At 69.5% G+C, this 57,671-nt stretch carries 43 protein-coding genes and 1 tRNA gene (1 of these 44 running past the window's edge); 10 read left to right on the top strand and 34 right to left on the bottom strand.

What is annotated here, in order from left to right; all coding sequences use genetic code 11:
- Positions 1-167: 167 nt before the first annotated feature.
- The 15 genes from D7Y04_RS21160 to tssJ form a co-directional block, all read right to left on the bottom strand.
- Positions 168-1,133, bottom strand: a complete 966-nt coding sequence (locus D7Y04_RS21160) for a hypothetical protein (RefSeq protein WP_121760486.1) — start codon at positions 1,131-1,133, stop codon at positions 168-170.
- Positions 1,134-1,138: 5 nt separating this feature from the next.
- Positions 1,139-2,740 carry an FHA domain-containing protein gene (locus D7Y04_RS21155; protein ID WP_121760485.1) on the bottom strand — a complete coding sequence of 534 codons (1,602 nt, stop codon included), beginning with the start codon at positions 2,738-2,740 and terminating at the stop codon, positions 1,139-1,141.
- 111 nt (positions 2,741-2,851) lie between these two features.
- Positions 2,852-5,473: a type VI secretion system ATPase TssH gene (gene tssH, locus D7Y04_RS21150; protein WP_121760484.1), complete on the bottom strand. Its 2,622-nt coding sequence runs from the start codon at positions 5,471-5,473 to the stop codon at positions 2,852-2,854.
- 55 nt (positions 5,474-5,528) lie between these two features.
- Entirely contained in the window at positions 5,529-6,614 is a 1,086-nt protein-coding gene (gene tssG / locus D7Y04_RS21145; RefSeq protein WP_171807896.1) for a type VI secretion system baseplate subunit TssG, read from the bottom strand.
- Entirely contained in the window at positions 6,578-8,320 is a 1,743-nt protein-coding gene (gene tssF / locus D7Y04_RS21140) for a type VI secretion system baseplate subunit TssF (RefSeq protein WP_121760483.1), read from the bottom strand. Before tssF ends, tssG begins: the two co-directional genes overlap by 37 nt.
- A 27-nt stretch (positions 8,321-8,347) precedes the next feature.
- Positions 8,348-8,794 (bottom strand): type VI secretion system baseplate subunit TssE, encoded by a 447-nt coding sequence (tssE, locus tag D7Y04_RS21135; RefSeq protein ID WP_233601519.1) that lies wholly within the window; start codon positions 8,792-8,794, stop codon positions 8,348-8,350.
- A 15-nt stretch (positions 8,795-8,809) separates the two neighbouring features.
- Positions 8,810-9,301 carry a type VI secretion system tube protein TssD gene (tssD, locus tag D7Y04_RS21130; RefSeq protein WP_120595948.1) on the bottom strand — a complete coding sequence of 164 codons (492 nt, stop codon included), beginning with the start codon at positions 9,299-9,301 and terminating at the stop codon, positions 8,810-8,812.
- A 145-nt stretch (positions 9,302-9,446) separates the two neighbouring features.
- Entirely contained in the window at positions 9,447-10,928 is a 1,482-nt protein-coding gene (tssC, locus tag D7Y04_RS21125) for a type VI secretion system contractile sheath large subunit (protein WP_120595947.1), read from the bottom strand.
- A gap of 40 nt (positions 10,929-10,968) precedes the next feature.
- Complete coding sequence (gene tssB / locus D7Y04_RS21120) at positions 10,969-11,463, bottom strand: type VI secretion system contractile sheath small subunit (protein WP_120595946.1); 495 nt, start codon at positions 11,461-11,463, stop codon at positions 10,969-10,971.
- 63 nt (positions 11,464-11,526) lie between these two features.
- Positions 11,527-13,173, bottom strand: a complete 1,647-nt coding sequence (tssA, locus tag D7Y04_RS21115; RefSeq protein WP_121760482.1) for a type VI secretion system protein TssA — start codon at positions 13,171-13,173, stop codon at positions 11,527-11,529.
- Positions 13,174-13,211: 38 nt separating this feature from the next.
- The gene (tagF, locus tag D7Y04_RS21110; protein ID WP_158627571.1) at positions 13,212-14,138 is read right to left on the bottom strand and encodes a type VI secretion system-associated protein TagF; all 927 of its coding nucleotides are present in this window, start codon (positions 14,136-14,138) and stop codon (positions 13,212-13,214) included.
- Positions 14,138-17,806, bottom strand: a complete 3,669-nt coding sequence (tssM, locus tag D7Y04_RS21105; protein WP_120595943.1) for a type VI secretion system membrane subunit TssM — start codon at positions 17,804-17,806, stop codon at positions 14,138-14,140. Before tssM ends, tagF begins: the two co-directional genes overlap by 1 nt.
- Before the next feature lie 11 nt (positions 17,807-17,817).
- On the bottom strand, positions 17,818-18,498 hold the full coding sequence (locus tag D7Y04_RS21100) for a DotU family type IV/VI secretion system protein (RefSeq protein WP_120595942.1): 681 nt from the start codon (positions 18,496-18,498) through the stop codon (positions 17,818-17,820).
- 130 nt (positions 18,499-18,628) lie between these two features.
- Positions 18,629-19,999 (bottom strand): type VI secretion system baseplate subunit TssK, encoded by a 1,371-nt coding sequence (gene tssK, locus D7Y04_RS21095; protein WP_121760480.1) that lies wholly within the window; start codon positions 19,997-19,999, stop codon positions 18,629-18,631.
- Entirely contained in the window at positions 19,996-20,529 is a 534-nt protein-coding gene (gene tssJ / locus D7Y04_RS21090; protein ID WP_158627570.1) for a type VI secretion system lipoprotein TssJ, read from the bottom strand. The genes tssK and tssJ overlap by 4 nt, the downstream gene beginning before the upstream one ends.
- Before the next feature lie 329 nt (positions 20,530-20,858).
- Here tssJ and D7Y04_RS21085 point away from each other — a divergent pair, with 329 nt between their 5' ends.
- A complete protein-coding gene (locus tag D7Y04_RS21085) occupies positions 20,859-21,980 on the top strand; it encodes a cysteine desulfurase family protein (protein WP_158627569.1) in 1,122 nt (373 codons plus the stop codon).
- Here the strand turns inward: D7Y04_RS21085 and D7Y04_RS21080 are convergent.
- From D7Y04_RS21080 to D7Y04_RS21055, 6 genes are all read right to left on the bottom strand, one after another.
- The gene (locus D7Y04_RS21080) at positions 21,968-24,028 is read right to left on the bottom strand and encodes a hypothetical protein (protein WP_121760477.1); all 2,061 of its coding nucleotides are present in this window, start codon (positions 24,026-24,028) and stop codon (positions 21,968-21,970) included. The genes D7Y04_RS21085 and D7Y04_RS21080 overlap by 13 nt on opposite strands.
- Positions 24,029-24,061: 33 nt before the next feature.
- Positions 24,062-24,355, bottom strand: coding sequence for an RHS repeat-associated core domain-containing protein (locus D7Y04_RS21075; RefSeq protein WP_233601518.1), 294 nt, complete (start codon positions 24,353-24,355; stop codon positions 24,062-24,064).
- 126 nt (positions 24,356-24,481) lie between these two features.
- A complete protein-coding gene (locus D7Y04_RS21070) occupies positions 24,482-25,429 on the bottom strand; it encodes a hypothetical protein (RefSeq protein ID WP_121760475.1) in 948 nt (315 codons plus the stop codon).
- Positions 25,429-26,475, bottom strand: coding sequence for a hypothetical protein (locus D7Y04_RS21065; RefSeq protein WP_147477170.1), 1,047 nt, complete (start codon positions 26,473-26,475; stop codon positions 25,429-25,431). The genes D7Y04_RS21070 and D7Y04_RS21065 overlap by 1 nt, the downstream gene beginning before the upstream one ends.
- On the bottom strand, positions 26,475-30,233 hold the full coding sequence (locus D7Y04_RS21060) for an RHS repeat-associated core domain-containing protein (RefSeq protein ID WP_121760473.1): 3,759 nt from the start codon (positions 30,231-30,233) through the stop codon (positions 26,475-26,477). The genes D7Y04_RS21065 and D7Y04_RS21060 overlap by 1 nt, the downstream gene beginning before the upstream one ends.
- Before the next feature lie 12 nt (positions 30,234-30,245).
- The gene (locus D7Y04_RS21055; RefSeq protein WP_158627568.1) at positions 30,246-32,816 is read right to left on the bottom strand and encodes a type VI secretion system Vgr family protein; all 2,571 of its coding nucleotides are present in this window, start codon (positions 32,814-32,816) and stop codon (positions 30,246-30,248) included.
- Between the two features lie 156 nt (positions 32,817-32,972).
- Here D7Y04_RS21055 and D7Y04_RS21050 point away from each other — a divergent pair, with 156 nt between their 5' ends.
- A complete protein-coding gene (locus D7Y04_RS21050) occupies positions 32,973-34,220 on the top strand; it encodes a hypothetical protein (protein WP_121760471.1) in 1,248 nt (415 codons plus the stop codon).
- Positions 34,217-35,251: a PAAR domain-containing protein gene (locus D7Y04_RS45165; protein ID WP_199749707.1), complete on the top strand. Its 1,035-nt coding sequence runs from the start codon at positions 34,217-34,219 to the stop codon at positions 35,249-35,251. The genes D7Y04_RS21050 and D7Y04_RS45165 overlap by 4 nt, the downstream gene beginning before the upstream one ends.
- A 72-nt stretch (positions 35,252-35,323) precedes the next feature.
- On the opposite strand, the gene D7Y04_RS21040 is transcribed toward D7Y04_RS45165, so the two are convergent.
- Positions 35,324-35,399, bottom strand: a tRNA-Thr gene (locus tag D7Y04_RS21040).
- A gap of 297 nt (positions 35,400-35,696) precedes the next feature.
- Between D7Y04_RS21040 and D7Y04_RS21035 the strand changes: the two genes are divergently transcribed.
- Positions 35,697-37,247, top strand: coding sequence for a Glu/Leu/Phe/Val dehydrogenase (locus tag D7Y04_RS21035; RefSeq protein ID WP_120595778.1), 1,551 nt, complete (start codon positions 35,697-35,699; stop codon positions 37,245-37,247).
- Between the two features lie 85 nt (positions 37,248-37,332).
- Here the strand turns inward: D7Y04_RS21035 and D7Y04_RS21030 are convergent, their stop codons facing one another.
- Complete coding sequence (locus tag D7Y04_RS21030) at positions 37,333-37,692, bottom strand: PilZ domain-containing protein (RefSeq protein WP_120527045.1); 360 nt, start codon at positions 37,690-37,692, stop codon at positions 37,333-37,335.
- 206 nt (positions 37,693-37,898) lie between these two features.
- On the opposite strand from D7Y04_RS21030, the gene D7Y04_RS21025 reads away from it, so the two are divergent.
- Entirely contained in the window at positions 37,899-38,534 is a 636-nt protein-coding gene (locus D7Y04_RS21025; RefSeq protein WP_121760470.1) for a DUF6066 family protein, read from the top strand.
- Between the two features lie 12 nt (positions 38,535-38,546).
- On the opposite strand, the gene D7Y04_RS21020 is transcribed toward D7Y04_RS21025, so the two are convergent.
- The 6 genes from D7Y04_RS21020 to D7Y04_RS20995 form a co-directional block, all read right to left on the bottom strand.
- Entirely contained in the window at positions 38,547-40,082 is a 1,536-nt protein-coding gene (locus D7Y04_RS21020) for a trypsin-like peptidase domain-containing protein (RefSeq protein ID WP_171806905.1), read from the bottom strand.
- Positions 40,083-40,175: 93 nt separating this feature from the next.
- Positions 40,176-40,766 carry a nucleotide exchange factor GrpE gene (locus D7Y04_RS21015; protein WP_120595776.1) on the bottom strand — a complete coding sequence of 197 codons (591 nt, stop codon included), beginning with the start codon at positions 40,764-40,766 and terminating at the stop codon, positions 40,176-40,178.
- Positions 40,767-40,850: 84 nt separating this feature from the next.
- Entirely contained in the window at positions 40,851-41,099 is a 249-nt protein-coding gene (locus D7Y04_RS21010; protein ID WP_120595775.1) for an RNA polymerase sigma factor region1.1 domain-containing protein, read from the bottom strand.
- 105 nt (positions 41,100-41,204) lie between these two features.
- A complete protein-coding gene (gene ftsH, locus D7Y04_RS21005; protein WP_370457174.1) occupies positions 41,205-43,250 on the bottom strand; it encodes an ATP-dependent zinc metalloprotease FtsH in 2,046 nt (681 codons plus the stop codon).
- A gap of 149 nt (positions 43,251-43,399) precedes the next feature.
- Complete coding sequence (locus D7Y04_RS21000; RefSeq protein WP_233601527.1) at positions 43,400-44,233, bottom strand: hypothetical protein; 834 nt, start codon at positions 44,231-44,233, stop codon at positions 43,400-43,402.
- Between the two features lie 107 nt (positions 44,234-44,340).
- The gene (locus D7Y04_RS20995; protein WP_120574332.1) at positions 44,341-44,748 is read right to left on the bottom strand and encodes a (deoxy)nucleoside triphosphate pyrophosphohydrolase; all 408 of its coding nucleotides are present in this window, start codon (positions 44,746-44,748) and stop codon (positions 44,341-44,343) included.
- A 343-nt stretch (positions 44,749-45,091) separates the two neighbouring features.
- On the opposite strand from D7Y04_RS20995, the gene D7Y04_RS20990 reads away from it, so the two are divergent.
- Positions 45,092-45,328: a helix-turn-helix domain-containing protein gene (locus D7Y04_RS20990; RefSeq protein ID WP_043321491.1), complete on the top strand. Its 237-nt coding sequence runs from the start codon at positions 45,092-45,094 to the stop codon at positions 45,326-45,328.
- Between the two features lie 48 nt (positions 45,329-45,376).
- Here D7Y04_RS20990 and D7Y04_RS20985 read toward each other — a convergent pair whose 3' ends face one another.
- From D7Y04_RS20985 to D7Y04_RS20965, 5 genes are all read right to left on the bottom strand, one after another.
- On the bottom strand, positions 45,377-46,249 hold the full coding sequence (locus D7Y04_RS20985; RefSeq protein WP_120595772.1) for a MaoC family dehydratase: 873 nt from the start codon (positions 46,247-46,249) through the stop codon (positions 45,377-45,379).
- 59 nt (positions 46,250-46,308) lie between these two features.
- A complete protein-coding gene (locus tag D7Y04_RS20980) occupies positions 46,309-47,592 on the bottom strand; it encodes a sigma-54-dependent Fis family transcriptional regulator (protein ID WP_120595771.1) in 1,284 nt (427 codons plus the stop codon).
- 46 nt (positions 47,593-47,638) lie between these two features.
- Positions 47,639-49,393, bottom strand: a complete 1,755-nt coding sequence (locus D7Y04_RS20975; protein ID WP_147477169.1) for a hypothetical protein — start codon at positions 49,391-49,393, stop codon at positions 47,639-47,641.
- 187 nt (positions 49,394-49,580) lie between these two features.
- Positions 49,581-51,806, bottom strand: coding sequence for a hypothetical protein (locus tag D7Y04_RS20970; RefSeq protein WP_121760467.1), 2,226 nt, complete (start codon positions 51,804-51,806; stop codon positions 49,581-49,583).
- A gap of 5 nt (positions 51,807-51,811) precedes the next feature.
- Positions 51,812-54,163 (bottom strand): FdhF/YdeP family oxidoreductase, encoded by a 2,352-nt coding sequence (locus tag D7Y04_RS20965; protein WP_121760466.1) that lies wholly within the window; start codon positions 54,161-54,163, stop codon positions 51,812-51,814.
- 190 nt (positions 54,164-54,353) lie between these two features.
- On the opposite strand from D7Y04_RS20965, the gene D7Y04_RS20960 reads away from it, so the two are divergent.
- From D7Y04_RS20960 to D7Y04_RS20945, 4 genes are all read left to right on the top strand, one after another.
- Positions 54,354-54,776, top strand: a complete 423-nt coding sequence (locus D7Y04_RS20960; protein ID WP_120595768.1) for a hypothetical protein — start codon at positions 54,354-54,356, stop codon at positions 54,774-54,776.
- A 117-nt stretch (positions 54,777-54,893) separates the two neighbouring features.
- Positions 54,894-55,325 (top strand): hypothetical protein, encoded by a 432-nt coding sequence (locus D7Y04_RS20955; RefSeq protein WP_120595767.1) that lies wholly within the window; start codon positions 54,894-54,896, stop codon positions 55,323-55,325.
- 108 nt (positions 55,326-55,433) lie between these two features.
- The gene (hutU, locus tag D7Y04_RS20950; RefSeq protein ID WP_121760465.1) at positions 55,434-57,089 is read left to right on the top strand and encodes a urocanate hydratase; all 1,656 of its coding nucleotides are present in this window, start codon (positions 55,434-55,436) and stop codon (positions 57,087-57,089) included.
- A gap of 10 nt (positions 57,090-57,099) precedes the next feature.
- Positions 57,100-57,671, top strand: partial view of a hypothetical protein gene (locus D7Y04_RS20945; RefSeq protein ID WP_120595765.1) — the 5' portion only. Its footprint extends 148 nt past the window's final position; the window shows 572 of its 720 coding nt (coding positions 1-572); it begins with the start codon at positions 57,100-57,102; the stop codon falls past the right edge of the window.

The following is a 57,671-nucleotide window of genomic DNA, read 5'->3' as shown; positions in this document are numbered from 1 at the left end:
TAACGGGCGATGTTGTGCGACAGATTCCCCCCTCCGTACCAGAGGAAGCAGCCCGGCGGGCAGCCTTGCGCTTATCGGCGGGTTCAGGTCTCCAGGGGGTCCGCCGGTCAGGCCGGGCCTCTCCTGGGAGCCCTGGAGCCGGCCCTGGCCCCGGATGAGCTGGGGCCCTACTGGCCTGACTCGGTCGCGCCTTCCTCCAGGAGACGGCCCCACAACGACGTGTCATCCACCACCAGCCGTCCCGAGGACACCTGGACGCGCCTCTCAATCTGCGCTTTGCGGAACTGACGCGCCGGCATGGTGGGCTGCCGGGGATCCAGGTCGTTCACGAACATCTGCTCCTGCACGCGGATGCCGTCCGTGCCGAAGCTCAGCGCCGCCGTGTAGTCGTAGCGGCGGAGCCACCGGCTCGGGAGTGTGCGGGACGCGGTGCGGTTGAGCTGGAAGACCCCCGGGCTCGCGCAGGCCCCCTGCGCGTTCAGCACCGACTCGTTGATGAAGCGATTGCCCCGTTGAAACACCATCCTCACCGACCGCTGGCAGGAGGCCGCGTTGGGCCCCGAGCACCGCTCGCCCTCGGCGACCAGGAGGTCGGCTCCGCCCACCCGCTCCATGCGCAGCTTCGCGTTCCGGGTCCGAGACCGGAGGACGCCCAGGGCGCGGACCGCCAGCCCACGGGGCGTGGACTCCACCAGGGCGACCGGCCCCATCCCGTCACCGTCGGAGAAGTGGCGCACCACCGCCCAGACGAGCTGCAAGTCCGGGCGGACCTCGCTCACCACCAGGTCCGCGGGCGTGAGGGGCCTCACCGGAAGCGGCGTCGACGCGGCACTCGCCTCGACGCACTCACCCGGCGCCGGGTCCTCCCAGAGCACGGGCGTCCCCATGCAGTCGGTGTGCGGCGTGGCGACCTGCCCCGTCCGCGCGTCGTAACCGCTGAGCAGCAACTGGAAGAGCGGCTCGGCCCTCCACTGCTCCGGCGCCAGCGCATGCATCCTCGCGGGTCGCTCCGCGAAGCAGAGCGCCTGGGCCTTGGGGGCCTCGCGCACGGGCGCCGCCCGGTTGCACCCCGTCAACCCCAGCGCCAGCAACGTCCCCCACCGCACCCACTCCGCCGACCTTGAATTCTTCATCTCCCTCATGACTCCCGAGACCGGCTCTTGGACACCGATGACACCTCTCCCTCGCCGCCCTTGTTCGCCGCGTCACCGACGATCGCAAGATAAGCCTTGGCGAACTCCGGTCCAAACAGCACCGAGGTCAGCTCGCGCTCCTCTTCAATCAGTGTCCTGACCCGCTCCTCGAGCTGACGCAGCTTCCGCGAGGCCTGGAAGGGCAACAGCCGCGCCAGGAACGAGCCGCCCCCCTCCTGTGCCCCCGGACTCAGCCCCTTGAGCAGGTCTCGCACGCCCTCTCGCATGCCGTTGATCAGCGCGATCTGGTGGATCATCACGTCAACGAAGCCGCCCATCAGCTGCGGCACCCGCTGGGCGCTGTCCGGTGCCTTCCAGTCCAGCAGGTAGCGCAGCACGTCGCGTGTGCTCCTGGCCTTGGTGAGCGGGGTCACGTCGTTGGCCAGCGTGACGGCCATCTCCTCGCCGAACTGATCATGCCCCTGCCGGAGCTCGACGAAGGCGCGGCCGAACGTCTCCAGCACCTCCGCCAGGCGATCCAGGAAGCGAGTGATGTCCGCCCCGGACTCGAGTCCCTTGTTGCCCGGCACGTAGGAGCGGACGAACTGCCCCAGCAGATCCCGCGCCATCGCGTCGAGCCTGTTCCCCGAGCCCTGGACGGGCGGCAGCGCGGCACCTCCGGAGCTCCCCCCCGCGGGCCGGGGGACGGAGACCCCCAGGGAGCGCGCGAACTCCTCGAACTGGGGCTCGTGAACCGCCCCGGACAGGCGCTGCTGGAGCTGGGCGATGAGCTGCGCCCGGTCCGCCTCTGGCAACGCCGCGCCCTGGCGGACCATCGACGTGTGCAGCGCCTCCCAGGCGCTCCGGTAGGCGTTGTACAGGGGCACGAGCTGCTGGATGGAGCCCTGAAGCCCCCCGGTCCCGGGAGCGACCACCCGCACGCTGTCCGTCAGGGTGCGGTGGCGCCGCGGGGCACTGGCCGGAGGGGGCTTCTCCGGCGCTTCCCCCTCCGGCGGGACCAGGGAGATGATCGTCCGCTGCCCCGCGTCCCGCTCCTCCAGATCCTCGTCCGAGAGCGCCGGCACGAGCTGGGTGCGGGGGCTCTCCTCCCCCTTCTGACGGGACCGCTCCAAGGTCTCGGGGTCGAGGGCGGGCAGATGCGAGGTAGGCACGACCTGCACGCGGCCCTGGATTGGCGTCGGCTTGAAGGTCGAGGGCGTCCCGTCATCGGGCCCCATGAGGGTCGCCAGCGCGCGGAACTGCGTCATGCGGGACTGCCCGTCCCCCGCCGCTCCCGCCTCGCGCGACAGGCGCATCTCGATGGTGCCGATGGAGACCCGCATCCCCTCGACCACCTTCACCGGGACGTTCTTGGCGATCCGGCGGCCGTCGATGTCCACCCCGTTCGTCGAGCCCAGGTCCACCACGTAGGTGGCCTTCTGCTCGAACCGGACCAGCGCATGGAACAGCGAGACGAACGACATGGGGAGGGGGAGGTCGTTGAGCTGATTGCGGCCGATACGGACCGGCGAGTGCGTGAAGACGTACTGCCTTTCCTTCGACGCCTGCGCATCCAGGCCCTTGATGCGGATCACGAGGGGCAACACGACAATCTCCTATCCCGAAGCCGTGGGGGAGGCATCCACGCGGGGTGCCTCCCGGGGTCTCGTCCTGCCGTCGGAGGAACCATCCCTCGCTCCGGCCCGAAGCACCACTGGCTACGTATCGGAGAAGACGATGTCCCACTCGCCGCTGGGACGCAGCCCGACGCGCAGGTGGCCCGGCACCCCGCCCGCGGCGAGGCGCTCCAACAGCTCGCGCGACAGCTGCGGCATCAGCGACGCGCGCAACAGGTGATCGACGTTGCGGGCCCCCGAGTCATTGTCCAGGCACCGCCGGGCGAACTCCTCGGTGACCTCCGGGGCGAACTCCGTCCGGACCCGGTGCGCCGCGTGGAGCCGCTCCGCGAGCGAGGCCAGCTTCATCGCCGCGATGTCCTTGAGCACGTCGCGAGCGATGGGGACGTACGGCACCACCGTCATGCGCGCCAGCAGCGCCGGCTTGAAGTGCCTGCTGAGGATGGGGCGGATCGCCTCGGCCACCGTCTCCGCGCCAGGCGCCTCCGGCCCCGCGTGCAGATGCATCAACGCGTCCGTGGCCAGGTTGCTGGTGAGGATGACGACGGTGTTGCGGAAGTCGATGAGGCGCCCCTCCCCGTCCGACAACATGCCCTTGTCGAACACCTGGTAGAAGAGGTTCATCACCTCCAGGTCCGCCTTCTCGCACTCGTCCAGCAGGACGACCGAATAGGGCCGCTGCCGCACGGCCTCCGTCAGCACGCCGCCCTCGCCGTAGCCCACGTAGCCCGGCGGCGAGCCGATGAGGCGCGAGACGGTGTGCTTCTCCTGGAACTCCGACATGTTGATCGTCGTGAGGAAGCGCTCCCCACCGTAGAGCGTGTCCGCGAGCGCCAGCGCCGTCTCCGTCTTGCCCACGCCGCTGGGGCCCACGAAGAGCAGCACCCCGATGGGGGTGTTCGGGTTGCGGATTCCCGCGTGGGACATGCGGAGGGTCTCCGCCACCGCGCGCAGCGCGGCGCCCTGCCCGCGAACCCGGGAGCGCAGCGTCTCCTCCAGCGAGAGCACCGCGCCCACGGAGCTGCCTCGCAGCTTGCCCACCGGCACGCCCGTCCACCCCGCCACCACGCGCGCCACCACGTCCGCGTCCACGTCCACGTGCACCAGCGGCGACTCCCCCTGGAGGGCCGACAGCCGGGCACGCGCCTCGGCCACCTCGGCCTTCAGCTTCGCGACGTCCGCGCCCTCCCCCGCGGCCTCCAGCTCCGCCTGGGCCTTGCGCACGGCCTCCACCAGGGCCCGTTCCTGCTCCCAGCGCACGCGCAGGGTGGCGACCGTGTCACGGGTGGCCGCCAGCCGCTCCTCCAGCGACGGGCCCTCCTCCTCCTCCCGCACGACGTGACCCGCGGCCAGCTCACGCGCCCTCACGCCCTGCTCCCGCTCCAGGGCCGCGAGGCGCGACTCCACCTCCACCAGTTCGTCCGGCCGGGCACTCTGTTCTATCTTCACCCGGGCCGCCGCCGTGTCGAGCAGGTCCACCGCCTTGTCCGGGAGCTGCCGCCCGGAGATGTAGCGGTGCGACAGCTCCACCGCCGCCACCACGGCCTCGTCGCGGATGGTGATGCCGTGCGACTGCGCGTAGGCGGGGCACAGGCCGCGCAGCATCAGCACGGCGTCCGCCTCGGACGGCTCCTCCACCTTGACGGGCTGGAAGCGCCGCTCCAGCGCCGCGTCCTTCTCGAAGTACTTCTTGTACTCGGCCCAGGTGGTGGCGGCGATGGTGCGCAGCTCGCCGCGCGCCAGCTCCGGCTTGAGCAGGTTGGCCGCGTCACCGCCGCCCTGCGCCCCCCCCGCACCGATGAGCGTGTGCGCCTCGTCGATGAAGAGGACGATGGGCCTGGGTGAGCCCTTCACCTCGGAGATGACCGCCTTGAGCCGGTTCTCGAACTCGCCGCGCACACCCGCGCCCGCCTGGAGCGCCCCCAGGTCCAGTCCGAGCACCTCCAGGTTGCGCATGGACTCCGGCACGTCACCCGCGACGATTGCTCGCGCCAGCCCCTCCACGAGCGCCGTCTTGCCCACCCCCGGCTCGCCCACGATGATGGGGTTGTTCTTCCGGCGCCGGGCCAACACGTCGATGGCCTGGCGGATCTCCCGGTCGCGCCCGAATATCGGATCGATCTTCCCGGCCCGGGCCTTCTCCGTGAACGAGGTGGTGAACCGGGTGAGTGCCTCCTCGCCACGGCCTCCCCCCGCCGCCGGCGCCGCCGAGGCCGAGGCGCTCACCTCCGCCGCCTCCTTCGAGCGCCCCACCACCTCCTCGAAGGCCTTCTTGAGCGCCTCCACCGGGATGGCATCCAGCTCCGGGTAGGACTCGGCGGAGTAGCGGGCGGAGCGGGCGATCCACTGCCCCATCAGCGCGCCGGAGCGCAGCCGGGTCGCCCCCTGCTCCAGCGACGCCATCAGCCATGCATCCTCGAACCACTGAAAGAGGCTCTCGGAGAAGACCGGACGCCCGGCGTTGCCGGTGCGCAGCGCCCGCAGCGAGTCCTCGACGGCCGCGAGCACACGGGCACGCTCCACCTGGAACTGCCTCAGGATGAGGGAAGCCTCGCAGTCGTCGTCCTCCAGCAACTGCCGCAGCAGGTGCTCCGGGATGATCTCGTAGCAACGGCTGCTGTTCGCCCGCGCCACGGCGGCCTCCAGCATCCGGGTGGCAGTGGGCGTCAGACGCCTGACGAGGGTCTTGGGTTCAACGCGCATGCGTGCGCTCCTGGACTTCGCGAGGAAGAAGCTGAGAACACCGAGGGGCCAGGTGTCATGACCGCGCGGACGACTCGGCCCGCTTCATGGCGGCCGGAAGCGGCACGGTGCGCGTCCGCAGGCGGGTGTCGCACCGCCGCTGCCCCAGATAGCTGTCCTGCCCGAGCCGCGTGGGAGACTCGCGCGACAGCCGGAACGGCGGCAGCGCCCGCTCGCGCACGCCCAGCACCAACGCGCAGTCGAGCGGATCGCGCACGAAGAGGTCCACCACCTCGCGGACCACGGGTGAGAGGTCCCCCTCCGGCAGCAGGCGGCGATAGACGTCCCCGTCCAGGGGCGAGATGACGATGTCGAAGCGCCCCGAGCGATCGAACAACCGGGCCCCCAGGAGCATGGAGCGGCCCAGGTGGGTGTTGGCCCGGCCCAGTCGCATGCGATTGTCGGCCTCCAGATCCACCCAGCGTCCCGCGAACTGCTGGAGCGTCACGGTGGCCTCCCCCAGCACCGGGGAGAGCACGTCCGTCAAGGCAAGCTCCAGGGACCGGCCCGTCCGCGCGCGTGAGGCCAGCAACGGCACGAGCCGGAGCAACTGCTCCGGGGCCAGCAGCCCCGAGTAGGGGCGCTCGTAGACGTCCACGCCCGCCAGCGCGAGCACCCGCTGGGACCAGGCATCGCTCGCCCCGCGGGACGTCTCCGCCTCCAGCGAGTAGCGCGCCAGCGCCCGGTAGAGCAGCGAGAGCAGCCGGTGGTGGAAGAGGTCGAGGAACGCGCGCCGGCTCAAGGCATCCGGGTCCTCCTGCGCGATCTCCTCCACGATGTAGTCCGGCAGGGGCGAGACGGCACCGGTGAGTCCGAGGAACGTGGTGACCACCTCGACGACATGCGCGGGCCCACCGTGCTCGCCCGCCTGGGAGTGGATGCGCAGCTGGCTCACGTCGCCCGCGCTGAAGGCAAGCGACGCATCGTGCCGGAAGCGGATGGCCTCCTCCGAGGCCGGCCCCGGTCCGCCCACGGGCACCGCCGCTGACGTCAGCCGCTCGAGGAACGCCACCAGCGGCTGGAACGCCAATTGCCCGGGGCGGGCGCTCAGCGCCTCGAGCGCCTTCAGCAGATCATCTGTCGGCCGTTGCGCGGAGACCACCGGTACTCCAGTTGAGAGGGTTGAAGGCGCAACACGAACTCGCTGAACGAGTTGAGGCTCACCTGAGAGGCGAACATCTCGTCCAGGATGCACCCGAACAGGAACGCGTCTCCCGGGCCGGTGAAGCCGGCCTCGTCCAGCTCCGCCGTCACCTGCACGCCCCGCACGGGAGCCCCCCGCAGAAAGCGGGTGACGGGCTGCCCCTTGATTTCACGCAGCGAGCCGACCCGCAGCTCGTTGGCGCGAGCCGTGGGCTGGTCCGCCGTCGCCTGGAAGTTGTAGAGCGACAGCACGGCCTGGAGGGCGCCGGGCTCCAACAGCGAGCGCTGGTTGAGGCTCAGGTGCGACAAGAGCCGCCAGTGCAGCTCGGAGCCCACCGGCGGCCGCACGGGCCGCGTCACCGCGACGATGTTGCGAAAGCGCGCGGTGGTGGGCGACGAGGCGGTGGGCGCGCTCAAGTCCCCCACCTGGAGGCGCGCCGGCAGCGAGCGGTTCGTGCAGGTGAGGTCGATGGAGAGCGTCTCGTCCGCCAGCGAGGGCGTGGCGTCGCGCGGGCTGCCCAGCGACAAGAAGACGTCCAGGGCATCGTCGAGCGGCGACAGCGCCCGGCGCAGCCGGTAGAAGCGCGGGGAGTCCCCGGTGGCGTGCGCGAAGTCGAAGAAGGGTCGGTACTGCTGCCGCTCGGTCCGGCCAGACTGGAGCCCGGTGACGCCATCCACCGAGTACACCTCCATGTGGGCCGGATCGACAGAGGAGGCGCGCACCAGGTGCTCGTGCCCCAGCGCCCCGGTGCGGACGGGGTCCGCGGAGGCGCTGAAGAGGTTGACCACCGGCGCGCAGTGCAGCCGGAAGACGTCCTTGGGCAGGCGGCCGGGAAGCGCGGGCGGCCGCTCGAACTCGAAGAGCAGCTCCAGCCGCTGGCCGGTGAGCCCGGCGGCCGCCTGGAGCCCCCGCACGTCGATGAAGAGGAACTTCTGCGGCAGGGTGAAGTACTCCTGAAGCAGCCGGTAGCCCTCTGGAGCCATGGCGGGCCACGGCAGCAGCACGTTGTCCGGCTCGAAGCCCGTGGCGCGGATGCAGTCCGGAGGCAGCCGCACGGGCGCGCCCCCCGCGGGGTTGCGCAGCACCACGCCCTTGCAATGGCGCATCAGCCAGAGCAGCAGCACGGACGCCACCGGCAGCTCCGCCTGAAGGAACAGCGAGAGGCCCTCCTCCTGGAAGATCTCCGACCTCCCCTGCTCCGCCACCTGGAGCTGCACGCGCAGCACCGGAGAGGCCGGCGAGGACTGATCGAGCGTCGTCTCGGAGAGCGTGAGCGGCAACAGGTCCACCGCGCGCGTCGTGCGGAACGTGCAGGCCGTGCCGTCCACGGGCCGGGCGCCCACCTCCGCGCCGGCGGGAATCCGCGAGCGGCCACGCAGCAGGCGCGCGTGCGGGGTGAACTCCACCACCGAGCAGGCCGGAATCACCCGGAGGTAGTGCGGCAACAGGAGGTCGGTCAGCCCGTGGACCACCTCCGGCACGGCGTCGTCGATGCGCTCCCGGACCCGCGCGGTCAGGAACGCGAAGCCCTCCAGCAACCGCTCCACGTCGGGATCGCCGCCGCGCTCCACGAGAAGCCCGGCGAGCGCGGGGTTGACGGTGCCGAACGCACGGCCCATCTCCCGCAGGTACGTCAGCTCACTCTGGTAGTACTTGCTGAACACCGCTGCTCCCCCGCCATGCCGGCACGCTTACCAGACCTCGACCTTGCCACCCGGAGACATCTGGGTCCGGAAGCGAAGCATTCCCCGCGCGCCCCGGTCCGCAGGCTGAGCAGTGATCTCAAAGCGTAGCACCAAGGGGTCCGCGTCTGGGACATGGCGCACGCTGACGTTGCGGACACGCGGCTCGAACTCGAGCACCGTCGCGCGGATGGCGGACTGCAGCGTTTGAATCGCCATGGGAAAGGTGTGCACCAGCTCCGTGAAGTCCACGATGCCAAAGCCGGGGACCGTGGCCGCCCCACCCTTGCGCGTGTTGAGCAGGACGCGCAGGTGCTCGACGATGGACTCAGACACGTCCAGGGCGCGGTCGGCCGAGCCCATCCCCGCCTCGATTCGCGACAACAGACCGCGTCCAGCCACCGTCGTTCCCTCCTCGGCCTCGCGGCCCGCGCTCCCCCACGCGTGGGGGAGCACGGGCCCTGGAATCCACTACCGCTGAGCGCTCCAGGAGTCCTCGTGCGTGACACCCCCGTTGGTGAACGTCCAACCGATGGTGTGGAACACAAACGTCACCTCCTCGAGCGGAGGGTTGGTGGACGTCGCCGGGACGATGGTGTCCATCACCATCTGCTTGATGCTGGCGACGCGGCCCTGGCTGAAGTGCACCGTGTAGAACTGCTCGGTGGTGCCGTCGCCCGTCGGGTTTGGACGGAAGAACTTGAAGCTGGCCTCGATGGCCTGGTTCTCCGTCAGCGCCTTCATCAGCAGAGGAGAGGACTTGTCGATGCGCTTGCGGATGAGCAACGGCTGGTACTGCCGCCGGCCCGTCGCGATGCCCGAGCCGGCCTCGCGCGCGGTGATGACGCTCTGCTCATAATAGACGCACTCGATCGATTCCTCGCGTCCGAGGCTCGTCTGCGTGCTCTCCCCCTTGATGTCCGCACCGTTTGCCTTGAGGTACAGATGTACTGTCTCGGCCATGTGGCTCTCCCCTGATTGATGTGAAGTGTGACTCCTGTGAAGTGAAACGGAGCCCCGCTTCAGGGCTCCTCACTGCGTGACGACCGCCGCCTCCAACGAGCACCGCGGCCGCTGAGGACCCGAAGCGGGTCTCACGTTTCCCCGCTCACTCCTTGTCCAGCTTGCCGACGAGCGAGAGGGTGAAAGAGGCGCCCATGTACTTGAAGTGCGGGCGCACCTGCAGGTTGCACCGGTACCAGCCCGGCTGGCCCTCCACGTCCTCCACCTTGATGCGGGCGGTGCGGAGCGGACGCTTGGAGCGCACGGAGGGCGCCGGGTCGTCCATGTCGGCCACGTACTGGTTGATCCACTGGTTGAGCTCGCGCTCCAGGTCCGAGCGCTCCTTCCAGCTGCCGATCTGCTCGCGCTGGAGCACCTTCACGTAGTGCGCCAGGCGAGACATGATGAACATGTACGGCAGCTGGGTCCCCAGCCGATAGTTCGTCTCGGCCGCCTTGCCCTCCGGGCTGTTGCCGAAGAACTTGGGCTTCTGCACCGAGTTGGCCGAGAAGAAGGCCGCGTTGTCCGTGTCCTTGCGGAACACCAGGCCGATGAAGCCCTCCTCGGACAGCTCGAACTCGCGCCGCTCGGTGAGGAGCACCTCGGTGGGGATCTTCGTCTGGATCTCCCCCATGGCCTCGTACTGGTGCAAGAGCAGGCTGTCCACCGCGCCACCCGCCTGGGGCCCGATGATGTTGGGGCACCAGCGGAACTTCGCGAAGGAGTCCGTCACGCGGGTGGCGAACGCCGTGGACGCATAGCCCCACAGGTAGCGTTCGTGCTGCCCGATGACGTCCTCGGAGAAATTGAAGGACTTCACCGGAACCGTCTTCTCGCTGTACGGCAGCCGCAGCAGGAAGCGGGGCATGCACAGGCCCACGTAGCGCGCGTCCTCGCTCTCCCGGAACGCGTGCCAGCGCGCGTACTGCGGCCCCTCGAAGAGGGACTTCAGATCCTTGAGGGCCGGCAGCCCGAGGAAGGACGTCTGACCGAAGAACTCCGGCGAGGTGTTGGCCACGAACGGCGTGTGCGACATGGCCGCCACCGAGGCGATCTTGCTCAAGAGCGACAGATCCTCCGGACCGGGCCCGAAGTCGAAGTTGCCCACCACGAGGCCGTAGGGCTTGCCGCCGAAGACGCCGTACTCGTTGGAGTACACGGTCCGGTAGAGCCCGGACTTCGCCACCTCGGGCGCGTCCTCGAAGTCCGTGAGCAGATCCTGCTTGGAGGCGTTGAGCACCTCCACGCGGATGTTCTCCCGGAAGTCCGTGCGCTCGATCATGAACTTGAGCGAGCGCCAGGAGGACTCCAGGGACTGGAGCTGCGGGTGGTGGAGGATCTCGTTGACCTGCGCGCTCAGGCGCGTGTCCACCTCGGCGATCATCGCGTCCACCAGCGACTTGTCCACGCGCTCGGCTGAACGGCCCGGGGCCAGCATCTCCGAGATGAAGGCTTGCACACCCCGGCGGGCGACGTCGTAGCCGTCATCGCTCGGCTTCATCTTGGTTTCGGAGAGAATCTCATCCAGCAGCGACAGGGAGGCGTCGGCCGTTGCCGTCGTGGCCTGCGCCTTGGCTTCAGTGCTCATCTGTGTCACGCCTTTTCTGAGTGCGTTTGCGTGTCCCGGCCTACTCGGACTTCGTCCCCAGCCCCAACTCCGCCATCAATCTCTGGCGCCCCTCGGAGTCCCCGAGCAACGTCTGGATTTTCTTGCGGAAGGCCGGCACGTTGCCCAAGGGACCCTTCAGCGCGTTGAGCGCCGCGCGCAGCTCCAGCAACTGCTTGAGCTCGGGCACCTGGTTGACGATGCCCTCGGGGGTGAAGTCCGCGAGCGTCTGGAACTTCAGAGACACGGACATGGACGCATCCGCCTCATTGGAGAGCCGGTCCGGAACGCTCGCGTCCAGCGACAGCCCTTGCTTGGCCATCACCTCGTTGAAATTGCCCTTGTCGATGTTGATCGGCGCCCGCTCCTCCACGGGACGCTCATCCTGGCGACCGGTGTAGTCTCCCACCATGAGGATCTTGAGAGGCAGCTCGACTTCCGACTGCGCATTCCCGGTCTCGGACTTATAGACGATGTTGACGCGCTCCTTCGGCGCAACAGAACCTTCCTTGCTCACCTGGCGACCTCCTGGCTGGGGATGGAATTCCGCCCGTGCACAATCACTGTAAGAGCCCCCCTCTTACAGAGACACCTTCAGCGCAGCACCGGGATCAAGCAAACAGAGACGATGATAGCGTGCGGTGAAGTCAGACACTAGAGCCTCGGGTGACTTTGGAGGAGGCCGCGAAACCGCGAACCACCCCTCCAAACACTCCGCCGCGAGCGCGGGATCCCACTCATCGAGCCCGCGCTCCTTCGACTCGCGATCCAAAGCCTCATAGAGAGCGCGCGCCACGTTGGGCTGACCGGCCGCGGCGCACAGCTTCGCGAGCGCCAGTCGGGCCTTGAACCGCTCGCGGCCCGTGCCCGCGGCGCCCACCCGCTCCTGGAGGAGGCCCATGGCCCCCGCGGCATTGCCGCCCGACAACAGCTTGCGCGCCTCCGCGAGCACCTCGGCCCCGTCGCCTCCCGTCACATCCTTGTTGCTCGATGGGGTGGCGACGGACACGGCCTGGGCTGGCGGCGCGAGCTCCGAGTCGAGCCACGCCCGTGTCTCCGTGCCGGCGACGGGCGTGCCATCACCAAAGAGGAGACCTGGGACGGTGGGCATCCGCGTCAGCCAGGACCCCAGCTCCGCCACCAGCGCCTGTCGCGCCGGGCGGAACCCCAGCTCCGCCAGGGCCCGTGCGCTGAGCCAGTGCAGATCGAGGCAGAAGCGGTGCTGGATGAGCGCCGACTCGGACTCCTCCAGCAGGTCCGCCCACCGCGCGTTCGCCGCCATCCGCTCCAGGTTCGCGCGAAGGTTGGCCGGCGGCGCGGGGAGGGTCGTCTTGCCGCTGACATCCGCTGGCGGCGGCTGGGACAGGTGGAGGTAGAGCCCCACCCGGAGGAGCCGGTACGGGAGCACCTCGGCGGGCGAGGCCCTTCGAACGAGGCCCGCCGCGCTCGCCAGCGCCGAGCCCGTCTGCCGCAGGAAGTCCACCGCGCCGTCCGCGCTCGCCAGCGAGCCCACCGCGAGCATGGGCGCGGGCGCCGCCGCGACGGCGGGCGCCACGGGAGGAACCAGCGGCGCGAGGGCCGCGGGTGGAGGCACGTTGGTCGCCAGGACGGGCTTCGGCGCCACCTGCGCGGCGGGCTTGGGTGGCGGTGGCGGAGCCGCCGCGGGCAACGAGGCCTGGAGCCGCTGGACGCTCTCCAGCAGGGGACGAATCGCGGGCCCCTGGGTGTCGAACTTCTGTCGCGACACCTCCGCGAGGCGCCGGGTGGCGACGTCGAGCGCCTCGACGCGCTCGCGATCGCTCGCGGACACCTCCAGCGACGGCAGCAGGCTGGAGCAGCGCTCCACGAGCCAGCCCACCACGTTGGCGCGGCCGCGGATGCGCGCCAGCTCGGGGAAGAGCGCGGGCCAGTAGCGCTCCATGATTTCCGAGACCACCACCAGGCCCGTGGCGAGCCCCTCCAGGCCCTGGGTCTGGTACAGGCCATAGGCCATGTAGGTGGCGATGCGGAGGTCCTTCGTCGTGGATTGAAGAAGCTGGCCACTGGAACCCAGCACCAGGCTCCAGTCGATGGCCCCTCCGGTGACGGACTCGAGCTTGGCCATCTCGGCGAGCACCGCCGCATAGGTCGGGTCGGCCTTGGCCGCCTTGCCCGCCGGCGTCTGCCCCGGCACCGGCTCGATCCACTCCTTCGCCCGCTCCTTCAACTGCTCAATCGTGACCGCCATGTCCCCCCTCCTTTCGCGGGCCGCTCAACAGGCCCCGCTCATGTGCCAAACGCCGCGAACAGCGCTTCCACCGTGGTGCCAGGAGCCTCGAGCGCCTGCCGCTGTCCCGGCGTGAGTGCCGTCCGCGCGCTCTCGATGGCGGAGGCCTGCTTCGTCCGCAGCGGCCACACCTTCATGCTGGAGTGCTCGGGCTTCGCCAGGTGCATGAGCAGCGCCACGCCTGGAGTTCCAATGGACAACAGCAGGCGCGGGCTCGGGCCGAGGTGCCAGAACATCGCGGGCGGCATCGAGCGCCAACGCAGTTGCCGCTTCGCCAGCTCCGCCCAGGTGAAGGGCCCCTGGTCCTCCGGGAAGGGGCACTCCAAGGTCACCCCGGGCTTGGAGGGCTCCTTGCCCTGCTCGGCCCGACACGCCTTCACGAAGGTGTTGAACGCGTAGTACGGCACGCCCGCCGGCGCCCCGTCCGCCTGGAACTGCTCGACGAGCGGCGAGACGGAGCAGCCCAACACGCGGCGCCGATGTGCCTCCGCCCCGACGGAATCCCCCGCCGACACGGCCGCGAGCGCCGCCACTCTCGACTCCAGCTCGCTCGCGGAGAGCGTCGCGGCGTCCGCCAGCAACTGCCTCCCCGCCGTGAAGAATGCACGGAAGCTGTCGGGCAGCGAGGAGACGTGCTCCGCCGCGCCCGCTGCGTCGAGGGCCACATAGACGGCGAGCGGGAAGACGCGCCCCACCCGGTCGCTGCTCGTCGCCATCGTCCCGACGAGCACCTGGCGCCCGCCCGGCGCGGTGAAGACGAAGGACGTGGGCTCCGCGGGGAGCTGGGCGTTGGCGCGCCGCACCGCCTCGTGCGACTCCTCCAGCCAGCGGTGGAAGGCCGCGGACACCGGATCCGCGGCGTTCCAGCGGATGAAGTCCCCCTGACAAGGCGCCTTGCCCAGCAACGCGACCTGATGGCGCCCCATTAGCCCGAGCATCCCGCGCCCCCCTTTCCAATGACGCGCGGAGGCAGCACGCCTGGCATGCGGAACGGCTGCATCAGCCGGGCGTTACGGCCCACGGTGATGCCGAAGAACGGACTGGCGCTCCGGGTCGGCCGGAAATCAATCACCACCTCCGTGTCCATCGAGGGCACCTTCCAGGTCACCGAGAAGACGCGCGCGCCGGACTCCACGACGGGCGTGCCCTCCTCCAGCAGGCGGAACAGACCCCACTCGCCCTCCCGCTCGATGCTCTCCGTCTGGCCGCGGTTGTTGCGAACCTTGATGGAGGCCCCCACCGTCTTGCCCTGTTGCGGCCACTTCATGGAGTGCCACTCCTCGGGACCGTTGTTGTAGTCGACCGTCTGACCGTCCACCGTGAACCGGATGGAGGAGAGCTTGGGCGAGGGGCGGACGTGGAAGGAGAACTGCACGCCCGGTTCGGCGTCCCTCGGCGCGAACAGCGACTCGGAGATCTCGTGCGAGCGCGCCAGGAAGGCGAGCACCGTGCCGTAGTACATGCTGCCGCCCACGCGCCCCATCCGGTTGACGAACTTGAACCGGGTGCCCATCCGCTGGATGTCGTTCTTCAGGAAGCCGTTGTAGAAGCCCCACACCGTCCCCGACTCCGGGCGGAAGAAGTCGCCCACGTCGGCCACCGCCGCGTCATGCCCGTTGGGGTTGAAGGGGTAGCGCCCCGCCAGCGAGAGATTGAAGGTGTTGGTCACCTCGCTGCACCACTGCTCGCTCATCTTCCCCGCCACGTCCTTGGTGGAGTTCTCGGAGATCGCCTCGATGGGAGGCCACAGCAGCGCATCGACGCGCGGTCGCCACCCCACCTCCTGCGCCTCGATGAGCGAGCGAACCCGCACGCGTGCCGTCTGCACCCGGGTCATCAGCGGGCCGGCCTCGTCGGGATTCTCCTGGGCCGCGCGCAGCGCGTCGCGCAGGAATTGGAGCTGCTCCTGGTAGAGGTCCAACGGGATGGACTCCGGCGGCGGAGCTTCCGGGTCCTTGGAGCGCGCCGCCGCCGCGCCGAACTTGAGCAGCCCCGCGAAGGCCGCCTCCACGTCGCGCTCCGTGTACACGCGCGCGCCCTCGGGCGCCTCCTCTTCGTCCTTCCCGATCCTGTCGCCGACGAACTTCACGCCCTTCTCAAGGGTCTTCCCCTTGGAGCCCAGCTTCTTCTTCAAGCTGTCGAGCATGGTGGAGTCGTCGTCACCGCCCACCTCCGCGTCCGTGCTCAGCCTCACGTTGTAGGCCACTGAGCGGAACAGCCGTGCCAGCGGGGCCGGCTCGCCGCGCGTGAGATCCTCCAGCATGGCGAGCGCCTCCGTGCTGGACCCGGGCTGCTGCACCCTGAGGCCGTCGAGGAACACCTTCCATTCCTGGATGTACTGCTCGTAGTACTTCGAGCGCAGCTCCGTCTCCTGCCGGGCCAGTTCGAGGTCGTTGGTGGCGTTGGTGTCCTTGTCCAGCACCCAGATGTCCGCCCCCCTCAGCGGGTTCTCCAGCCGCTGGCGCACCACGGACTCCCAGCCCTTGCGGGTGAAGGCGCTGCGGATCCGTCCGTCCGACTTGATGTGCTGCGCGGTGCTGCCCAGGATGTTGGAGATCGTGAGATCGAGCCCCTCGCGCCCGACGTCCGAGATGATCTGCTCCAGCGCGAGCGTGGCGAACGGCAGCTGATCCAGCGCCGTGCGCACGTCGCGCACCACCTTGTCGTTGCGGGTGAAGGCCAGCGACGGGTCCTGGGCCAACAACTTCACGAACAGATCGACGTGGCTCGACAGCAGCGCCGTGCGCTGGGCGCTCTCAGTGAACCCGGGCTTGCGGCCCCAGCGCTCCGTGAGGCTCTTGACCAGCCAGGTCCGCTCTCCTTCCCCCAGCACCGGCTCGCGCGCGGTACGCGGTCCCGACAGGAGAAGGTGCAGCTTGAGTCGTTCGAAGTAGCGCGCGTATTCGCGGCCCGTCGGGGCCTCGTCCTGCCTCCGCTGGACCTCGACCCACGTCTTCATCTCCGTCAGGTCCGTGCCGAGCACCGGTTCGACGAGGACACGCCGCACGGTGGCGCCGTAGAACTCCCCCAGCGGGGTGATGAGGTCGCCGCCCCGGTACATACCGAAGCGCATGCCCGTCGGCGGACCCTCGGACTCCCACTGCATCAGCCTCTCGATCTGCTGCCGCATGGGCAGCATCGTGTCCACCATCCTGCTGGTGCCCGCGTTGCTGGCCTCCGTCATCTTCAGCGCCTGGGCCATCGCCCGCGTCGTCTGAATGAGCTCGCGGTTCTTCACGAAGGAGATGGCCGGGAACAGGAGGATGAGCAGCGCGATCGCGAAGCAGCCGCCCGCGTAGGCGTACTGCAAGCGCTTCTGGCGCAGGTCCTCCGCCGTACTGCGCATCGCCAGGTTCTGGTCCGGGAACACCACCTCCGCGAACATGTCCCGCAGGAAGTAGCTGCGCGCCTCCACCGCCGGCCGGCCACTCGCGGGTTGCAGCGAGCGCCGGATGCCGAAGGCGTCCGCCATCGCGTTCATCACGCGATCAATGGGGCTGCCCTCCTGCGTACCGCTCGTGAAGTACACCCCGCGCATGACCGGGGTGTCCGCGTAGACGTTCTCCGCGAAGAGCGCCTGCACGAACTCGGTGAGGTTGGAGCGCAGTCCCTCGAACTGCTGGGGGAAGCGGAAGATGCGCTCGCGCGTGTCCGGGTGCCGCTCCTCGCCCATGCGCACGATGGAGCGCTGCTCCACCACCTCCGCCAGCTCGTCGAAGCGCGCCGTGAAGGTCTCGCCCACGGCGTCGCGCGAATCCTCCGGGCGCAGCGTGAAGCCCCAGATCTGCCCGCGCTCGGCCTTCGCGAGATCCCCGAACACGTCCACGAAGCCCGCGAGCAGGTCGCACTTCGTGAACATGACGTAGACGGGGACGATCATCTTCAGCCGCTCCATCACCTCATCCACGCGCTCGCGGATGGTCTGCGCGAGCTGCACCGACTGCTCCTCGTCGATGCCGATGAAGTCGCCGACGCTCACCGCCACCACGAGGCCGTTGACGGGCTTGCGCGGGCGGTTGCGCTTGAGCATGTCGAGGAAGCCCAGCCACTCCTCCCGGTCGTCGTCCTCCGTGGTGTAGCGGCCGGCGGTATCGAGGATGACGCCTTCGTTGGTGAGCCACCACTCGCAGTTGCGCGTGCCGCCGACGCCCTTCACACCGCCCCCCCGCGAGGAGAGGTAGGGGAACTGGATGCCCGAGTTGCGCAGCGACGTGCTCTTCCCGGAGCCCGGGGGGCCGATGATCATGTACCAGGGCAGGACCGACAGCGCGTCCTTGCCCTGCCGCGAGCGCGCCAGCTTGGAGGACTTCAGCGACTGGAGCGCCTTGGAGAACTCGGCCTGCATGGCCTGGATCTCTTCCTGCTGATCCGGCCGGACGTTCTGGAGCTGGGCATCCGCCTGGGCGCCCAGCGCCCGCTCGATGTCACGCGCCGCCTTGGAGGCCTGGTGGCGCCGGAACAGGAGGGTGCCGACGATGCTCAACACGATCAGGACGGTGGGAACGACAGCGGCCCACAACGGCAGGCCGAGCACGAGGACGACGGCCCACAGGACGATCGCGAGGATCGCGGCCAACAGGGAGATCAGCAGCATCGCGGTTTCCTCTAGGGCTGCTGGGTTGAGGAGGCCGAGACCTCCTCGACGAAGGAAGAGACGCTGCTGGCCAGGCCAATGCGCAGGCCCGTGTACACCACCAGCGCGAACACCACCGCGGCGGCGGAGATGGCCACCAGCGGCAGCGTCCGCTTGGCGCTCACCGCGCTCTCCGGCGGCCGCTCCCCGTGCGGGGACAGCGTCTCCGTGTTGAACTTGTACGTCTTGGCCAGCTCGCGCTGCACCGACTCGGTGAGCTGCATCAGCTCCAGCTCGCCGCCGCGGACCCGGAAGCGCCCGCGGAATCCCAAGACAAGGCAGAGGTAGTAGACGCGGAGGATCTCCGTCCGGTGCGGATCCTCACGGGCCGTCTGCAACCGGGTGAAGAAGCCGTCGCCCGCGCGGTTCTCACGGAAGTAGTGGAACTGGAGGAGGTTGGCGAGCCAGTACTCCCGGAAGCTGTCGGAGCGCGCCAACGCCAGCTCATCCGCGAGCGCGACGATGGGGTAGGCGATCTCCTGCGCATCCTGCTGGCTGAAGCCCAGCTCGCCGGCGCGCTTGAGCATCCGGTCGAAGAAGGTTCGCAATTGCCGATGCACCAGCTCCGCCGAGGGCAGTGCGCTGTCCTCGAACTGCCGGATCTGCAGCAGGGCGCCGAAGCACTCCTGCGTAATGGAATTGATCCTGTCCATCCTGCCAATGCCTCCCAAGTTTCGTGACAGCAGGGAGCCACACCGCGTGCCGCAGCACCTCAGTGGTGGACAGGCCCCCCTCCCAATTCCGCTCAACGACAACGACGCAGACCGCGATGCTTCCTGAGGACTACCGCCCCGCCGCCCGGGGCACCGCGAGGAGTTCCAGCCTCGTCTTCGTCGGCTCGAAGGGCCGCGGCAGGTAGACGGCCACGTTCTGACTGGCCATCACGTTCTTCCAATACGGGTCGCCGCTCTCCAGCGCGAAGTACACCACGCCCGACTTCACCGGCACCTCCGGCGGAGGCCGGAAGGTGACCGCCACCGGCACGCCCGGAGCCGCGGCTTTGATGAGCTCGCGAATCTCCGCGAAGCTCGCGATCTTCGAGAGCATCGGGAGGCTCTTGGCCACGTCTGCTTCGGCCAGCTCGCTGCGGACGGCGAGGATGAACTGCGTGCAGCGATGGAAGCGCTCGTCCTCGATGCGCCCCAGGTGCATGCCGTCCTTGCGCGACTCGAGGGACACCGTGATGCACTGCTCGACGGCCACCACGTCCAGCAGCTTCTGAAGCACCTGGAAGAGGCCGTCGAAGGTGGCGCGCAGGTTGGTGTACTGGAACTTGGGCAGGTCGCCCGGGTCTGCCTCCGCCGAGAACGTGGAGAGCTGCCCCGCGGCCTGGCACAGCAGCAGGTACACCCGCTGCGGATCCAGGTCCGCCGCCTCCACCACATGCGCCACCTGGGGGATGAGACCGTTGAGCGCGCTGAGCTGCAGGTACTTCGTCACGTCCCCCGCCGTGAACTCGAGCGAAGTGGCGTCGCGGTGGCGGCGGCCCTCGGCCAGCTCCCGCTGCTTGCCGTGCATCGCCTTGAGGATCTGCCGCAGCCGTTCGAGGACATAGGGCGAGGCCGACACGCGCAGGCACGGTGGGATGTAGCTGTTGGCAAGCGCCACGGCGCCCGTCTTGTCGCGCACCAACTCCGCGATCTTGATGACGTTGTAATCCTCGCGCGACTCGGTGCCGAAGAGCAGCCGGAGGTTGCGCTGCGCGAAGGACACCTGCACCACGGCTTCGGACTCGGCCAGGTCCGGAACGGAGCGGATCACCGTCGAGAAGCGCGGGGATGTCGTGGACTCCTCCGGGGCGCCATAGCTGGCGATGCCCTCCCGCTCACGCGCCACGCCCAGGTACACATCCAATGAGCGCTTGTTGGCGCTGAAGTGCTCCTCGACGGGACGCGCCTGGGGCGCCTCGGGCTGCCCACGCTCGAAGGACAGGGGCAGGCCGTCCGGCAGGACGCCAAAGAAACGCAGTAATTGGAATTGACCCGCCGCGAGTTCCTTTTCGTCGACTTCCAGCTCCACCACGCCCCAGTCATATGGCGTCATCGCGCCCAATCGCGCCGCCAGCAGGCCCTCGTGGTAGAGGTCCGCCTGCTGAAGGTGCTGGGGATTCATGAACATCCCCTCGGACCAGACGACACGCTGGGGCGTCTTCATCTGCGCACCTCAGCCACGCGGCTCTCGATGCGGTAGTCTTCAATGAGGAAGCGCAGCGGGGCCCCCCGCGACGCCGTCTTGCTGGCCGGATCGCAGTCCTCGGGCATCACCCGTGGGATCCGCGCCACGGCCCGCCAGGCCTGCCCCGCCGGCCTCCGGAACACCCCCATCACGGCGATGTACTCGGCCTTGGCGCTCCGGCTCACCTCGCGCGTCATTCCCTGACCGGGCTCAAGGGTCAGCTCATCCGAGGCCAGCAAGTCCTCCTCCAGCACGTCCTTGGGACGCTGCCAGAGGTCCTGGAACTCCGCGGCGTCGAAGCGGCGTGCGTCCTTGAGCTGGATGACCTGGATGTTCGTTGGGAGTGAGCGCCCTTGCTCATCCGGGTTGAGGCGCTCGCTCGCATCCAGGCGGATGAGGAGCGCGGGCGGCTGCTCACAAAGTGCCGGCGCCGGCGCCGAGTGCGCACACGCACCGCAGATCAAACCGGAGAGCAGCCCCGCTCCCAGACGAAATCCAACCCGTCCCATCACCCCTGGGCCGACAGCCCCCCCGCTACTCAGCATGGCATCCTCTCAGATGTTGCCAGACACGAGCGACATGCCGAACCGTGCCACAGCAACGCCATCAGTTCAAGATAGGGCAGATGTGTGGCGCAATGCGTCCATGAGAGGACAAGCTGCCATACTTCTTCAAGAAATCCCTCTCCCAGCGGTCCATTGCAACGACTGGCGCCTCGCGCTCGCCAAGTGTCCGCGCCGAGATCTCCAATGCGCAGCGGGAGGAAGTCGATTGGAGGCTCCTCCCTGTGAGTCAGGCACCCGGTCTGGCTTCAGCTCGATTCAACTAGACTGTGGGCGTGACATACCTGGACCATGCCGCCTCCACTCCCATTGTGGAGGAGGCGCTGGAAGCGATGCTGCGCGCGGCGCGCGATGGCGGCGGGAACCCGGCCTCGGTGCACGGCGCGGGGCGAAAGGCCCGCGCGGCACTGGACGAGGCGCGCATCCAGGTCGCCGACTACCTGGGCTGCATGTACGCGGAGCTGCGCTGGGAGGCGAGCGGCACGGCGGCGCTGGGCCGGGCCTTGCGCGCGGCGCTATCGCTGTCTGACGGCCCCGTCGTCTCCAGCCGGCTGGAGCATCCGGCGGTGCGGACGTGGGTGGAGGAGGTGGAAGCCACGGGCCGCGAGGTGCGGTGGCTCCCACAGCCCGCGGGAGGGGTGACCGCCGACGAGGCCTCCCAGGCGCTGGAGGGCGCCGCGGTGGTGGCGCTGTCCGCGATGAACCACGAGCTGGGCACCGCGCCCGCGCTGGAGCCGCTGCTGGAGCGAGCGCCCGGTGCGTGGTGGGTGGTGGACGCGGTGCAGGCCGCGGCGTGGCGGGACGTGCGGCCCCTGCTGGGCCCTCGCGTCTTCCTCGCGTGCTCGGCGCAGAAGCTGGGCGGGCCCCCGGGCGTGGCCGCCCTCCGCGTCCCCCGTGAGCTGGCCTTCGTCCCCGCGGGCCGGCGTGAGGCCCCCTTCCCCGAGTCCCCGGGGACGCCACCGTGGCTTGCAGCCATCGGCATGGGCACCGCGTGCCGAGTGCGTGGGCCCGCCCTGCGCGAGGGGCTGCCCCGGGTGCGCGCGCTGGCCGAGCGGCTGCTGGGCGAGCTGCGAGAGGCCTGCCCGGACCTCGTCCACAACGCCGGGCCCGACTGGCTGGGGCCGATTCTCGACGTCTCCGTGCCGGGCGTGGAGGCGCGGCGGATGGAGTCCGCGCTGGACCTGCGGGGCCTGTGCGTGGCGCGCACCTCCGCGTGCCAACAGGCGCGCGTGGCGTCCTCACCGGTGGTGGCCGCCGCCTACCCTGACGAGCCCTGGCGCGCGGACACCGCCCTGCGCTTCAGCCTGGGGCTGGGCACCACGGATGCGGATGTGGACATGGCGGTGGAGGCCTGGCGCTCGGCGCTCGCGGAGCTGCGCCCCACCTACCAGCGCTGAACGGAGAAGGTGGACCCATGCCGCTGCTTGAGCTGCTGGAGGACGCGCTTCTGCCCTTCACGGACCTCGGTGACGAGCAGCGAGCGAAGGGGGTTGGCCCGCTCGGCCACCACCAGCAGCGGTAGCTCCTCGATGTGGCCCGCGCGCACCTGCGCCCAGTCCCCCTCGGACGTCACGGGCAGCACCTGCCCTCCGACCAGGGACGCCCACTGCTCCTGCGAGAGGCCCTCGATGCCCACCAACTCCCCATGGAAGTGGGGGCTCGTAAAGGCCAGGCTGTCGCCGGCGGGACGCATGCTCAGGCCTCGGACCAGCTCGCCAAAGCTGTCGAAGCTGAGGTAGCTCGGCGGAAAGGCGAGACTGCGGCTGCACAGCGGCAGCGGGTCGAGCTGGTACAGCCCCTCGGCGAGCTGCCAGAGCGTCGGAGCAATGTGGGGAGCCGGCTGGGGGCTCGCCCCCGCCAGGGCGAGCCTCACCTTCCACTCCTTGCGGGCGAACGCGGCCTGGAGCAGCTTGTACGTCACATACTGCACGTAGCTGGGATGGATGAGCTCGAGCTCGCGCGAGTCGCTGGAGCGCCGGACCACGGGCGGGTCTTCCGCGCCCTGGCTCTCGTCCGTCACCTTCAGGCCGAACTGCGCCGTGGCCGAGTCCATGACGCGGCGGAAGACGCGTGGCAGCAGCGACGAGGCCCCGGGGAGGACTCCCTCCTCGCCGCGCCATGTGTCCTGGACGCTCGCATCCGCGAGCCACTCGTCGAGCCTCTTGAGCGCCGCCTTGCGCGAGGAGGCCTCATCCGGGTTGTCGAGGAACACTCCGAGCTGCTTGCTGAAGCCCACCTCCTCCCAGAGCAGCCGCACGGCGGCCGGCGCGTCCGCGCCGAGCTTCACGGCACGGCGCGTCCGCGCATACTCCGGTATCCGCCGCTCCAACAGCGCCCTCAGCCATGACACCTCCCGCCGCAGGGACTCGCGCGCCTCATCGCTCATGGTGACCGCCTTCTCCTGGAGAGGCACGCTCCGGGGGGGTCCCGAGTGTGGCTCGCCTCGTGTCTGTTCCAAGTGGCCCGCGAGGAGGCGCGCCCGGGCTCCGGCCGCGACATGCACCACGGCCCGCCCCTCCTCCCGCCAGCGGGCGGGCTGCTCCAGCCAGAAGGGCTCGCCCCGCCAGGTGCCGAGCTGGACGCGCCTCGCGTCCACCCCTTCTCCGAGGAGGAGGGAGCGGCGCACGAGCCTGCCGGGGGTGCGCTCCCACTCCTCCCACCGTATCCCCACCTGCTCGCCACTCGGAGGGAGCGCGTCCAGCACCTCCGCCCCGCTCAGGGACGCGACGGCCTCGATGACCGCCGCGAACGAAGGCGAGGACAATGCCGTCCAGTGGCCCCTCGGGCGCAGCTCCGCATCGAAGGGCCGGGCGTGGTGGGTCGTGGCCCAGGCCTCGACATGGTGGACCACCTCGGGAGCAAGCCGGGGAAAGGGACGGCGCCCCTCCAGCGGCTCACGGAGGCAGAGCCGCGCCCGGTACCAGGAGCGCTCCAGCACCCTGTCGAGCAGTGCGGAGGCGATGAAGCGCGAATAGCTCCGCCCCGTCCGCGGCGGGACGTCCTCCGCGAAGCGCAGCTCGGAGGTGCCGGGCCCGCCACGAAGGAGGAAGACGCAGACCTCGGGATCGGCCTCTTCGCCTGTTTCATCCGTCACCCAGGCCCAGAAGTCCTCCACCGGGCTCTCCAGCTGGACGAGGCGGAAGCGGCGCGGCAGCTTCTCGAGCTCCGCCTCGTTCAGCACCCGCCGCGGCCCCAGCCACCGCTCGAGCGCGCGCCAGAGACGCTCACGGCTCTCGCTCCGAGAGAGAGAGGGGGCGCTCAGCCCCGTATGCGCGCTGAAGCGAAGCACCTCCCAGACGGCCCGCACGCCCGGGGGCGCATCTGCGGACACACGGGCGCGGCGTCCGTGGCGGAAAGCGGGGTCTGCATCCAAGAGCCAGCGCGACAGCGCCGCCAGCTCCTCGCGCAGCCCCAGTGCGTCAGCGGAAAGTGTGCCTGTCGCCACGGTGGGCCTTCTGATTCCTCTCCCAGAGCCCACTCAACACGGGCTGTACGTGGTGACCCGGTTCTCCACCCGCCCGAGTGGATCCGACATCCCGTAGGGATCCGGCACGTACCGGTAGTCGTTGAATCCAGCCAGGATGTCCAACGGATCCGGGCTGATGTAACGGCCGAGGTCCGGATCGTAATAGCGGAACAGGTTGTAATGGAGCCCGCTCTCCGCGTTGTACCACTGGCCTGGGAAGCGAGCGGCGAAGGCGGAGTCCTGCTCGGGCGCCTCCCCCCACGGGGCGAAGCGGCTCACCCACTCCAGCGCTCCGTCGGCGGACACCGCCCTGCGCTCCAGCCTGGGGCTGGGCACCACGGATGCGGATGCGGATGTGGCCGTCGCCGTGGAGGCCTGGCGCTTGGCACTGGAGGAGCTGCTGCCCCAGGGCTCACCGCGCTGAGTCCAAATTCAGTCCGTGGAGGGTTTGAGCAGTCCCCGAGCGGTGAGCGCTGCCTGGAGGCGCTCGGCATGGCGAGCGTTGTGCGCGAGCTGCGTGAGGCCGGAGGTGTGCGCCTGGACCAGCACCTGCGCGCCCTCCAGCGTGCCCACCCGGTACTCCGTGCCGGCCTCCAAGCCAGCCAGCGATTTGAGGCCCGGGATGGCTGCGTCCACCCGCGCCAGGGATGCCTCCAGCGTCCATGTCTTCCCAGGCAGCCGGGGGATGTTCACGGCCTCCAGGGCGGGCGTGGCGACGAGCCACTCGAGCAGTGCCTCGTAGCGGGCGTGAACGAACGTTGAGCCAGGAGACTCGGGCGCTTGTTGCGAGGGCAGCACCCAGAGGTCCTCCGAGAGCGCCACCGTCCCCGGGGAAAGGAAGGGGAACGGGCGCGAGGTCCCGGGCAGCGCCGGCACGTCCGGGCGACACATGACCGTGGTGGAGTACCAGCCGCGCACGGCGACCCTGACAAGCGTGTCGCCAGCAAAGCGCAGGTAGCTGGGGGAGTGGGGAACGATCTGGCCGGTGTCGGCCACGACGGCGAGCAGCGGCGGGTCGGTGACGGTCTCGGAGGACTCGTCCGTGATGGAGAAGCCGACGCCCTGATGATCAGGCTCGGCGAAACGAAAGCGCCGGGGCAGGTCCGCGAGTGTGAGCCGGAAGGGGCCTCCCCAGGAGCGCCACTCCCCCATGGAGCGCTCGGCCTGCGCGGGCGCCCGGGCCAGCTCGGGCTCTCCCAGGCAGCCCTCGAAAAGCGGGCTCCAGCCAAGCGTCTCCCAGAAGGCGCGCACGTGCGCGGACTCGTCTGGCCCGAGCGCCACGTCGCGTCTCGTGGCGGCGTAGCGCGGGACGTTGCGCTCCAGGAGCGCCCGCAGCCGGACGACGTCCTGTCGAAGCGCCTCCATCGAAGGCACGCTCATCAAGTGACGGGCTCCGACCAGATGTCGGGTTGGGTTTCGACCTCCAACTCCAACTCCAGCCCGTTACGCTGGAGCCACGTTCGCATGGGTTCGAGATTCCGTGGCGCGACGACAAGATCCACCGAGCGATCATGCTGGGTGCGCTGGAGCCAAACCCCCATCCCCTCGATCCGGCCGACGGCTTGAAACCAGTCCTTCACAATCAGCCCCTCGGAACGGCTCGTGAATCGCCGGAAGCCGGGCTCGCTCACGTGCTCCGGGTCCAACCTCTGGTTCGGCTCAAGCACGACAAGCTGGCCCGCGGGTCGGAAGAAGTGCGACAGCCGCGCGTCGGGCTGGCCAAGGACGAACTCGATGTAGCGCTCGAAGTCGTCAAAGAAGAAGCGCCGCAGCATGCCCTGCGTATTCGCGGCGGCGCCCGGGCCCGAATCGAGACCCGAGATGCCTTCCGCCAGACGGTACAGGCCGGAAAAGACGGGTTCGAGCACCTGCTCTCCCTCAGCACGCAGGTTGACGATGCCCGCGGAGCGCCCGGACATCACCCGGCTCCATGTGGCTCGGATGAGGTGTGCGACAGCGCGCTCGGGCAGCGGCTTGAGCGCCCCCGTGGCCAGGTTCAGTTCGAGGAGAGGCGGGTCCTCGGCGGGTGTGGACTCGTCGGTGAGGAGCGGACGACTGGGGTTGGGGTGGAGGATGCGAAACTTCGCGGGCAGCCGATTCCAGGCCGCGCTGAAATCGTCGCGTTCCACCCCCCAGGTGTCCCGAGCCTCCGCATCCTCTCCGAACCACGTTTCGAAGGTGCGCCGCAGCCACTCCTGGGAGGCCTCTCCCGTGGGGCGCCACTGCTGAGGTTGGTTCCCCCCCGCCCCCACGGCCTCGCTGAAGCCCACCACCTCGAAGAAGTCCGCCAGCGCTCGTGGTGCGTCCGGCTCCAGGGAAAGGGGTTGCTTGTGCTTTCGGTGGCGGGGACACACCGCGTCCAGCATTGCACCGAATCGGCGCATCGCCTGCATCGTGGCGCTGCCCGTCATGGCTCCAGAGCTCATCAACAACTCCCATCCTTGCTGCCGGTGGAACCTGCCTCGGCTTTATCCGCCTTGTATTGCTCCCAGGTGATGTAACCAGTCCGATCAGCGTTGGGGTACAGAACCGTCACGTTCGGCTTTCCTTGCTGGTTGAAGTGGGCGTTCAGGATGCCCTGTAGCTTTTTTTCGCACTGGCTGCAGGGGGGGCGGTCGACGTAGACCGTGGCGCCACTGATGCCATTCGTGTGGAGGAAGTTCAGCGCCTGGATTTCGCCATGGCACCAGTTGCCCATCTGGCCCCGGTTGACGTCGAAGTCCCCCGGGTCTGGCGTGGGGTGGGGATGGCCATGACCGCTGATAAAGGCGGCGTCGTCCCCGTCTCGGAAGCCCCGGCCCTCCAGCGCGGGGTGGTTCGCTGGAACCCCTGTCACGATGGTGAGGCATTTGCCGTTGGTGCTGTCACTGGGCGCCTTCGCCACGTAGGTACGGCCGTCCGCTCCCCGGACAATACGGTTGTCCGGGTTCATGAGGTCCGGGTTCGTGGCATCCCTGGCTTCCCCCTTAGGAACCCAGGGATAGGGCCCACCGTTGTAATAGGTGAGCCCGAGCACGTCACTCCAGCACACCGGGCTGGGCACGTAGCTGTACTCATTGAGGCCGCCGAGCAGGCCAATGGGGTCCGGGCTGATGTACCGACCCAGCACCGGATCGTAGTAGCGAGCGAAGTTGTAGTAGAGCCCGGACTCCGCATCGTAGGTCTGCCCCGGGAAGCCCGGCTCGCCGTCCGGAGTTTCCGGCGCCACCTCGCCCCACGTGCCACGCCCGGCCGCCCAAAGCACCTGCCCGTCCGCGGCCACCCGCTCGCACGCGCTCCCGACTCCGTCCGTCAGGACGTAGGCGACGGTGTTTCCCCGGCGCTCCATCACCGGCGTGGCATGCCTGGGGTGGTGGATGTACGTCGCCACCTCGCCCGAAGGAGCCACCTCGTGCAGCAGCTGCTGCCCGCTCCACACGTACCGCCGCGCCCCTGCGGGGCCGTGCTTGGCCACCCGCCGGCCCAGGACGTCGTATTCGTAGCGCCAGCACTCGCCATCCGGCCGCGTCACCGTCGCGAGCTGGCCCATCCTGTTCCACTCGTACGTCCACACCTCCGTGTGCGGCTCGCGCGCCACCTCCTTTCGGACCAGCCGCCCGAGCCCGTCGTAGGTGTAGCGCCAGGGATTGCCGTCGCGGAGCACCTCTGTCGTCTGGTTGCCCTGCGCCGTCCGCGCCGTGGTCACTTCCGCGCCGCGTTCTCGCAGTGCGTCCACATCCAGCCGCAGCCACCCGCGCGCGTCCCGCTGAAGCACATCCTTGAGGTCACGTGCTCCCGAGTCCGGCAGCCACGCGGCGACCTTGCGGTTGCCGGTCTCGTCGTACTCGAAGAACTCCGTCTCGCCCCCTGAGCGCACCACCGCCTGGAGCCGGCCCACCGCGTTGTGGATGAAGTTCGCGTGGCCACGCAGCGAGTCCTCGATGAAGGACACGTGACCGAGCTCGTCGTAACCGTACGCACGTCGGATGAGAGCGGGCGGCCGCAGGCTGCCCTCCGCACCCCGCTGCCCCAGGGCCGACTTCCCCCCAGGCTGCACGTAGCTCTGCTCCAGCAGACGTCCCAGCTTGTCATAGACTTGTTCGAAGACCCCGCCCCCCGGCAGCTCGCGCCGCACCTCCTCGCCATTGGGCCCGAACTCGAAGCGGAGCGTGCCCTCCGCGCCGTGAATGGCGGAGCACAGGCTGCCCGGCGTCCACTCGAAGCGGGTGGGCGGCGCCAGGTCTGAATCCAGCTCCACCCGCCGGCCCTCATCGTCGTAGGCGCTGCGCACCGTGACGCCGTTGTGGGTCTCCGCCAGCACCCGTCCCAAGGTGTCACGCACGAAGATCAGCTCCGAGCCGGGCCTGGACACCTTCACCGGCAAGGACAGCGCGTCATACTCGTAACGCGTCATCACCCCGTCCGGGGTCGTGCGGGTCACCAGGTTGTGCCAGGCGTCGTACTCGAAGGTGTAGCGCGCGCCAGTCGGGTCGGTGACGGCCGTGAGGTTGGCGGCGAGGTCGAACTCGAAGCGGGCGACGGAGCCATCCCAGTTGCTCCGGGAGGAGGGCCGCCCCTGCTCATCGTAAGTCCACGCCAGCCGCCGCCCCCGCGCGTCCTCGATGGCGAGGATGCGACCGGGCTCGGTGTCCCACTCCAGCCGGAGGACTGTTCCGTCCGGCTGAACCACCTCCACCAGTTGCCCGCAGGCGTTGTACTGCATCTGCTTGAGGGTGCCGTCCGGCCCCTGATTCGAGATGCAGCGCCCCCCGCTGTCGTAGGTGTACTGCCACCGCCGTCCGTCCGGGGCCTCCACCCTGGAGAGATTGCCCGCCTTGTCATAGACGCGGCGGGTGACGCCCCCGGCGGGGTCCACCTGCGCCACGGGGCGGCCGTAGACGTCGTAGTCCGTGCGCCAGACCCGCCCGTCCGGGTTGACGTACGTCGCGAGGTGCCCTCGGCTGTCATAGCCGCACCGATCCTCGTGGCCCTGGGGGCTGCGGACGGACTCCAGCTCGCCGAACGGCGTGTAGCGGTAGCCCCATTCGCGGCCCCGCGGGTCCACCGTGCGCACGCGCCGGCCTTCCGCATCGAAGTCGAAGGTCCACTGCTCGCCATGCGTGTCGGACACGCGCACAGGCCGGTGGCCCTCGTCGTAGGCGACCAGGTGCTTGCGACCATCCGGCAGCGAGGAGGAGATGACCTGCCCCTGCGCGTCGTACTCCACCGTGCTCTGCCACTGATTCGCGCTGACGCTGGTGACCAGCCGCCCCAGGTCGTCGTAGACGAAGCTCGCCTTGCCGCCCAGGGGCGTGAGGATGCTCGTCACCTGGCCGGCCTCGTTGTACTCGTAGGCGGTGATGTGTCCGTGGCTGTCGGCGACGAGCGTCTTGCGGCGGGCGGCGTCGTACAGGAGGGTGCGTTCCTCGTGGCGGTTGGCGCCCGCGGCATACACACAGCGCCCCTGCGCGTCATACCGGAAGACGTACACCGCGCCGCTACACCGGGCCTCGGAGAGCATGCGGCCTGCGTCGTCGTATTCGAAGGAAGCCGCCTCGCCCACGCGGTCCACCACCCGGACGAGGAAGCCGCGCTTGTCGTAGACGAAGCGGGCCACCAGCTCCGCCGGATTGCCATCGAAGGTGACGCTCGCCAGTCGTCCCGTGCTGTCGTAGCTGAGGCGCAGGGCCCGACCGGAGCGCGTCTGCAGGATGCGGGAGAGGCGCCCCCGTCCGTCGTAGTCCAGCGCCAGCTTGACGCGTGCGTTGAGCTCGATGGACTCCAGCACGTAGCGCGTGTCCCGGGGCTTGCGCCGGAAGCGCCACAGCCACTGGGGCGTGTCCGAGCCGTAGAACTGGAGTGTCAGCGCGTCACGGTCGCCGCGCAGCTCCATCTGGCTGCCCGGCAGCACCAGCTTTCCCGTGTGCTCGAAGGCGTTGGCCGTGTCCTCCAACGCGTGCTCCGCGCCCATGGCGTCCACGTACGCGAAGCCATCCAGCGATTGCCGCAACTCGTGCTGGAAGGCGTGGCGCCAACCGGGCCCGAGTGGCTCCTCCGACTGCCCGCCCAGCAGACCAGTGCTGTAGAAGCGCTGGAAGGTCAGCGGCAGCAGCCCTGGTACCGCGAAGTCGGTGAAGACGTTGAAGAGCACACCAGAGGCGACATCGACGGGGTGGCCCACCGCCACCCTCCCAGACTGACTCATGGCAGCCCCCCGTCAGTTGATCTTGATGAGCGCGCCGGTGATTTCGTGGATGCCAATGGCCGAGGAGGTCAGCTTGGGCGCGGAGATGGTGGCCCCGGCGGCCTCCAGCTTCACCGTGCTCTGCTGGGCGCCGATGCCCACCTCCTTGCCGCCGTTGATCTCCACGGTGCCGTCGCTCTTGAGCTTGATGCTCGCCGCGCCGCACACGAGGCTCAGTTCCTGCCCGGTGCACGTCAACTCGACCTTCCCGGCGTCGAACACCATCTGACCCGAGCTGTTGTGCAGGGAGACCTTCTGTCCGGAGCCCTCGACGTTGGCGCCGCCGCGGTTGAGGGTGATGCTCACGTCGCCCTGGTTGAGCTTCACCTCGTTGTCGCCCGTCATGGCGTACTTGCCGGTGATGTGGTCCGTCTTGTCGCCCCCCACCTTGAGGTCGTCGTTGGCGTTGATGGTCTCGTCGCGACGGCCGGTGACGAGGAGCTTCTCCAGCGTGTTGACGGTGGCGTCCCGGCCCGCCTTCAGGGTGAGCTTCTCCTGCCCCGTCACCTCCTCCGTCCGCTTGCCCTTGATGGTGACGGTCTCGTCGATGTCCACCGTCTCGGTGCGGCTCTGCACGACGTGCGTCGTCTCGTTCTTCTTGACCGTCTTGGTGCGGTTGCCAGTGACGGTCATGGACTGCTCGCCGCCCACTGTCTCCGTCTGTGAGCCGTCCACCGCGTTGCTCTGGTTGGCCTTCACCTGGGTCGAGTGGTTGTTGAGCACCACTTCGTTGAAGTCCTTCTGGGCGTGGATGAAGAGCTCCTCCTCGCCAGCCGCATCCTCGAAGCGCAGCTCGTTGAAGCCATCGCCGCCCGGGGTACTGGAGGTGCGGATGGTGCTGCGCGTCTTCTGGTCCGGCAGCGGATAGGGCGGCTGGTTCTGCCCGTTGTAGACGCAGCCCACCACCAGCGGCCGGTCCGGATCCCCCTCCAGGAAGTCCACCAGCACCTCCATGCCGATGCGCGGCAGGAAGACGAAGCCCCAGCCCAACCCCGACCACACCTGAGCCACGCGCAGGAAGCAGGAGCTCTTCTCGTTGCGCTGACCTGCCCGGTCCCAGTGGAACTGCACCTTGATGCGACCGTGCTCGTCCGTGAAGATCTCCTCACCTGACGGCCCGACCACGGTCGCCGTCTGCAGGCCGGCCATGCGCGCGCGCGAGCGCCGACGCTCGGGGCGGAAGGCCACGTCCAGGGGCAGGCTCTCGAAGGCGTTGCGGTAGCGCTCGTGTCCCGCGCCCTCCTTGTCCTCCTCGTGCGAGTCGCTCGTCAGCTCCTCGGGCGCGTGGCCAAAGTGCTCCACCCGGGTGAGCAGGTACCAGCCGTCCAGCGCGGGGTGCCCGTGGCCGGTGAGCTCGAACATGGCGCCGGGAACGAAGCCGGTGACGGTGCCCTCGCCGCGCCCGCGCCGGCCCTCGGACTGGAAGGCCTGGCGGCGCAGCTCCTCCTGCTTCTGTGCCGGCTCGTACTTGTACTTCTTCTCGCCCTTGTCATACGGCCCCAGCAGCGGGGCCGGGTACTCGTAGGACTCCCGATCACGTCCGTGCGCATCCTCGGCCCGCGCCTCGCGCGTCAGGTCGTAGTCCGGGTGCGTCCAGTTGAAGTCGCGCACCACCACGCTCGTGGTGTGGAGCTTCTGGGCGAACTCGAAGGAGCGCAGCGTCTCGTCCTGGGCCGTGCCGGCCTCGGGGCCCATCAGCTTGATGGGGCCCGCGCCCACCGTTTCACAGGTGGGGCACTGCTCGTTCAGCTCCACGAGCACCAGCTCCTCGCGCTCGCCGGAGTGTTCGAAGAAGAAGAAGAGGCCCTCCTCCTCCATCAGCCGCAGGACGAAGTCGAGGTCCGTCTCGCGGTACTGCACGCAGTACTCACGCGGCAGGTACTCGCGGTCGAGCTGCATCCGGAAGGACCGCTCGAAGGGCTGGAGCCCCTCGGAGAGCACCTCCTCCAGGATTTGCGGCACCGTCTTCTCCTGGAAGATGTAGGAGTCCTTGCGCTGCGAGAGCGCCCAGAGCGCGGGCACCACGAACACGCGCGCCAGCAGGTGGCCGGCCTTGGTGCCGGTGTGCTCCACGCGGTGGACGATGCCGCAGAGCCGGCGCGAGGTGGCGTCCCGGGAGATGAGCACCTCGCATGAGGAGCCGAGCAGCCCGTCCACGTCCGCACCCAGGTCCTCGTTGGCGAGATCCAGGGTGCACGTGTACAGCTCCGAAAGCCCCTCCTGCGCGTGCAGGGAGACGACGCGCCAGGCGCCCCCCGGGTCCGACTCGGGATGGAAGGCGAAGCGCACCTTGTCCACCGGACGCAGCCCGCTGGCGATGAGCCCCTCGAAGCCGCTCAACGCTTCCAGACCGGTGTGGATGGCCTCACCGACCGGACCGCCCACGCCGCTGGCCACCGCGCCCGCAGCCTGCTTCACCGCTTGCCCTGGGTTGCTCTGCGCGGTGTGCGCTACCTGCCGCACCTGTCCGGCGGTCCTCTGCGCCGCATTCGCGGCCTGGAGCGCCTTCTGCGCACCGCGCACGGCATCGTTCGAATCAGACACGCGAGTCCCCCCTCGCATACAGTGGAGATGTTCCGTCTGTCTTTCTACCGCGCCGCCCTGCCGGCGAAAACCGGGCATGCGAATTGGACGAGCGCGCAAAGAATACCAACTCCCAGCTTTAACTGAAATGGGCTACCATTCGCACCTGGGGGGATCATGAAGCGCAAGCTTGAGGAACTCCAAGACACGCTCGGCGCCTTCGTCGAACAGCGCGACCACTTCGTGCTGGTGGTGGGCAGTACCGAGGCCGAGGCGGCCTGGGCCCTCAAGACGTTGAAGGGACTCGACGAGGAGAGCCCCTCGGATTTGTTCCTCCTCTTCTCCCAGGACGCGGGGCCTCCGGCGGCGTATGTGACGGCCCTGCTGGCCAACCTGGAGGCCCAGCTGGAGGGGGCCAACACCCTGAAGGCCGAACAGGGACAGGCCCCCTGGCCTCCACTCCCCCCGCTGTGCCTGGATGTCCGCCAGCCCCCCGCCCTGCGGCTGCGCACCGCGTTCGAGCACGTCCGGAGCCTCCTCCCGCCGGAGGGAGATCACCGCCTCGTCTGGGCACTGCTCCCCATGAAGATCTCCGACCGCATCGGCTTCGCGCAGCTCGTCGGCGAGCTGCTGCCTCGCGATGGCTTCCAACCCTGGATGCGCTCCATGCGCGTCGTCGTCCGCGACGACCGGGAGTCCCCCTTCCTGGTGCCAGCGCTGCGCAAACAGAAGGCCCCGGGCGTGCTGCTGTATGAACCGGACCTGAGCACGGCGGCATTGACGGACAGCCTGGCCCAGGAGGCGCTGGACCCGAACGTGCCGGAGCCCGAGCGGATGCAGGCGCTCCTTCAGCTCGCGGCGCTGGACTACGCGCACCAGCGCTTCCCCGCGGCCATCGAGAAATACAGCCTGCTGCACGCATACTACGCGGAGAAGGAGTTGAGAGAGCTCCAGGCGCTGTGCCTCCAAGGCACGGGGGACGTGCTGCGGCGCGTGGGCAAGCTGGAGCTGGCCCGGGAGAAGTACCAGCAGGGCCTGTCGGTGGCGGTGCAGACGAAGGCGCTCCCCATCCTTCTCAATCTCTCCATGGCCGCGGGCGACGTGAGCCTGGACCTGAAGCAGTACCCGGATGCCGAGGGCTATTTCGACATCAGCGACCGGGTGGCGGCCAAGGCTCTCAACCCCTATGCAAAGGCTGACGCCATCGAGAAGCTCGGACTGGCGAGGTACCTGCGCAAGGATTTGGGCGGGGCCGTGAAGGCCTGGCGTGATGCGGTGACGCTCTGCAAGTCCGCCGAGTACGCCCCCCGCCTGCGCTCCGTCCTTGAACGTCTGGTGAAAGTCTACGGCGATGCAGGGATGCGCCCGGAGCAGCAGGCGTGCACGCAGGAGCTTCGAGCCCTCCCGAAGGAGACCCAGGCATGAGCGGCCCCCCAGGCAACACGTCAGGCCGAGGAGCGGCCCGCACGGCGCAGCAGCCCCCCACTCCCGCCCCCCCGCTCATCAGCCCCGATGGGCAGAACGTCGCGGTCGACTCGTTCGCGCGCATCGTCAACCAGACCACCGACCCCTTCCGCCAGGCCCCACCCCCTCACCAGGGGACGGTGGGCGCGGTCAACCAGGTGCTGGGCGGTGTCCTGGGTGCGATCAACGCTCCGGTGGAGCTCCTCAACACGGGGTTCGCGCTCGCCACCGCGGGCATCTCCGCGGTCTTCCCCGCGTTGCCAGCGGCCACCCTCACGGCCCTCCACGTCGGGCTTCCCCACCCGCACGCCCACCCTCCCAGCCTCATCCCTCCGGCGCCTCCCATTCCGCTGCCGAGCATCGGAGCGGTCATGCTCAGCGGATGCGTGTCCGTGCTGATCAATGGCCTGCCAGCGGCACGAGCCGGGGACGTGGGCCTGGCGGTGACGTGCGGCAGCTTCATGCCCCCGCTGGAGATCTTCACCGGCTCCAGCAAGGTCTTCATCGGCGGCTCGCGCGCGGCGCGCATGGGTGACATCACCAAGCACTGCACGCCCTCCGCCGGAGGCATGTCGAAGCTGGCGAAGGTGATGGCGGCGGCGGGCTTGGCGGCGGGGGCGCTCGGCGCCGTCACTTCCGCCATGGACTCGGCGAACCCCAGCGCCGAGGCGGCCGCGGCGGACTCGGCGGGTGCCGCCACGGCCAGCGCGGCGGCCGCGGCCGGTCAGGCCATGGGCGCCGCCGTCGCGGCGGCCCAACTCGCGGCGGACGCAGCGGCCATGGCGCTCTCGATGATGGTCGGCAAGGACCCCGGGCTCATCCCGGACTTCGGCGCCATCGTCCTGGGCCAGCCCAACGTGCTCATTGGCGGCTTCCCCATGCCCTCCTGGAGTGAGGTCGCCGGCGGCCTGATGAAGCTCGTCAGGGGGCTGCGGCGCGGGGCACGCAACGGTCGCAAGCAAGGCCGGCTCTTCTGCTTCAAGTGCATGTAGGGCTCACGACAGCCCCAGACGCCAGAAACGAAAAAGGCCGGCTGCCACAGGGGCAACCGGCCTTTCTCTTCTTGGAGCCGACATCCGGATTTGAACCGGAGACCTACTGATTACGAATCAGTTGCTCTACCAACTGAGCTATGTCGGCGCACCGAAAGCGGCGCGTAAGTACCATCCGCATCCGGACCCGGCAAGGAGTTTCTCCGGGGATTTTCGAGCCCCCGCCCCCACGCCCGCTTCTATCCCCCAGAAGCCCTGACATTCATGACACGGCGCATCTGTTGGGGTGACACACCGCGTCGGCTAAGCCCGCGACTTTTCTCCATAATTTGGAGAAATGGCCTGCCGCCAGACTGGTTGAATCCCCGTGGCGGCTGTGCTCATAAGGGCGCCGCTTTCCCCAGTGGCCCCCATCCGGGTGGGCCCTCAAGGAGCACGTTCCATCATGGCCAGCGAAGAGACTTTCATGCGCGCCCCGGCCCCTACGCCCAAGCGCACCATCTACACGGAGGCGATGGAGATCTTCAATTACGCGGCGGATCTCATCGGCCTGGACAAGCGGGTGCGTCTGGAGCTCGAAGAGCCCGACTACGAGCACATCTTCTACGTCACCGCGAAGCTCAAGGACCGGCTCGTGCCGCTGTCCGCCGAGGGGGCGAAGTCCTTCGCCGACCTGTCCGTCACCCAGGTGCGCAACCCCGAAGGCCTGGAGCGCCTGGCCAACGGCAACCTCATCCTGAACGGCCGCGCCCTGCTGGGCTCGGACGTCGCCATCCGCCACGGCCACCTGCGCCTGCCGGACGGTCTGGTGTACCAGCTGGTCCCCGGTGAGTCGCAGCGCTTCAAGGCCTACCGCGTCCAGCACAACCAGGCCCGTGGCCCCTACAAGGGCGGCCTGCGCTACCACCGCGAGGTGTCCCTGGATCTCTTCAAGGCGCTCGCCGCGGAGATGACCTGGAAGACCGCCATCGCGGAGGTCCCGTTCGGCGGCGGCAAGGGCGGCATCCAGCTGGATCCGCGCGAGTACGGCCGCGAGGAGATCGAGGCCATCACCCTGCGCTTCATGTACCGGCTCAAGAGCCTCATCGGGCCGAACATCGACATCCCGGCGCCGGACGTGGGCACCAACCCGGAGATCATGGCGCTGCTCTACCGCCAGTTCTCCGACGGTGAGCGCGAGCGCCACAACCTGCGCGGCATCGTCACCGGCAAGGACGTGCGCATCGGTGGTTCCGAGGGCCGCGGCAAGGCCACCGGCCAGGGCGTCGCGTTCTGCATCGAGGACTACTACGCCGACCGCGGCGAGAGCGTGAAGGGCAAGACCTTCGTCCTCCAGGGCTTCGGCAACGTGGGCAGCCACGCCGCCATCATCCTGTCGAACATGGGCGCGCGCCTGCTCGCGGTGAACGACGCCGACGGCTCCGTCTTCAACGGCGACGGCATCGACGTGAACGCGCTGGCCGCCTACGTGGCGGACCCCAAGAACCTCAAGCGCTCTGTCATCGGGTTCCCCGGCGCCCAGCGCATCGAGAAGAAGGACCTCTGGGACGTGCAGGCGGACATCCTCGTCCCTGCCGCCCTCGGTGGCGAAATCACCGCGGACGTCGCGGAGCGCCTCAAGGTCAAGCTCATCGCGGAAGGCGCCAACGGCCCCACCACCCCGGAGGCCGACCGCGTCCTGCAGAAGCGCGGCATCGAGCTCATCCCGGACATCATCGCCAACGCCGGCGGCGTGACGGTGTCCTACTACGAGTGGATCCAGAACAAGCGCATGGAGCGCTGGAGCGAGGCGGAAGTCGATCAGCGCCTCGAGCGCGCCATGAAGCGCAACTACCGCATCATCCGGGACATCTCGCGCAACCAGCCGCGCAAGACGGAGATGCACGACAGCCGCCCGTACTGCATCGGCAAGACGGTGGACAGCCGCTGCGCCGCCATGATCCTCGCGCTCAAGCGCATCGAAGCCCACTACCTGCTGGAAGGCTTCTCGCAGTAACCGGCCTCAAGCCAGCTCCCTGCGTCGCCCCCCGGGGCACGGTGTCTTCCCGCTTCAGTCGGGAAGGGCCGTGCCCCGTGGTGTTTCAGTGCATCACCCGCTCGCGGTCCACCAGGAGCAGCGGCGCGTCGTCCATGGTCTCGTAGGCCACGATGCGCAGGCCCACCCCGCGGCTGTTGCCGGGCCGCCCGTCCTTGCGGCCAAAGGCCAGCGCCACCTGGTAGCGGACCTCGCACAGGCACGTCATCTCCGTGCCGTCCTCGCCCGCGAACGTCACCTTCAGCTTCTCGCCCAGCCCCAGCGAGTCACGCACCTCGATGAACATGCCCCGCGCGCTGATGTTGCGGCCGATGCCCCGCATCATCCCGTCCTGGGTGGACAGGTACACGGTAAAAATCTTGTCGAAGCGAAGATTGGAGCGGCGTTCCTGGGGCTGCGTGTTCATTCGGGGAGGGCTCCGAGACAGGTGGGGACAGGGGCAAACTACACGGTAGCCAGATGTAGGCAAATAATCACCTACATCCACCATGGAGCACCCTGACTCACCATGACGCACCACATCCCGTTTCACGGGAAAGCGCTGCCCCCGGCGTGGCGGGAGTGGCACCATCCCCGGGCTGTCCTTCCCCCCTTTTTCCGGAGTTTCCCGCCGTGAATCGCATCCTGGCCGCCGCCTTCGCCCTCCTTGTGCCCACGCTCGCCATGGCCGACGTCGACTCGCGCTTCGCGAAGCTGCGTGACGAGTCCGAGCCCCTGGGCGGGCTGGGGGCCTTCCTGGAGAAGTACGTGGGCGAGTGTGACGGGGCGCTCGTGGATCCGCAGTGCAAGCAGCAGGCGGAGGCCTTCCGCAAGAAGTACACGGGCAAGCGCCTGTACATGATCGTCACCGAGGACGACGCGGGCATGCTGTCCCCCGGTGACTTCAACCCCGGCACCAACGAGTTCACCATCAACATCACGCCCTTCTTCTCGGGCGGGAAGTACGGCCTGTGCCACGGCGCTCCGAAGAAGACGGACGCGCAGGGCAACCCGGTGATGAACTACCTCACGGTGAGCGGCACGGCGCCGGACATGTGGAACGGCGGCACCTTCAACCGCATGTTCACGGCGCGGGGCGTGCGCGCGCAGGTCGTCTTCACCCCGCAGTCGGTGTGGACGCTGCCCAAGAAGGGCGGCGGGAAGAACTACGGCGTCAACGCCCGCATCGAGGCCGTCCTCGTCACCGAGGGCCGCACCGGCAACCAGCTGGGGCTGTGGCTCAACGGCAAGGACGCGGGCGGCAAGTAGCGCGGACCGCGTTCAGCGGGCGATGGCGATGTACTGGAGCGCGTCGCCCCGCTGGACGCGCAGGAGGATGCTGGCCCCGGCGCTGCCCCGCTCCAGGGCGGCCTTCACGCCGGAGGCATCCTTCACGCGGCGGCGGTTCACCTCCATGACGACGTCGCCCGCGCGCAGGCCGGCCTGCTCCGCCGGGCTGCGCGGCACCACGCCGGACACGAGCGCGCCCAGGAAGGCCTCGTAGCCCAGGGGCGCGGCCACCTCCGGCGTCAAATCCCGCAGCACCAGCCCCAGGTCGTTCGCGCTGCTGCCGCCCCGGTTGGAGAGCCCTTCCGTGGCCTCCTGCGCGGGCCGGGCGACCAGCCGCACCGCCACCTCCTGGGTGCCGCCGTCGCGCAACAGTGTCAGCTTCGCCTCCGTGCCCGGGGCCAGCAGCGCCACCTTGCGCAGGAGTTGGAGGTAGCTGCCAATGGGCCGGCCGTTCACCGCCACCAGCCTGTCCCCGGGGCGGATGTGCGCCTGGGCGGCGGGACTGCCTCGGTAGACATCCTTCACCACCGGCGCCGTGGCGGTGGGGTCCGCGCCGTCCTCGTTGATGACGACGCCCAGCCAGCCGCGCTCCAGCTTCCCGTTCTCCCGCAGGTTGGGCAGCAGGTCCTTCACCAGGTTGATGGGCACCGCGAAGCCAATGCCCTGCCCTTCGCTGATGATGGCGGTGTTCACGCCAATCACCTCGCCCTTCATGTTGAAGAGCGGGCCGCCGGAGTTGCCTGGGTTGATCAGCGCGTCCGTCTGGATGAAGTCGTCGAACTGGCCCACGCCCAGCACGCGCTCCTTGGCGGAGATCATGCCGTGCGCCACCGAGTGGTCCAGGCCGAACGGGTTGCCGATGGCCACCACCCAGTCCCCCACCTCCAGCGCGTCGGAGTCGCCCAGGAACACGGCGGGCAGCGTCCCCAGCCCGGCGCCATTCAGCCGCAGGAGCGCCACGTCCGTGGACGCGTCCCGGCCCACCACGTCCGCGGGGAACTCGCGGCCGTCCGCCAGCCGAACGGACACCTGCTGCACCGGCACCTCGCGGGGGCCGTCCTTGCCCGGCGTGACGCCGGAGCCGGTGGGGTTCACCGTCGGGCCCTGCGCGTTGGCCACCACGTGGTTGTTGGTGACGACGAGCCCGTCGGGCGTCAGCACGAAGCCGGAGCCGGTGGAGCGCTTCACCGCGCCCACCACCGCGCCAGGCCCCACCGTGGTGATGTTCACCACGCCCGCCTCCACCGCGCGGATCAGCGGCGCCAGCGACGTGGGGGGCGTGAAGCGGGGCAGGCCCGCGTAGCCCGCGGGGCGCTCGCGCCACAGCGAGGCCACGCCCGCGGTGGCCGGGGTGTCCACCGTCGCGGGCGGAGGGGAAGCGAAGTAGGCCAGATGCTCGCGCACCCGGGCCTGGAGCCAGGGCTTGAGCGGATCCTCGGCGGCGCCAGCCACCGGGGCGAGCGCCACCGCGCAAAGGACGCTGAACAGTCGGACGGACACGGGGTGGCAGCTTACACGGCGGGCCATGGCGTCAGGGCCCAACAGTCCGGTGGCCTCCACCCTTCCCGGCCCGCGACGCCCTTGGGGTCGCGGGCCTGGGGGGACTTCAGGCCTGGACTTTCAAGCCTGGGCCGGGGCCACGTACCGGGCCACCTTCACCCGGGCGGGGCGGATGATGCGGTCCTTCAGGCGGTAGCCCGCGCGGAACTCGGCGACCACCTTCTGGTCGTCCGCGGGGACGGGCGTCACTTCCATGTCCGCCGCCTCGGCGACGTTCGGATCATAGGGGCGCCCCACCACCTGGATGCGCTCGATGCCGGTGGCCTGGGCCTTGGACAGCAGGCTGTCGCGGATCATCCGCACGCCCTGCACCACGGGAGACGTGTCCTGCTGGCTGGAATTCAGCACCAGGTCCAGTTCGTCAATGGCCTCCAGGAGCGTGCGGGCCACGTTGCCGCGCTCCACGTCGAGCATGCGCTCACGCTCGCGAGTGATGCGCTGCTTGAACTCCTCGCGGTCCTTGGTGAGGTCCTGGAGCCCCCGGGCCAGCTCGTTCACCCGGCGGCGCGCCGCCTCCAGCTCCGCCTGGAGCCGCGCCACCTCGCCATCCTGGGCGGCCTCGGCCTGCGTGTCGGAGTCAGCCGCCTCCACCTGGGTGTCGGAGGGGGCCTGCGTCTCCGGGGTCTCGTCGCTGCGGGGATTGCCGTCCATTGTCGAACCTGCGCCAGGGGTTGGAAGAAACGAACCTCGATGAGCGGCGCGAACCTAACCGCGAGGACGGTCCTGTCAACGCGCCTAGTGGTTGGACGGGGCCGCTGGCGGCGCTTCCGCCATGAAGCCGTGATCCACCTGCCCGGTCACCTCGTCGATGATCTCCACCTGCGCGGCGCGAAGGGAGTAGTAGAGAAGCCACCGCTCGGCGGCCGTCAGAGTCCCCGCGGGCAGCGCCTCCTCTATCTCCTGCACCGTGAGCCGGCCGTCCTTCAGGCCCTTGGCGAACAACGCTTTCCGCGCGATGTAGCTCTTTCCAATCCGGTTCTCCACGGCGACGCCTCCTTGTCGTTGGAAAGTAATTTCGCCCACCGGTCACCGCAGGCTGGCGGTGGATCCGGTGGGCGAAGGGCTGCCCGGAGGGCAGGCAGGCACACGCTACGAGTTGAGCTTGCCCTCGGCGTGCTGCGTGGGCGGCACCGGCGGCTCGGACTCCGTGCCCCCCACGGGGTGGGCGGAGATGACCGAGCGCGCTTCCGGGTGGAGCAGGCCGCGCTGCGCCTGCACCTTGGGCCCCAGGATGAGGATCATCGCCTCCTCCTCGATGACCTCCGTCGCCAGGAGCCGCGCCGCCAGCGCCTCCACCTTCTCGCGGTTCGTGTTGAGCACGTCCCGGGCGCGGTCCAACGCCTCGGAGACCATCTTGCGGACCTCCTCGTCGATCATCCGCGCCGTCTGCTCGGAGTAGCTGCGCGACTCCGGCAGGCCTGCGGACCGCAGGAAGCCCGGCCCCTGCTCACCGCTCAGCGCCACCGGACCCAGCGTGCTCATGCCGTAGTCGCGGACCATCATCTTGGCGATCTCCGTCGCCTGCTTGATGTCGTTGGATGCGCCGGTGGACACCTCGCCGATGAAGATCTCCTCCGCCGCGCGGCCGCCCATCATGCCCGCCATCTTGTCGCGCAGTTCGTCCAGCGACATGAGGTAGCGGTCCTCCAGCGGCAGCGACATGGTGTAGCCCAGCGCCGCCAGACCGCGCGGGATGATGGACACCTTGGTCACCCGCTCGGCGTAGGGCAGCATCCAGCCCACCACCGCGTGGCCCGCCTCGTGGTGCGCGACGATCTCCTTCTCGCGCTCGTTCATGCGGCGGTTCTTCTTCTCCAGACCCGCCACCACGCGCTCGATGGCCTCCTCGAAGTCCGCCCGCATCACCGCGTCGCGGTTCTTGCGCGCGGCGAGCAGCGCCGCCTCGTTCACCACGTTGGCCAGGTCCGCGCCGGCGAAGCCCGGCGTGCGCGAGGCAATCACCTTGAGGTCCACGTCCGTGGCCAGCTTCACGCCCTTGGCGTGGATCTCCAGCACCCGCTCGCGGCCGCGCTTGTCCGGGCGGTCCACCAGCACCTGCCGGTCGAAGCGACCCGGGCGCATCAGCGCGCTGTCCAGAATCTCCGGACGGTTCGTCGCCGCCAGGATGATGAGGCCCGCGCGGCTGTCGAAGCCGTCCATCTCCGCGAGCAGCTGGTTGAGCGTCTGCTCGCGCTCGTCATGGCCGCCGGCCACGCCCGAGTTGCGGCTCTTGCCGATGGCGTCCAGCTCGTCGATGAAGATGATGCACGGCGCCTTCGCGGTGGCCTGGGCGAAGAGGTCTCGGACGCGGGCCGCGCCCACGCCGACGAACATCTCCACGAACTCCGAACCGGAGAGGTTGAAGAAGGGCACGCCCGCCTCACCCGCCACGGCCCGTGCGAGCAGCGTCTTGCCCGTGCCCGGAGGGCCCACGAGCAGCACGCCCTTGGGGATGCGGCCACCCAGGCGGCGGAACTTCTCCGGCGTCTTGAGGAACTCGACGATTTCGCTGAGCTCCTCCACGGCCTCGTCCACGCCGGCCACGTCCTTGAAGCCCACGCCGGTGTCGTTTTCCGCCTGCACCTTCGCGCGCGTCTTGCCAAAGGACATGACGCTCTGCGGGCCCTGGCCCATGCCGCCGGACATCCGGCGCATCATGAAGCTCCAGAAGAGGATGAGCAGGCCCATCGGGATGAGCCAGATCCACAGCACCTCGCTGAAGCTGGACTGCGGCACGGCCTCGAACTGGATGCCCTTCTGCTCCAGCAGGGGCACCAGGCCCTCGTCACCGGGGACGCGGTAGGCCATCCACGGCAGGGCGCTGGGCTCGCTGCGCAACGTGCCGCGCTCACCCGGAGGAGGCTGGGCGTTGTCCTTGAGGAAGCCCTTCACCCACTCGTTTGAAATCTGCACGCGGCTGAACTGATTGTTCTCCACCGCGTCGCGCAGTTGGCTGTACGACACCCGGCGCACGCCCGCGTCCTGAAACACGTTCCGGAACAGCAGGAACCCCAGCACGAGCAGGAGGATGTAGCCCAGTGGTGAGCCGAACTTGAACCCACCTTTCGTGGGTGTTGGCTTGTCGCTCTTCTTTCCGCGCGGGCCCATCCCCGGCGGCAGGTCCTGTGGCTTCATCGTCGGCACGCTCGCCCTCCCCCTCCCCCGTACACACAGACACCATGTCGTGTGACGGTTCCCTTAGCCGGCCAAAGATGGTCACCCCCGCCAAGCCGTCAACCGCAGGGCGTGACAGGACGATGACGAACGCGGGCCCGACTGTCCGATCAGCGGCAGTCGACGCGGACCAGGGGCTCCCCTGCGAACTCACTGCCCAACAGGTAGCCGCGGCCGTCCTGGAGGAACGTCACCGCCTCTGACTGGGCCTGGCTGGCGCCCGGCACTTCCACCACCTGCGCCTGGACGAAGTCCTCCAGCCGCTTCGCGTCCGGGCGGCGCAGCTCCCACACGCGGGTGTACGTGCGCACCAGCAAGCGCTCGCCGGAGGGATGCAGGGCGGCGGCGGTGGACAGGCGGTCCACGTCATCCGGAACGCGCAGGGTGCCCAGCTTGCGCGCCTTGCCGGTGGCGCCGGGCTTCAAGCCCTCCACCGCGTACAGGTCGCCCAGGGACGCGCGCGTCTTGGTGAGGATCCCCACCTGCCCGGAGCGGCTGTCGACAATCAAGGACTCGGCGTCATGGGCGCCGTCCTCGTAGGTGAAGGGCAGCGCCTCCACCGGGAGCGTGGCGTTGGCGACGGACGTGGGCTCGGGCAACCGGAACAGGCGCACCTCCTTGCGCCGCTCGAAGTTGTCGCCGGTGTCCGCCAGGAAGATGCAGGAGTCCTTGCCGCCGGGCGCGCACGGGCCCACGGCGATGTCCTCGATGTCGCGCGGATCCGCGCCGGTGAGGCTCAGCGTGGCCTTCACCGCGCCCGTCTCGTCCAGGGCGAACAGCTCGAAGGCATTGTTGGAGTCGTTGTGTCCCCAGAAGATGCCCGGGTGGCGCTGGCTGGCGGCCAGGCCGGACAGCTCCGGGACCTCGCGGGGCACCGCGCCCGTCTGGCGGCCATCCGTGTAGAGCAGACAGCCCTCGAGCCCCGTGGCGGGCACCTGCTGCATGCCGGCGTCCGGAGCGTTGGAGGCCGTGGGCGAGGGACGGGAGCTGGAGCAGGCGGCGGACAGCAGGAGTCCCGCTGCGGCGACAAGACGCGTGGTGGGGCGCACGGTCAGTGGTCCAGGTCCAGCAGCCGGGCCAGGGTCTTCGCGTCCGCGTCGGGGAAGCGGTACTGGCCCATCTCCTCCAGCGCCACCCAGCGGTGGTCATGCACACGCAGGTGGTGGATCTCCGCGTCCGGGTAACTCAGGCGGCAGCGGAACACGCGGAAGTCGATGTCGTAGGTCGGGTACTCGTGGCGGGTGTGCATGACCTGCTCGAGCACCTGGATCTGGACCCCCATCTCCTCGAGCAGCTCGCGGGCGAGCGCCACCGTGTCCTGCTCCCCCTCCTCCACCCGGCCGCCCGGGAACTCCCACAGGAGGGGCAGCGACGCGGTGGGAGGACGCTGGGTGATGAGGTAGCGACCCATCTCGTTCTGGAGCATCGCGCCGACGACTCGCACGTGACGACGGGTCATTCACTTCTCCTCGATTGGGGTCCCAAAGATGGAAGACAGGGTGCGGCGGCGTAACACAGCCCCTGTCCGGCGCCAATGCGCAAGGCCCCTCCTGGGCAGCAGCGTGCGCACGGCCGGGACGCGCGGCCACCCCACCCGGCCCCGTCCTCCGGGGCGAGCCAGGGTCGCGGAGACAGGGCTCCAGAAGGCCTGGCGGGGGGCCCGAAGCCGCCTGGATCCTGGGGGAAGCGGGCTGTTGGGGACTTCACGTCCCGGAGAGGCGCCCCCCGGCCGGGCCACCGTCCACGAGGGGTGCGTGTGGGATTCAAGTGACGTGCGGGCCAGATGGCGCCATGCTCGGGGGATGACACAGAGTCGGAGAGAGCGGGCCGAAGCGCTTGGCGCCGCGCTGAAGGCAGCGCGGCAGCAGGCGGGGCTCTCCATGGAGGAAGTCGCGGAGCATCTGGAACTGGGCGTGGAAGTCCTGGCCCGCGTCGAGCGAGGCGTGATGGTCCCCACCATCCCCACGCTGAGCCGGCTGTGCGCCCTGATGAAGCTGGACCCGGACAGTCTGCCGGACCTCCCGGAGCTGAGTGATTGACGCGTCTGGCGGGCCCCTCTCCGGCCCGCCGGCGCGTCGCCCGCCTCGTCAGCCCAGCCGCCCCACGAGGTGCGGCTTCCCCTCCTCCGACAGCACCCGGAACGCCACGCCCGCGGACTCGCGAGCCGTCTGGAACGTCACCCGGGATGGCAGGAAGAGGGGCTTCTTGAAGTCGCAATCCAACTGGAGCGCGTCCGCGTGGGCCGCTTCGCCCAGCTCCGCCACGCAGCGCGCGAGCGTCCACATGCCGTGCGCGATGGCGCGAGAGAAGCCGAAGGGCTTCGCGGTGACGGCGGTGAGGTGGATGGGATTGAAGTCGCCGGAGGCTCGCGCGTAGCGGCGTCCGGTGTCCGCAGGGATGCTCCAGGACGCGGGGCGACTGGACGCGAAGCGCGTGTCTTCCGGCGGAGGGGCCTTGCGTGCGCTGTCCTTGTCCTTCCGCTCAGCGTTGCGGCGCAGCATCGTGCTGACGGCCTGCCACAGCAGCTCGCCGCTCTCCTGCGCTTCGACGCGCGTCTCGATGTCGAACTCCTGGCCCGCGGGCACTTCGCGCTGACCGTCGAAGCGGCAGGCCACGGTGAGCGCGGCGGTGTCCGGCAGGCGGCGGTGCTGCTGGATGCGGTTGCGCACGTGCACGATGCCCATCGCGGAGTACGGGAAGTCGGGCAGGCTCAGCAGCTGGAGGTGCAGCGGCGTGGCCATGACCTGCGGATACGTGAGCGGCAGGAAGCCGTCGGCGTCGAAGCCGCACGCGGTCCGGTAGCGCTCCAGCAGCACGGGCGACGCGCGGCAGCCATGCGCCCGCAGCGTCAGGGCCGGCAGCGTGGTGCTGCCCCGGGACTTCCCGAAGGGATTGGCCGCGCGCAGGAGCGTGGCGGGCATCGCCGGGAGCGAGTGCAGGTCGAGGATGGGAGCGGACATGCGGAGGATTCTCCGACACCCGCCCCCGCCGCGCGCGGGATTTGTGAGCCCGGCTTGCGTCAGCTCTTGAGCCCGTGCCGGCGCAGCAGCCGGTACAGGTAGACGCGGTCCATGTCCGCGGCGGCGGCGGCCTGGGACACCTTGCCTCCGTGCAGCTTGAGGAGCGCCTCCACGTAGTCGTGCTCGAAGGTCTCCAGCGCCCGGCGCCGGGACTCCGCGTACGTCACCGAGGCGTCCACCGCGCGAGGCACGGCGGGGGCCATGGGATTCGCGGCATCCGGCGCGGAGGGAGACAGCGCGCTCTGGAAGACGAGGCAGCGCTCCAGGTGGTTGCGCAGCTCGCGCACGTTGCCCGGCCAGGCGGCGCGCTGGAGCCGCGTGAGGAAGTCCGGAGTGGTGAGCTGTGCGAGCTGCTCGGACGTGGCGCCCAGCCCCGCGAGGATGCGCTCGACGATGAGCGGGATGTCCTCCGTGCGCTCGCGCAGCGACGGGAGCGGGATGCCCACCACCGCGAGGCGGAAGAACAGGTCCGCGCGGAAGCGGCCCGCCTGGACCTCCGCGCGCAGGTCTCGGTGCGTGGCCGCGATGACCCGCACGTTGACCGACTGGTACGTGTTGGAGCCCAGGCGGCGGATCTCCCGGTTCTCCAGCACGCGCAGCAGCTTGGGCTGGAGCTCGGCGGGCAGCTCGCCAATCTCGTCCAGGAAGATGGTGCCTCCGTCGGCCTCCTCGAAGGCGCCCACGCGGCGCTGGATGGCGCCGGTGAAGGCCCCCTTCTCGTGGCCGAACAGCTCGCTCTCCAGGAGGTTGGCCGGGAGCGCACCGCAGTCCACGACGAGGAACGGCGCGTTCGCGCGAGCCCCGGCGCGGTGGATGGCGAGCGCCGCGCGGCTCTTGCCCGTGCCCGTCTCCCCTTCCAGCAGCACCGTGGCGTTGCACGCCGCCGCGCACGCCATGCGCTCGAAGCTGGCGCGCGCCGCGGCGGAGGTGGCGACCAGCTCTCCGAAGGTCGCCTGCTCCGGCGGGGGCGAAGGACGGCACTCCTGCGCCGGGGACGGGAGCGCTTCCACGGGCTCCGGAGCCACCTGCATCCGGAGCGCACGCTGCACCTCATCTCGGTTCAACGGCTCGGGCGCCACCGTCTCGTCCCGCGCTTCGTGACGCGCGGCCGGATATCCCCCCGTGGATCCGCTCCGCACCCGGGCTCGGGACTGGCGCCACCGGACCCCGTCCACGTAGGTCCCTGGACGTTCATCCTGGGCCCGCGCGCGCGCCCCCTTCTGCTCCGACTTCATCTCGCAGTGGAAACGCGGCACGGCGGACTCCTCGCTCGACAGGTTCATTGAGGAAACGGTCCCCCCCGGACCGGTGACGGATGGTGGAACGCGCTCAGTAGGCGCGGAGGATCTTCAGACGCCAACCCTGCGGCCACAGCTCGTCGTAGGAGCCCCGGTAGCCGCTGTAATCGGAGGCATACAACTGGAGCTCGCCCGCGGTGCCAGGCCGCCACACCGCCGTGTAGAGCGTCTGCCCGTTCACCACGTGGGGCTCCAGCAGCTTCAGGCGCCAGCCCTGCGGCCACAGCGAGTCATACGTCGCGCGGTAGGACGCATACGTGACGCCGTACACCTGCACCTCGCCCTCGGTGCTGGGGCGCCACACGGCCGTGTAGTACGTCTGCCCGTTCACCACGTACGGCTGCAGCAGCTTCAGACGCCAGCCCTGCGGCCAGAGCGAGTCGTACGTCGAGCGGTACGACGCGTACGTGGCACCGTAGACCTGGATCTCCCCTTCCGTGCTCGGGCGCCAGACGGCCGTGTAATACGTCTGCCCGCTCACGACGTACGGCTGGAGGATCTTCAGGCGCCAGCCCTGCGGCCACAGTTCGTCGTACTTCGCCCGGAAGGCGGTGTACGTGGCGCCGTAGAGCTGGAACTCCCCTTCCGTGCTCGGGCGCCACACGGCGTTGTAGAGCACCTGCGTGCCCACCACGTACGGCTGCAGCGTGTGCAGGCGCCAGCCCTGCGACCAGAGCTGATCATACTTCTCGCGGTAGTCCGCGTAGGTGCGGGCGTAGGCCTGGATCTCCGACTGCGTGCTCGGCTCCCACACCGCCGTGAAGGTGCCCGGGAGGTTGGGCACGCCCACGTCCGTGTACTGGGTGATGCGGCACGCGTTCGTGTTGGGCAGCGGCACCTCGTTGCGGCGCAGCGCGCAGGCGCGGAGCTCGGCGGCGGCCGTCGCGTTGGCCGCGCTGTAGTAGGTGGAGCCCGGCGTCATCCAGATGGGCGACGCGGGCGAGTGCGGGTTCTTCGCCACCTCCGACGTCGCGGTGGCGCGGACGCCCAGGTCCAGCGCCACGCCGTCGTCGTAGCCCAGCTGGTTGTTCGTGCCCATGCGGTGACAACCCAGGCACACGTTGCCGGCGACCTCCACCTTGTAGGCCTTCCACGTCGCGAAGTCCGCGCCGATGAAGCGGTAGGGCTGGTCGCGATTGAAGCCGTAGTCGCCCGCGCCCGGCAGCTTGTTCGCGCCCGTCACCTGCGTCAGGTACGGCGAGCGGACCAGCGCCCCGTTGTCATGGCAGCGCACGCAGCGGATGGACGCCGTGTCCGCGGGCGTCTTCCAGCTCCACGCGCCCGTGCCCTTGGAGGGCGCCTTCACGTCCGCGCCGTAGAGCGTGCCCAGCGCCTGATAGAAGCAGGTGGCGCCGTTCTTCTTGTTCGTCTGGATGACGGCGATGTCGCCGTAGTAGTTCGCCGCGTTCCCCTGCTTGCGGCAGTGCGCGACGATGGACACGTCCGCCGTGTCCTTCAGCACCTGGAAGCGGCTGCCGGGATCACACTGCTGATTGAGCCGGTTGGGCCGGTCACACTTGCCGTTGACGTGGTTGGTCGTGGGCACGACCGTGCCCAGCTCGCAGTTGAAGTCCGGCACCGTGGCGCCGATGGCCGCGTCGCACTTGGCGGCGTACTGCTCCAGCGTGTCCGACAGCGCCGACGACTGCTGCGCGAGGACGGGCTCGTCGGAGGACGACACGAGCCGGTGCTCGGCGTTCACTCCGCTGCCTTCACCACACGCACCCAGTCCGACCGTGGCGGCCAGACCCAACAGTGCCCACACCGCGCGCAACGAAGTCTTCATGACGAATGCCTCTCGCTCCCCTGGAGACACGGCGACGACGCGCGCGTGGAGGCATGCCATCCCGTCAGCCGACGGACGGACTTGTTTGCCCGAGACCCCTCCCAGGCGTGTTCCAGCACCCCTCGTAGGCCATTACGCCGGGGCTTCTGGATATTCCCGGACAATTCCCCGGGGCTTTTCCAGGGGGTCAGCGCACGGTGAGGTCGACCACGAAGCCAGCGGCGGCGTCTCCCTCGCGGGAAGCGTCGATGACGTCGGGGCGCTCGTCGCCCACCCACAGGCCCAGCACGTCGTACACCAGCCACTGCGCCAGGGACCGCGAGGCCCCCTGCGCGGCCTCGCGCGGCACGCCGGACAAGGCGCCCTGCGCTTCCATCGAGGCCCGGGCCAGCCGGGCCGGCATCACCCACAGCTCCGGGCGCACGAAGGCGGGCACCAAGAAGAGGCAGAACGCGGCCTCCGTGCGCGTGAGCAGCGCGTCCAGACGCTCCCGGCCCAGGCGGAACGTGGGCAGCCACTGCCCCTCTCCACGCTGCTCCAGCTTCGCCACCGGCACGCGGACGACGCGGCGCGTGCGCACGAAGCCCTCGCGCTCCACGGACACGATGAAGGCGATCTCGGAAGCGGCTTCCGGCTGAGGCTCGGGGTGGCGGTGCACCGTCATGGACAGCGACAACGGCGACGCCACCAGCGAACCCAGCGCCGCTTGCACATGCGCCAGCTCCGAGCGCAGCCCTTCGAGCAGGCCTGTGATCAGCTCCGGCGTCTCCTCACGGAAGCGCTGGAGATGGCGCTGGGCGGCTTCGGACTCCACGCGTCCCACCGCGCCCACGAGCAGGTCCTCCAGGTCGCGGTCGCGCAGCCAGGTGCGTCCGCCCACGGGCACCGCGCGCGTCACGTGCAGGTGGCGCAGGGAAGCCGTCAGCGTCGCAGGCTCGGAGGGCTCGGAGGGAGGTGCGTGCTTGTCCTGCCCTGCTCCGGCCTGGAGGTAGGACTGGAGCGAGCGGGCGCGGAAGCGGGCCCGGGGAGACGGATGCTCCAACATCTTGCGCACCAGCCGCCGATCCGTGGCGTTGCGGACGAGCGACAGCGTGGCCAGCTCCGCCTCCGACGAGGCTTCATCGGGTGCGCACCACAGGAGGAACTCGATGGCTGCCTTGCGCAGCACGGGCTTCCTGCCCATGCGCCAGGTCACCTCCTTGCGCCACGCGACCAATCCATCCAGACCGGGCCGCGCGGGCGTGCGGAAGCGCGGCCACATCTCCGCGCACTCCTCCGCCAGCCACACCAGGTGCGTGAATCCAGGCAGTAACTCCAGCTTCGCGCGAGCGCGGGTGCGCCGCTCGAACGCCTCCGGCACGCCGCGCCGCACGGAGGCGCGGAACAGGCGCTCCTCCAGCCACAGGAGCGTGAGCGCCAGCGCGGGCTCGGCCTTGCGCATCGTGCCCTGACAGTGGTCGAGCACGAAGCGAGCGTGGCCCAGGTCCGCGGCAGTCTCGAAGTCGCTCTGCACGAGCGCGCCCAATGCACCGCGCAGGCCGTCCACCGGAGGCGCGTCGAAGAGCGTGAGCAGGTCGCAGAGGTTCTCCACCACCGCGGGCAGCCCGCCCACCTCCACGGTGCGCGCCAGCAGGAGCCCCGCGCGCGAGCACCAGTCCGGCTCCTTGCGCCCGTTGGGGTAGCACGCGAGGAAGCCGCGCATGCCGCTGCGGCCGTCCTGGGACGTGGCCAGCGCGAAGAGGCGCTCACCCAGCACTTCCCTCGCCTCACGCCAGGGAATGCGCGCGGCGCGCGTGCGGATGAAGTCGGTGAGCTTGTCGCGGCCACCGTCGCGGGTGTCGGGGAGCAGGGAGCGCAGCTGCTCCAGCAGGTCCACGGACTTCGCGCCCGTGCCCATGACGTACTTGAGGTCCACCTCCACCGAGTCCTGGAAGCGCAGCGCGCGGCCGTCGTAGGTGCAGGGCACGTCGCGCACCAGCTTCGACAGCGCTTCCGGGTGGCGCTTGAGGTAGCGCGTGAGCACCGTGGAGACCGTGACGGTGCTCTCCTTCTGGATGCGCTCGGCGCTCTCCGTGTCGCCCGCCTCGCGAAGCGCCGTCACCGCGGCGTCCCGCCTCGCGAGCACCTGCTTCAACAGCCCCAGGCGCGGCTCTTCGTAGGGCCAGAGCAGCTCACTGAGGGTGGACAGGAGGAAGAGGAGCTCGGCCGGGGTGCGCTCACCCGGGGACAGCCGCTCCCATGCGGCGGCCTGGGCGCGCGTGCGCTCCTCCAGCGAAGCACCGCGCACCCAGCGGGCGAAGTCCTCGCGCCACTCCGCGCTCGACGCCACGGCCTCTTGCGGCGCCGTCGCGGCGACTCGCGCATGGAGGGCCTGGAGCGGCTCCGGCCAGAGGGAGGCTTCCACCAACGGCATGAGGCTCACCCGGACCTCTGGGTGCTGAGGGCCGAGGGCTCGGGACTGGGGGCCACGGTGATGATCACGGACTTCGACGTGGGCGTGCGGCTCTTGTCCGCGAAGCTGGCCACCGGCACCAGCACGTTCGCTTCCGGGAAGTAGGTGGCCGCGCACTGGCGCGGGATGTTGTACGGCACCACCAGGAACTCGCGCGCCACCCGCGTCTCGCCCTGGAAGTGGCTCGTGAGGTCCACCTTCTGCCCCGCCGTCAGCCCGCGCGACTTCACGTCCTCCGGGTGCAGGAACACCACGCGCCGCCCCTGGTGGATGCCCCGGTAGCGGTCATCCAATCCGTACACGGTGGTGTTGTACTGATCATGCGAGCGCAGCGTCATCATCATGAACTGCCCGGGCTCCAGCCGGTGGCGCGGCATCGGATGCACCGTGAAGTGCGCCTTGCCGTCCTTCGTCGTGAAGCGTCCCTCGCGAGGCCCGTTGGGAAGGGCGAACCCGCCGGGCTGGTGCACGCGGCGGTTGAAGTCGTCGAACCCCGGGATGCAGCGCTGGATCAGCTCGCGCACCCGGTCGTAGTCCTCCACCAGGGACGTCCACGACACCTTCGAGCGCGTCCCCAGCACTGCTTGCGCCAGCCGGGCCACGATGACGGGCTCGCTGAGCAGGTGCTCGGACGCGGGGGCCACGGCGCCGCGTGACGCGTGCACCATGCCCATCGAGTCCTCCACCGTCACGAACTGCCGCCCCGAGGCCTGCACGTCGTGCTCGGTCCGCCCCAGGCACGGGAGGATGAGCGCGCGCTGACCGTGCACCAGGTGCGCGCGGTTGAGCTTCGTGGACACGTGCACCGTGAGCCGCGCACGCCGGAGCGCCCGCGCGGTGAACTCCGTGTCCGGCGTGGCCGACAGGAAGTTGCCGCCCATGGCGAAGAACACCTTCACGCGCCCGTCGTGCAGCGCCTGGATCGTCCCCACCGTATCCAGGCCGGTGTGTCGAGGCGGCGCGAAGCCGAACTCCTTCGACAGCGCGTCCATGAACTCCGGCTTGGCGTGCTCCCAGATGCCCATGGTGCGGTCGCCCTGCACGTTGCTGTGACCGCGCACCGGGCACACGCCCGCGCCCTGCTTGCCGATGCTGCCGCGCAGGAGCGTGAGGTTCACGATCTCCTGCACGTTGCCCACCGCGTTCTTGTGCTGCGTGAGCCCCATGGCCCAGCAGAAGATGGTGCGCTCCGAGCGCGCCAGGATGTCCGCCGCCTCTTCAATCTGCTCGCGCGGCACTCCGCTCTGCTCCACCACGTCGTCCCAGGACACCGTGGCCAGGTGGGTCACGTACGCGTCGAAGCCCGTCGTCTTGCCCTCGACGAAGGCCCGGTCCACCACAGTGCCCGGCGCCTTCGCCTCCCGGTCCAGCAGCGCCTTGCCCAGCCCCTGCAAGAGCGCCACGTCGCCGTTGATGCGCACCTGGAGGAACAGCTTGTTCAGCGCCGTGCCCGGGCCGAACAGGTGCAGCACCTCCTGCGGGTGCTTGAAGCGGTTGAGGCCCGTCTCCGGCAGCGGGTTGACGCTGACGATTTCACACCCCCGGCGCGCGGCGGCCTGCAGCGCCGTCAGCATGCGCGGGTGGTTGGTGCCCGGGTTCTGCCCGATGACGAAGATGGCCTGCGCGTGGTCGAAGTCCTCCAGCGTCACCGACCCCTTGCCAATGCCAATCGTCTCCGACAGCCCCGTGCCACTGGACTCGTGGCACATGTTCGAGCAGTCCGGCAGGTTGTTGGTGCCGAACTGCCGCACGAACAGCTGGTAGAGGAACGCGGCCTCGTTGCTCGTGCGACCGGACGTGTAGAAGGCCGCCTCGTCCGGCGAGCCCAGCGCATTCAACTCTTCCGCCACCAGCGCGAAGGCCTCATCCCAGGAGAGGGGCTCGTAGTGCGCCGCGCCCTCGCGCAACACCATGGGGTGCGTGAGCCGGCCCGCCTTGCCCAGCCACAGGTCGGACTGCTCCGCGAGCCGCGCCACGCTCCACTCGCGGAAGAACTCAGGCGTCACACGCTCCTGCGTGCCCTCTTCCGCCAGCGCCTTCGCGCCGTTCTCGCAGTACTCCTGCACGGACCGATGGGAGGGGTCCGGCCACGCGCACCCGGGACAGTCGAAGCCGTCCTTCTGATTCACCTTCCAGATGAGCTTGCCGCCGCGCCACGGGCCCGCCTCGCCCAGCACGTGCTTCAACGCGCTCAGCACCGCCGGCACGCCGCCCGCCACCGTCTTCACCGGCCCCACGTCCGGAGCCCGGTTCTCCAACGGAGGCTGGGCCGCCGGCACCGCCAACGCGTTCCCCTTCCCGTCCTGTCCCTGATCCATGTCCCACCTCTGCGCGGCGCGACTCTACCGCGCCCGCGCCCTCCCGGCAGGCCCGGGGTCTGACACACCTCTCCCGGTATCAGTCACAAACTTGTTTTCCAAGCTTCACGGGGCTCATGCAGGATGGCGCGCAAGCGGAAGTGCCCTCCAAGGGCACCCGCGTCCCCCCGCAGTCCTGGAGTGCCTCTACATGAACGCCATCCGTCCCTTCGCCGCCGCCGCGCTGCTCGTGTCCGCCCCTGCCCTGGCCGGGCACAGCATCTGGTCCACCCACGGCCTGTACATCGGCGACAACGGGGCCACCTACCCGGCCACGAGCGCCAATCTCACCGTCAGCTGGAACGAGAGCACCTTCGCCGCCTACGCCAGCTTCCAAGGCACCGCCAACGGCAACACGTACAACTTCGACCTGGTGGGCTCGTCCGTCACGTCCGTCACCGCCTTCAACATCACCGGCCTGTGGAACATCCAGCGCAACGGCGTGCTCATCTGCGCGGGATGCACCGGCAGCGCCTATGGTCTGGACGCGTCGGTGGGCAACGGCATCAAGTTCTACGACAGCACCTACCGGTATCACTTCAGCGCCACCGTCGACGCGCGCCAGGACTACTGAGTCCCCGCGGAACCAGGGAAAGCCACGATTTCAAGGCTCACGGGGAGCATGCAGGATGATTCACGCGGAGTGCCCCCCGGCGCTCCGCGTCAACCCCCGCATCAGGAGGCATCCCCCATGAAGGCCTTCCGTTCCGCAGTCATTGCCGCGCTGTTCCTGTCCCTCCCCGCCCTGGCCGCGCCGACGGTCCACAGCATCTGGTCCAGCCGCGGCTTCTTCGTTGTCGACAACACCGGCAGCTACCCGGTGACGAGTGGCAACGCCGTCGTCTCCTGGGACCAGTCCACCAACACCGCGTTCGTGAACTTCCACGGGATCGCGGGCGGCAACACGTACGACTTCGAGCTGGTGGGCTCGCCGGCCATCGCGACCAGCGTGGACGACATCAGCGGCATCTGGAACATCCGCCGCAACGGCGCGTTCATCTGCACCGGCTGCTCGGGCACCGCCTACTGGCTGAGCCAGCCCGTGGGCAACTACTTCAAGTTCTGGGACTCCACCAACGTGTTCCACTTCAGCGCCTACATCGACTCGCGCAAGGACTACTGACGCACGGCGTCCAGCGTGTCCTGGAGCAACGCTGGCCCTGCACGCAAGCCCCCCGCGGCCCCGGGGGTTCGGTTAGGGTGCGGCGCCCCCTTTCCAGGAGTCTTCCGCATGTCCCGCATCATCCGCGCCTCTCGCGGCACCACCCTCTCCTGCAAGGGATGGGTGCAGGAGGCTGCGCTCCGGATGCTGATGAACAACCTTGACCCGGACGTGGCCGAGCAGCCCGGGGACCTGGTCGTCTACGGCGGCACCGGCAAGGCCGCTCGGGACTGGCCCTCCTTCGACCGCATCGTCGCGAGCCTCCAGAGCCTCACCGACGACGAGACGCTGCTCGTGCAGTCCGGCAAGCCCGTGGGCATCCTGCGCACGCACCCGGACGCGCCGCGCGTGCTCATCGCCAACTCCAACCTCGTGGGCCACTGGGCCAACTGGGAGCACTTCCACGAGCTGGAGAAGAAGGGCCTGATGATGTACGGCCAGATGACGGCCGGCTCGTGGATCTACATCGGCACGCAGGGCATCCTGCAGGGCACCTACGAGACCTTCGCCGCCGCGGGCCGCTTCCACTTCGGCAGCGAGGACCTGGCCGGCCGCCTCATCCTCTCCGGTGGCCTGGGCGGCATGGGCGGCGCGCAGCCCCTGGCCGCGACCATGAACAACGCCGTGTTCCTGGGCGTCGAAATCGATCCGCACCGCGCCCAGCGCCGCGTGGAGACGCGCTACCTGGACGTCGTGGCCAAGGACCTGGACGAAGCGCTGGCGCTGGCGAAGGACGCGCAGCAGAAGCGCGTGGGCCGCTCCATCGCCATCATCGGCAACGCGGCGTCGGTGTTCCGGGAGCTGTACAAGCGCGGCATCAAGCCGGACCTCGTCACGGATCAGACGAGCGCGCATGATCCGCTCAACGGCTACATCCCCACGGACCTGTCGCTGGAGGCCGCCGCGGAGCTGCGCAAGCGCGACCCGGAGGGCTACGTGAAGCGCGCCCGCGAGTCGATGATCATGCACGTGCAGGCCATGAACGACTTCCAGGCCGCCGGCAGCCACGTCTTCGACTACGGCAACAACCTGCGTGGCCAGGCGAAGGTCGGCGGCATGCAGAACGCCTTCGAGTTCCCCGGCTTCGTCCCCGCGTACATCCGCCCGCTGTTCTGCGAGGGCCTGGGGCCCTTCCGCTGGGTGGCGCTCTCCGGAGACCCGGAGGACATCCGCCGCACGGACCGCGCGGTGCGCGAACTCTTCCCGCAGAAGGCGTCGCTCAACCGCTGGCTGGACATGGCCCAGGAGCGCGTGGCGTTCCAGGGTCTGCCCGCGCGCATCTGCTGGCTGGGCTACGGCGAGCGCGCCAAGGCGGGCCTCGCGTTCAACGAACTGGTCCGCAAGGGCGAGGTGAAGGCGCCCATCGTGATTGGGCGCGACCACCTGGACTGCGGCAGCGTCGCTTCCCCCAACCGCGAGACGGAAGCCATGAAGGACGGCTCGGACGCGGTGGCGGACTGGCCCATCCTCAATGCGCTGGTGAACGCGGTGAACGGCGCTTCGTGGGTGTCGTTCCACCACGGCGGCGGCGTGGGCATGGGCTACTCGCTGCACGCGGGCCAGGTCATCGTCGCGGACGGCACGCCGGAGGCCGCGCGCCGCATCGAGCGCGTCCTCACGTCCGACCCCGGCATGGGCGTGCTGCGCCACGCGGACGCGGGCTACCCGGAGGCCATCGACGTGGCGAAGGAGCGGGGCGTGCGCATCCCCGGCCTCACCGCCTAGAGTGCGTCGGATGCCACGACGCGTCCGACCCTTCGTGATGACCGCGGTGATGGGTGTGCTCGCGGGATGCACGCCCACCACCGCCGGGCCCATGGTGATGCGCCTGGGCCCGGGCGTCCCCCAGCAGAACTTCTTCCAGTTGGGCCTGCGCGCCGGCCCCCGTCTCAACGCTCCGCAGCTGTCGGAGCGCGGGGAGAACGGCGCCTTCCAGGGCGACGCGAAGCCCTTCGTGGCTGATCAGTGGGGCATCGACATCGACGGCTCGGTGACGGTGCCCGTGAGCGACCGCCTGTCGTGGCACGTGGGCCTGCAGGGCGAGTTCGTCGGCCTGCCTGCGCCCGGCTACGGCGTCTACTCCGGCGTGTCGTATTACATCGGCTCGGAGAAGGTGGGCATGGCCCCGGCCCTCTCCCTGCGAGGAGCGTCCGACTTCGGGCTGGGTGACACGGACAGCACCAGCAGCCTGTTCGGCGTGGAGGCTACCTGTGCGTTCACCGTGCAGCCGGAGCCCGGCATGTCCCTGGGCCTGGTGCCGTTCTTCAGCGTGCAGCAGTCGCTGGTGAACCCCGGCTCGCAGGTGAC

It is taken from the genome of Corallococcus sp. AB038B (assembly GCF_003668955.1).
Taxonomy (GTDB): Bacteria; Myxococcota; Myxococcia; order Myxococcales; family Myxococcaceae; genus Corallococcus; species Corallococcus exiguus.
This window is presented reverse-complemented; position numbering and strand designations above follow the sequence as displayed.

Coding starts and splice junctions, on each gene's coding strand:
- D7Y04_RS21050 (WP_121760471.1), top strand. CDS start 32,973: ATGAAGCGCAAGCTTGAGGAACTCCAAGACACGCTCGGCGCCTTCGTC.
- D7Y04_RS21020 (WP_171806905.1), bottom strand. CDS start 40,082: ATGGCCCGCCGTGTAAGCTGCCACCCCGTGTCCGTCCGACTGTTCAGC.
- D7Y04_RS20970 (WP_121760467.1), bottom strand. CDS start 51,806: ATGCCGTTGGTGGAAGCCTCCCTCTGGCCGGAGCCGCTCCAGGCCCTC.
- tssD (WP_120595948.1), bottom strand. CDS start 9,301: ATGGCCGAGACAGTACATCTGTACCTCAAGGCAAACGGTGCGGACATC.
- D7Y04_RS20975 (WP_147477169.1), bottom strand. CDS start 49,393: ATGAAGACTTCGTTGCGCGCGGTGTGGGCACTGTTGGGTCTGGCCGCC.
- tssK (WP_121760480.1), bottom strand. CDS start 19,999: ATGAAGACGCCCCAGCGTGTCGTCTGGTCCGAGGGGATGTTCATGAAT.
- tssA (WP_121760482.1), bottom strand. CDS start 13,173: ATGGCGGTCACGATTGAGCAGTTGAAGGAGCGGGCGAAGGAGTGGATC.
- D7Y04_RS20955 (WP_120595767.1), top strand. CDS start 54,894: ATGAAGGCCTTCCGTTCCGCAGTCATTGCCGCGCTGTTCCTGTCCCTC.
- D7Y04_RS20995 (WP_120574332.1), bottom strand. CDS start 44,748: ATGACCCGTCGTCACGTGCGAGTCGTCGGCGCGATGCTCCAGAACGAG.
- tssJ (WP_158627570.1), bottom strand. CDS start 20,529: ATGGGACGGGTTGGATTTCGTCTGGGAGCGGGGCTGCTCTCCGGTTTG.
- D7Y04_RS21065 (WP_147477170.1), bottom strand. CDS start 26,475: ATGAGCTCTGGAGCCATGACGGGCAGCGCCACGATGCAGGCGATGCGC.
- tssC (WP_120595947.1), bottom strand. CDS start 10,928: ATGAGCACTGAAGCCAAGGCGCAGGCCACGACGGCAACGGCCGACGCC.
- D7Y04_RS20985 (WP_120595772.1), bottom strand. CDS start 46,249: ATGTCCGCTCCCATCCTCGACCTGCACTCGCTCCCGGCGATGCCCGCC.
- tagF (WP_158627571.1), bottom strand. CDS start 14,138: ATGGGGCGCCATCAGGTCGCGTTGCTGGGCAAGGCGCCTTGTCAGGGG.
- D7Y04_RS45165 (WP_199749707.1), top strand. CDS start 34,217: ATGAGCGGCCCCCCAGGCAACACGTCAGGCCGAGGAGCGGCCCGCACG.
- D7Y04_RS21000 (WP_233601527.1), bottom strand. CDS start 44,233: ATGCAGCAGGTGCCCGCCACGGGGCTCGAGGGCTGTCTGCTCTACACG.
- tssH (WP_121760484.1), bottom strand. CDS start 5,473: ATGCGCGTTGAACCCAAGACCCTCGTCAGGCGTCTGACGCCCACTGCC.
- D7Y04_RS21015 (WP_120595776.1), bottom strand. CDS start 40,766: ATGGACGGCAATCCCCGCAGCGACGAGACCCCGGAGACGCAGGCCCCC.
- D7Y04_RS21035 (WP_120595778.1), top strand. CDS start 35,697: ATGGCCAGCGAAGAGACTTTCATGCGCGCCCCGGCCCCTACGCCCAAG.
- D7Y04_RS21070 (WP_121760475.1), bottom strand. CDS start 25,429: ATGAGCGTGCCTTCGATGGAGGCGCTTCGACAGGACGTCGTCCGGCTG.
- hutU (WP_121760465.1), top strand. CDS start 55,434: ATGTCCCGCATCATCCGCGCCTCTCGCGGCACCACCCTCTCCTGCAAG.
- tssM (WP_120595943.1), bottom strand. CDS start 17,806: ATGCTGCTGATCTCCCTGTTGGCCGCGATCCTCGCGATCGTCCTGTGG.
- D7Y04_RS20965 (WP_121760466.1), bottom strand. CDS start 54,163: ATGGATCAGGGACAGGACGGGAAGGGGAACGCGTTGGCGGTGCCGGCG.
- D7Y04_RS20960 (WP_120595768.1), top strand. CDS start 54,354: ATGAACGCCATCCGTCCCTTCGCCGCCGCCGCGCTGCTCGTGTCCGCC.
- D7Y04_RS20990 (WP_043321491.1), top strand. CDS start 45,092: ATGACACAGAGTCGGAGAGAGCGGGCCGAAGCGCTTGGCGCCGCGCTG.
- D7Y04_RS21160 (WP_121760486.1), bottom strand. CDS start 1,133: ATGAAGAATTCAAGGTCGGCGGAGTGGGTGCGGTGGGGGACGTTGCTG.
- D7Y04_RS21100 (WP_120595942.1), bottom strand. CDS start 18,498: ATGGACAGGATCAATTCCATTACGCAGGAGTGCTTCGGCGCCCTGCTG.
- D7Y04_RS20980 (WP_120595771.1), bottom strand. CDS start 47,592: ATGAACCTGTCGAGCGAGGAGTCCGCCGTGCCGCGTTTCCACTGCGAG.
- ftsH (WP_370457174.1), bottom strand. CDS start 43,250: ATGAAGCCACAGGACCTGCCGCCGGGGATGGGCCCGCGCGGAAAGAAG.
- D7Y04_RS21060 (WP_121760473.1), bottom strand. CDS start 30,233: ATGAGTCAGTCTGGGAGGGTGGCGGTGGGCCACCCCGTCGATGTCGCC.
- D7Y04_RS21030 (WP_120527045.1), bottom strand. CDS start 37,692: ATGAACACGCAGCCCCAGGAACGCCGCTCCAATCTTCGCTTCGACAAG.